The following is a 57,671-nucleotide window of genomic DNA, read 5'->3' on the forward strand; positions in this document are numbered from 1 at the left end:
GCGATTTGGATTGAACCTCAAAGAAAAAATGTAGTCCATTTCTTTGCTAAAGCTATCAAGTGGCTCAAAGAATCATTTAAAAACTTGATTGGAGGCCAAGCAGAATTAGAAAACACAAGTTGGTATGCACAAACAGAAGCAAAGTGTAAGCAACCAATTAAAGAAGGAAGCTTTCCTGTGCGATTGACTGTCATGAGATTTGATCTCCCTGTTGAGGTTCAAAAATGAGTACCGAACTTGCGGTTAAGGCTCTTAATCAATATCGCAAGAGAGATATCTTTCCATATCTTGCACTGCGGTATTATGTAGAAAATTCTGTCGGACGGCAAAATCGCTGGATCAAAGATGTTTCTACTAGGCTAACGACTCAAAATGAGCATTTTGGGTATCTAAGGATGTATCATTTTAAAGATATTTCTGACGATAAATTTATACACAGAGATATATATGTTCCAGCACCAAGTGAAGCTTTAGCTGAAGTAGCGTTAATTACAGAGCTTTCTAAATATGAGGCATTCATCCCTAAGCCTTATGTTTATAGCTATCGGTTCGCCTCTGACAAGGAAAAAAACGGGGTATTCAAGCCATACTTTGATGGTTTCAAGGAGAGACACAAATCCATATCAGATTCGTGCTGGAAAACTGAAAACGGAGTGGTTCTCTACACTGATATTAAGAAATTTTATCCAAGTATAACTTCAGTAGATGCCGTAGAAGCTTGGAAAGAAGCGTGCCAACAGTCTAAATTAAATGGCAATTACGAGCTGCTTGGCCTTAGAATACTCGAAAATCACATGAAGGTCTCCGAACAGGATCGAACTGGAAAGGGCTTATTAACTGGCCCAACATTTAGTCATGTGATCGCTAATTTATTACTTGATCGTATTGACCAGGAAATGAATGATATTTCAGGTGGAAACTATTGGCGTTATGTTGATGATGTTGTTTTCGTGGGCACTACTGAACAAGTTTCTTTGTGGAGAGAAAAACTCGAAGGAAAGTTTAACGATCTCAATCTAGTGCTTCATGATGGTGATAAAGATTTTCAGGTGCCATGTGAAGAATGGCTTGAGGGCGAGTTTGATTTTGATAACTCTATTGGGAATGAATGGGTTTCTTTAATAAGTGATGTAAAGAGATTTTTGCTTGCAAACCCATTGAAAAAGGATGAGTTACAACAAAGCTTCCAGGAAAATAACATTCGAATCCCTATTGTTGATTATTCAGATGCCGTTAAAGATTCAAGTTACTTACATAGATTTCAAGACTGGATGCGTAAGTATAAGTGGGCAATTAAGTCCGTAAAATCGATAACTATCAATAGTTTGCTAACCCAAGCAAAGAAGTGCGAGGAGTCTCTTTCTATAAGATTAGCCGATTTGTTGAAAGAAGATTGTTCGTTTTCACCATATGCTGAAAAGAGAACAACGCCAAAGCTTAGATACTTATCAGGAAGGCTGCTCTATTTATCTAGCAGGGAAAATTTAGGTCGACTCGGGGAAATATTAATAAGTCGTCCAGACTTATATTTGATAGCAAAAACAATGGAAGCAATTGCTTCTAGGGACTTTACTGATATTTTGTCGATGGGAGTAAATGCTACTCACTCTGCTGCTCAACTTGTTCGAGCTGAAGGAGGTGAACCTGTTCGGATAGATAACGATATTGATTTATGTGCTGTAGTGGAACAATCTTTGGCTGTTCTGGCAATTAATGGTGTGCAGCACAATTACGAGGCAATAAATACAGAACTGATGCAACTGGCTACAGCTGCCGGTATGAAAGGCCTTATGCAATCAAAAAATGGCTTTGTTAGGGAATTTGCATGTCTTCATGGGCTCAGCAAACCAAGACACCAATGTCTTTTAGATAGTAGTTTTGATAGGGATGAAGAGCTAGCTATGGATGTATTAAATCAGTTGCAAAGATCTAGTCATTGCTAACAGATCTAACAAGGCCTTCCATTTCTCCAGGCATGATGTAGGACGAGGTGAAATGCTGTAAATTATGCTTTAGGTTTGAAAATTACGTGATTTTGGCCAATCCGGAAGGAATAGTATCTAAAGGTTGGGAGGGAATTATTAGGGCATTGCCGAAAAAAAACATTGGCAATCGCCTATGCCATGTACCCAGCGTTTATTGAGCTGAATACAGGCTTGCCTTACAGCCTCTGCTGATCCCACCAGGCCTTTAAAGCGGCTTTCAAAGTTCCGATTAAGATAGAGCCAGTGTTTTGCTGAGATTCCCAGCCACTCAAGGATAGGGGGCGCGTTTTGAGAAATGGTACCGATCGGCTTGAGATCTACATAGGCTATTAGAGTAGGCCTCCTGAATCGAGGCTAGCGGGTTGGGCCTAATTATGACTTAGCGGCCACGCAGACAGCAGCTAGCTAAACAGATCTCTCCAGATAAGAACGTGATCTTGCAATACACAACTACATCATTAGCCCGGCCCATTAGCCACATAGCTGCGGTATCCTTGGCCACCTCGCCTCCAGGCTAAGCCTTATATGATGTTTCTGTTCGTCAGCTCCTAGTTTTGCTAGCGACTTCCTCCCCACAAAACCTCGCGATGCTGCAGTTGCCATTCGCTAGTAGTTAGCATTTAATGGAATCCATTAAATGGTGATCTCCCTACAGGGGATTTTCACCCCATTGGTCCATGCCCAGGCTGGGCGTACCAAGTCAATTAACTACGTGCTTTTGGCGCCCGACAGCTTACACACCGCTTCGTTATGTTTCTGAGGATGACTAGTGCATAAAGATAAAGTTCGAAGATTTTATGAGGTTCTTTGGGATGCCCACGATAAGAAAGCAATGCCATCGATCCTGCATGAGAGCTTCTCCTTTAGAGGATCATTGGGGCAGGAAAAGCGAGGTCACAAAGGTTTCGCTGAATATGTCGATATGGTTCACAAAGCGCTGGGTGATTACAAATGCATTATTGAAGATCTCGTAGAAGAGGGAGACAAGGTTTTTGCAAAGATGTCCTTTACCGGATTTCATAGAGATGAGTTTATGGGCTTTTTACCATCACATAAACGCGTAACTTGGAACGGGTGCGCCTTGTTTACCTTTGAAGATGATCGAATCTCTGATGTATGGGTGCTAGGTGATTTAAAGAGCCTTGAAAATCAGCTCAAGAAAAACGAAACATAACAATCGCAGCCAGCAGGACCGTCGCTACGTGCCGACCTCTGCTGCAAGGCGTTAGTTTTCATCGGGCTTCGATCAATGAAAGTTATATATCTAACCTTATTAATCATCCTTTATTCTCAGCGAGCCATTTCGTTTGAATATGATCATAAGAATTTAAGCGTTGATTTAAATAATGCCACTGACATTGTTATTGCTAAGAAAATCTCAGGCCGCATCACGTACGCAGATCTGACACATGAAATTAGCTCATATAACGCAAAGCCTATTGAGTGGCGTGACTCTCCAGCGTGGGAGAGATTGCAAGATCTGAATCGAGGTATCGACTCAACTTTCTTGGTATTGAATTCAATCAAGAGTACTTTTGAAATAGGGGGTCGATTTACATTTAATGACTCATGGATACCTGTTGAATTGGGTTCAGTTCAACTGTATTTTCTATATCGGAAAAATGATCAAATCCAGTCTAATCCGTGTCATCGAATACCAATCGGCGATAACAAACAATCAATCGTCGAGCTTTCTTCAGATCCTAATGGGATTATTGGTTTGGTTTTACGCAATAAGCTATCATTTTGCGATTCAAAAAACTGACAAAGCAATGCACTTGACCTCCACTGCGCCGCTTTATTTTGTGCTTTAATAGCACAAAATCAACCAACTACGTTCCGGCCAGTGCTTTGGGCGTTATATTTTCCACTGTTAAGGAGGTAATACAATGTCAAAGGAAAGAACTAAGAGCTTAGTCGATTTATTTTCGTCTAGACTAACGACTCTTGGTCATATTCTTGAAATTTCTGAACAGCACTTCCATGAGGAGTCAGAATCCATATTGGATTTTCGACTAATTGAAGACATGCTTCCTTTTGGCACACAGATCGCCTACGCATGTAATCAGCCTTACAATTTCTCGCTTTGGTGCAAAAATCAGGAATCCGATAATCTATCTCCTAAAATTGAGTCCTTAACCGTAGCTAAGAACCTAATTGAGCGAACTAAATCTCAACTTCAAGATTCGGAGCTAAGAGATTCAAAATTGTCAGAACTAAAGCGAATAAACCTTGGTGGAAATCAATATCTTGAGTTAGAGGGGAAGGATTACATTCAAGAATTTCTAATCCCCAACTTTTATTTTCATATGGTTTCTGCTTACAACATCATGCGAATGAAAGGGGTTCCTTTGGGAAAGGTAAACTATATGGCACATGTAGCTCCCTTGGTTAAGGTGGCATAACAAGTGACTATGGTCCTTAGTCAATTATTTAAGCCATCTTTTTTGGTTTACCAGCAGCGACTAGGCGCTCATACATTGGTTTTCATTTAGGGTGCATTGTATTGCCGACATCATAGAAAAAATAAGACTGTACGCACACGATGTCGTCCGCCTCGAATATAGGGCTAACCCTGGAAGCTGCCACTATTACGGTTCATCGGGGTGATACCGCCAAGTGCAGCGTTTTTTTTACGGTTCAATTTTCCTACCTCGGGAAGCTCACTCATCAACGTATAAGCCAATACATTTCCGCCCCCTTTAGCACTCAACAGTAGGTCGCGCCTTTGCCGCCACTCAGGCACACTGTTAACCAGTTTATCCAGTTGCTTGTCGATACCTTGTAGCTCTTTCTTTATGGTGTTTAGAATGGTCTGTATAGGTTTGAGTACTGACCTAGGCATCCTCTGAAGTCGATTCTTTTGCATTGTGCTCATCTCTAAGCACTGGCTTATTAAAGTCAGTAAGTCACTGATCTCCCTGAGTTTTTCTGGCTTTAGCGCCGATAGTCTTGGCTTCATGGCCTCACCAGAATGTGCAATATCAATTGCATTTAGCCCGTCGGTTTGGCGAGGCGTCCTTCGGATTTAGCGAAGCTTCTTATCTGAGACGGATTGCAAACGACAATAGGTAATCCTGCTTTATCTGCGGCGCTAACAAACACTAACTCGAGCCTTCCAGTAGACTCTATTAATACGCTCTGAGGTTTAAGAGGTTGTAGTTGTTTAATGGCATCTTTAATGCCATTTTTGGCATTGTTAACACTAAAGAATTGGCCAGTAGATCTCACATAAATATCGAGTTGTTTACTACTGGAATAAATACCGACATTGATCTCTTTAGCTTCCAGTAAGATAAGCCATCTCCACCTTGCTATTCGGGCTCAAAGCCCACATGACTATTCGAGTTATGCCTAGTGAGTGCTTTTCACGTTCATACTTGTTATCGGTCTTTTACGAACCTGCCAGGCAGCGAACTGTGATAAACAAGGCCTTCGGTGGCCACCGAAAGTGGGTCTCAATTTCCTCGTTAGCGAAAAGGATTTTCAACATCAGAATCGGGCAAGAACAACCATACAAGTCAATTAACTTCGCGCCTGCGGCGCCGGACAGCTTATATTGCGCTTCGCTCCGAGCCTGCTGCCGGTTATTGAGGCGTTTAGGTGACATAAGTGCTCCCCCGCTTCGACCACCAGCTGGAGGCGTCCGATGGATAACGAGCACGCTGTAGTAGTGATTGGAGCCGGATTCGCCGGACTTTCCTGTGCCGCCCGGCTAAAGAGCGCAGGTCTCACCAACTTAGCCATCGTAGAGAAGGGGGAAGGATGCGGAGGATTCTGGCGTGGGAACTATGACCGGATCCGCCTTCACACGCCGTTTCACGAATTGCCCGATGACGGTGGAATTCGCCGCGACTACCCTGAGTTCCTTCCGAGAGACGACCTCATCGAATATTTCGAACGGTACGCAGCACGCCACAACTTGCTCGGCAATATCGTGGCAGACACGGAGGTTTCGTCAATTGCTCTGGACGCCGGGCGCTGGTCGATAAGGAGCTCTAAGTCGGAATTCCGATCACGGTTTTTGGTAGTTGCCACGGCGTCCAATCGGAAACCAATTTGGCCGGAGATTGATGGCTTAAGCGAATACGGGGGAACGGCGATACATAGTCGACAGTATCACAATGCGACCCCCTTCAAAGGCAAGCGAACCCTTGTAATCGGAAGTGGAAACTCTGCCGCAGAAATCGCTTTGGATCTCACTGAGGGTGGCGCCCGCGAAGTGAAGATGCTCATCCGAGGCCCGCGCCATGTGTTGTCATTGAGAGGCCTGGGAATCGCTGCCCGTGTTGCGCGGTTCCTCAACACCGGGTTCACTTCAAAGCACATTGAAGAGTCGCACGCCTATACGCGCTCTCACCCAGCGTTTCGGGAGAAACTCGCAAAGAAAGACAAGTTCTTCTCTACCTTCTCAATCGATATGAGCGAGTATGGAATCCATCCGCCGGATTCGGGCCCGGCGACCCAAATCTCATTGCACGGCCGAGTAGCGTGGATGGATCAAGGCACCGTAAAGGCGATAAAGCAGGGACGGATCAAAGTAATTGATGCGAAAGAGAACCCACTGCATCGATTGAGCAAGAGGGGCGCCGTCTTCAAAAATGGCCTCGAAGATTTTGATTTGGTCGTATTTGCTACTGGAATGGAGCCGGGCTTAGATGACTTGTTCGAGGAACCGGCAAGATTCCTAGAATGGAATGACGAGATGTCCCGCCTAATGCCTCGGACCGATGGCCGTAGCCGTAGCATCGTTGAGCCCACCCTGTTCTTCCCTGGGTTCGACCTTTCGGTAAATGGGGGACTGAGCCTTGGCCTATGGGGATTCGAGTGTGCAGATGCTATCCTGCGCCAAATGGCTTCTGTTAATGCTGCCACCTAGCAAGCCGTTGGAGGCGGACGCGTCACCGGGGCGCTTTCTTCTGCCGCGCAGCATGGTCGCTACCGAGAAGCGCCTATTAACGCGCCGATCAACTCGGGGTTAACTGCTGTACACACTATGAGACTATTTACTGATTTTTATACAAAGGTTGCACTTAAGCTTTATCCATATAGGTGGTTATTAGTTGTGTCCTTTTTTCTTCCTTTTATAGGTTGGTCTCCTGCCTCAACGGCACTGCTGGTAATGCTGTGGGTGTGGACCAATTTAGGACTATTAATTGTTTTAACCTATGGACCTATCAACCATTTAGAGGGCTCTATTATATGGAGTGACGGGTGGCGACCTATAGCTTGGGTTTTCCTGATTCCAATCTTACTGGGAGCCTTGGCTGCAACAGTCCTAATTCCTTATGCTCTTATACAAAGTAATTAACAAACCGCAGCAGACGTTCCTTTTGATCGCCGGACTCGCACAAGCGCGAGCCGTTTAACCGGGCGTTAACCAAAAACTAATGTCAAAGAAGCGTAAAATGAGATACAGAGAGTACGTAGATCATCCACGATATGGTTCCAAGCCAATATACTCCGGAAGCAAGATGACGGCTGAAATGGCTGCGTCTGCTCATTGGAGCCTTGATAAAGATAGTGTTTTCCCCGAAACGGCTATCCCTGCAAATATTGATAGGCAGAACTATTCAATATTTCCGCGTAAGTTTTACGTAGATATAGAACGCTGTTGTATTCAATGCAGGCGATGGTTTATTTTTTTTGCTAACGAGCAGAAGCACTGGTTTGAAGGGCTAGGGTTTTATGTTGATGCCGATTGTACCAAATGCGTAGACTGCAGAAAAAATGATCAGAACATCAAGCTGATGCAAAAGAGATATCAGATCCTTAGTGTGAAAAAAGATCGTAATGCAAAAGAGATATCTGAGCTTAAAAGAATTGCCTTAGAGCTATTTCAGTTGGGATATATCAAAGATCAAACTAAAGTGGATAGAATTGGCTAACAAACGCAAACAAACCGGCCTATCGGCCTCGACTCACAACGCTCACGTTTCTTGCAGACGTTAGATTGCCATGGTCAAGTCATTATCAACCGTTGTTTTAGTAATCTTGATATTATTTGCTATGAAGCAGTGGATGCTTTCTAAAGATAAGCAAGAAAAACTTGCCAGACTCAATGCCATTGAAACAGCAGAACAGTGCCTCGCGGTTGGTGGGGAGCTTCGTCCTGTATGTATGTCCGGTACTAGAATGTGCATCGTTAACTATTCAGATGCCGGAAAATCCTGTCTAAGTAGCTCACAATGCCAGGGTGAATGTAGGGTTTCGGAGAGTAAGGCTGGCAACGTTTTTGCCATGGGTCAGTGCTCTACCTCCAATAATCCTTGTGGTTGCTGGGCAAATGTCGAGCTAGGTATGGTAAACCATGCTATTTGCTTCGACTAAATCTAACAAACGCAAGCAGGATGCTAAGGCCCAGCGGGCCTCCGCGGACGTTAAAGCACTATGAAACTACTACCAATATTTTTGTTTCTTTGTTCCAGCACCTGCTACAGCTGGGAATGTGCCGAGCGTGATCCGCCAATTTGCATAGAGGAATTCTAGAATCAGCGCCCCAGAGTTATTGTTGCCCAAGTGGTTTCAGGAAAGTACGATCTGAACGCAAAAGATGAGTATGAATACCAACTTTCGGTCAAGCATTGGCTTAAAGGAAATTTGGGAAGAAAATCAAATATACAGAGCCGTGATTCTTTACAACTTTCAATTAGCGAGAAATACATTTTTTCAATTAAAAATAGTACGGTTGATTTTTGTGAATTGATTTTGCCGTTTTCGTATAGCTGGCTAGAGCGTTTTGATATTCCAGTGGAGCAGGCTCGTGTAGAAAAAATTGTGGAGCTTTCAGGTTACAAACCTTAACGATACACAATGCAGTCAATGTTAGAGAAACTATGAATAACGAATACAGAGCAAGGGATTGGATTAACTTCATTTTAGAGAGATGTCAGTTCCCTGATACACAAGCGCTAAAGAATCATCTCGACAAAGCCGTGTTTTCTGAGTTCTGTCAGTGCGGATGTAATAGCTTCAAAGTTCTGGTCCCGGATTTCACCAAGGCCATTGCAGTTCCAGGTAAATATGGTGTAATTTTTGAAGCAAACTTTAATCTTGCAGAAGCAGGTAAAACGTTAGAGATCCTAATATTCTCTGGAAAATCAGGAATGGTTGAATACATAGAAATAGACTGTAGTGGTAACAACTTTCCTATCCCAGAAATAGTTGAGGTTGTTGGAGAACCGTTTCATATCAGTGCCGGTAGTGCGCTACTTCTCTAACGAAAGCCGGCACATGCACGCACTTCTTGCGCTGGACTCACAACAAATTGCTCGCCTTTGCGACGGGCATTAAATTCACGGGGATATCGTGCTAAAGATTCTGAAATTTATAACATTTACACTATTGAGTATGTCGGTACTGGCAGAGTCTATTGAGTCCATTAACAAAGGTAAGCACATTGAAATCTCGGGTTTTGACTGTGCAGATAAAAGCACTCATATGATTGAGTGGCTAGGACTGGGAACGGATTATCGTAGCTTCGTAGTAAAGGATGTAGAAACAGAGCTTTATAATCAGCAACCAGGTTCTCAACTTTTAAAGCTTGAATGCACTGGTGAACCAGAACTGCTGACTGGTGCGTTACCACAAGATGGAGTTGAAGCTAAAGCAATCTTAACGAGGTTCTCGGTGACATTTCCTCTTAAAGCTACCATTAATCTTTCTGGTACCATCTGGGTGTTATCTATTGATCAAAATTACTACGCTGAAAACCTAAATTTACTCACCGATCGTAAGCTAATAAAAAAATTCACTGTCAAAGGCAGTTCCAAGCAATGAATTTAACAAGCAGATGCACTACGTTCCGATCAGCAGCCTCTATTAGACTCGTTACCCTCACTAATAAGCTAGGCGTTATCAAACAACATAAAGTCTCACAACCTGTATTCTGACAACTTAGCAACTTGTTTCTACTGATTTCACCTTCATTTCACCTCTGCTTCTTTAAAGTGCTGCTCAACCAGTTCTTTAAAGGAGCTAACCATGTCGAGCAGCATTCAGTTAAAGCAAGTTGACCATCATTTTACCTTGGCCAAACAACAGGTCAGCCTGTTTGAGGATTTAAATATTGAACTGCACAGTGGTCAGTCTTACGCCATTGTGGGGCCCTCTGGAGTAGGTAAATCAAGCTTATTACTGTTAATGGCGGGTCTTGAACCTCCCGTTTCTGGCGAAGTGCAATTCCAGAAAAATGGTAAGCCGCAGCTATTAAAGAGCCTACGTCAAAGCTCAGGTTTTATTTTTCAGCAGTTTCATTTGTTACCCGAACTCGATGCCTTAAACAACGTCGCGCTGCCTTTAAAACTAAAAGGCGATAAACGTGCATTAACCACAGCCGAATTATGGCTCGACAAAGTGGGGCTAGCTGAGCGAATGTATCATAAACCACAGCAGCTCAGCGGTGGTGAGCAACAACGGGTGGCCATTGCCCGTGCTTTTGTCATACAGCCGCAATTTATTTTTGCCGATGAACCTACGGGTAACCTAGATGAGAAAACCGCGCAACATATTGCGCAATTGATGTTTGATTGCTGTCAGCAAAGCGGCGCGGGGCTGGTACTCGTCACTCACTCGATGGAATTAGCGCAGCAGGCCGATACTTTGCTGCAATTGGGTCAAGGCAAATTAACGGTCATGGCGCGCAACCAAGCTGCGTCTAGGGTGGGCGCATTATGCTGATTTTATTAGTGTGGCAATTATTCCGCCAGCAATACCATCAAGGGGATGCGCGCTTAATTCGCTGGACCCAAGCAAGTTTGATGTTCTTCATTTTAACGCTCAGTTTGACCAGCAGTTCCATTCAGGCTTATTTGGCCAATAATTTGCAACAAATGCTTGGCAGCGATTTGGTAATTTCTCAGCATCAAGCCCTAACCGATGCGCAAATAAACAAGTTGCACCAGCATGCACAGCAGTTGAGCGTGAGCCAGCTGGTGAACGTAACCTTGACCCATGATCACCATTGGCAAGCGGTGCAGTTAAAAGCAGTGGATGATCATTATCCAGTACAAGGCACCGTGCAAGTGGCGTTTGAGACGGATGGACAAGGGCAATCCCTGAGGCATGGGCCTAAATCCGGTGAAATATGGGTCGATAGCCGATTGTTTGCTTCACTGAAGCTCGCCCTTGGCCAATCCTTAGATATGGGGCATGGGCAATTAAAGCTCACAGGTTTGGTGCAACATGAACCCGACCGCCTGCTCGAAGGCCATTCGGTGGCGATGCGCGCATTGGTGCATCTAGATGACCTTCCACTGATACAAGCCGACAATGCCCTCTTTCGCTATTTACTTGTGGGGGATAAAAACGAATTGAACACCCTAAAACAATGGGCCACCACTGAGCTAGTAACTGCACAGCTTTATGACAAACACAGCGGCCATCCGTTGGCAATGTTTTGGCAACGGGTTGAGAATTTTGTGGGCTTAGCATCGGTACTGTTATTTTTGATGGCGGCCATTGCCATCGACCAAGCCGGTCGACGTCAGTTGTTATCCCAGCAGCGTTTTGCGGCGGTGTGTTTGGCCATGGGCAGCGATAAACCCCGAGTGTTTGCTTTATCATTTGGTCAATGGCTATTAACAGTCATTGCAGGGCTAATTCCGGCAACCGCCTTGGCATGGGGGGCGGAATACCTAATTTTGCAGCAAATGCAGACACAGTTTGCTGACCTAACAACCACCTGGGTATGGACAGATTTAATCAGCAGCTACGCGCTATTGTTGGCTCTATTGGCAATTTTTCAAATTCCCAATTGGTTAGTGATGGCCAAAGTGACCCCGGCACAGTTGATTCGCCAAATGGCGAGTCCGAATCACTTATTGCCTCGCTATGGATTTGCGTTAATCAGTGTGGCTGTGGTGACTTTTGTTTACTCCGACAACGGTCTGCTAACGGCCATGACGCTATCCGCTATGGCAGCCACCTTGATACTGATGATGGTATTGACTTGGTTGGTGCTGAGTTTGGGCCATACGGTGACGAGCCGTGCAATGGGCATGATGGCTTTTGGTTTTTATATGATGAAACAGCGATTACTTAGCAAATCCATTCAAATTTTGGGCATTGGAATGTGTGCCACCTTGTTGCTGTTCACCTTGAGTTTGATGAAAGACATTGGCCAAACCATGGAAGGCTATACCCGCGAGCACGATGGTAATCTGATTATCACCCAGGCTAATGAACAACAGGTGCAAGACATTCGCCAGTGGAGTGCACAAACTGGCAGTGACATTCGCCAATTAAAGCCGTTTTGGTACGGGCAGTTAAGCCATATCAATGGCCAGATGTTGGCGGAATTTGCCACCAGCCCCAGCGAAAGTTTGACTAGTTTACAAAAGCCTGTCCGCTTGCATTTCAGTATTCAGCAAGCAACCAACAACCAAACGGTGACAGGCCAACGCTGGCAAGATCGAGATGCCGACTGGCAACAAGTATCGGTAGAGCAAGAAGTCATGACTGATATGGGGTTGAAACTCGGCGACCAATTACAGTTTGAAGTTGCGGGGCAATCTTTGAACTTTGAAATCAAAGCCAGTCATAAATACGTGCCTGGTAAAGGTTCCATCACCTTTTGGTTTAATGTGCCACAAAGCACCATGAACCAGCTTCAAACACCGCCACTTTATATGGGTAGCCTTGAGCTTGCGGACACTGCTTGGGGTCAGCTGGCAGAGCTTTGGAAGCGTCACCCATCATTGCGGTTAAGCTCGGTGCGCGAATTGACGCAACGCTTTGATGATACTTTGTCGATGGTGATTAAGCTGGTATCTGGATTTAGTTTGATGATTATTTTACTGGCACTGCTGGTGATCAGTGCGTCGGTCAAAGGCTATGAAGCTGATGAGCGTAAAAAGAACGCTTTACTGATCAGCTTTGGCCAATCACGTCTTGCCTGCGGTAAACTAAGCCTGTTTGAGTGGTTGCTGACTTCTTTAATTGCTAGTGTGGGGGCCATTTTAGGTACTAACCTTGCGGCTCAATTGATCTATCAGTCTCAATTTGGCATCAATTACAAGCCAGATTGGTTATGGATCATGGCTACTTTACTTGTCAGTGCATTGGTAGTGTGCAGCGCTGGCATGATAGCCAATCGCAGCAGTTTAAAGTTTTCCGTTGGGGCCCTGTTAAGGAACGGAGGCTGAATACAAGTTCAATTTTGTTGGTGGAAGATCAGCAGGATTTGGCCAATAACGTCATCGGATATTTTGAGCCCAAAGGGCTGTCGGTGGATGACGTAAGTAGGTCTCAATATACCCGTTAGCGAAAAGGATTTTCAACATCAGAATCGGACAAAAACAACTATACAAACACAGGAAGTTTGTTCCAGCCCTTCTGGCCTCTGCTGACGATAAGACGGCCATGTATAACGATATTGATAACAATTGTATTGTTGCTTTCAGGCTGTACAAGTACCAAAGAGCAGAGAAAGCCGGAGCCAAAGTTTCAGGTTCAAATTGAATCTTCGGGAGTGGAGTATTCAGTTACAAGAACTATTGCATTGCAATATCTCTCCTATGTGTCACGGTATAACTATGATGGTGAAAGTATTGAAGTTAGCAAATGTGACGGCACAGTGACCAATGAGTGCCATTATTATGTGAGCCATATAGGAAATGGTTGTGGCTGGGGCTCATATGTCATTGAGCAATGCATATCAGATAACTGTACTTTCAGTTTTACTCCATACAATGCCGGGACCGTAATTTATGAATAACCTTAACAAAGGGGTCCAATCAACGCCCAAAGCTATACACCTTCTTGTGCAAGGACCTGCATCCCTATTATGCTACAAACAACGTCCCACTTCGGCTACCTGTGCTGGCAACGTTAGGTCTGAATAAATTATCTGAGATCTTCAAGAAGATGGAAGTTGATAAAAGCGACGCTCGAAAAAGAGCCAATCAAATTAAGCCTTATCGCTGTAAAAATCTAATATGTGTTCTTGAATACCCGATGGATATGAAGAACATAGGGACAGTCATTCGAAACGTCAATGCTTTAGGCGTCGAAAAAACCTATATTATTGATCCACGCAACTCATTGCCTGATGAATGGCAGGAAATGAGAGAAAGGAAATCACTCTCAAAACCGTCTGTCTCAGCAATCAAATGGAGCTTTATAAAGCGATTTGATAGTACCGAAGAATGCCTGGATCATTTGGCGATCAACAGATTTACCTCGATTGTTACCTCTCCACATGTAAAAGGAAAAGACAACTTTATATTGCATGAGGCCGATTACACTCAGCCCAAATTAGCAGTATGGTTTGGTAACGAATCTAGAGGTATCAGTGATCTTGCAGTCAAAAATAGCGATTTCTGCGTATCTATTCCAATGTTTGGAATGATAGAAAGCTTAAACCTTGGAACAACTTCTGGGATTATATTGTATGAAGTTACCAAGCAGCGCCGCGAGTACCAGGAAAAGTATAAGCGAGCCAACCGCCGCACCTGACAGAGCAATTCAGCTGACATCTTGCTTTGTGCATTCTGATTTAGTTTTCACTGGTAAGTAGGCTATTTTTTCGTAAAATAATCATACAAAAATTTAGGTTTTTTCTATACCCTCGTTAAGCGCTAAGGTGATCACTTGCTAGTAACCGTTGCTAGATTCTCATTTCCATATGAAGCCCAGATTGCAAAAGCAAGACTTGAGTCTGAAGGAATAAGCGCTTTCATTGCAGATGAGCACACAGTCAATATGCAGTGGCTATATTCTAATGCTATGGGTGGAGTAAGGCTTCAAGTGTCGGAAAGCGACCTTGATAAAGCCCATGAAATCCTTAAGCAAGACCGCTCCAATCTTGTAGACCAAGAATTAGGGTGTGAAGGGGAAAGGAAATGTGAGTCCTGCTCTTCACGAAATGTTGAGCCATTTACCAAGGGAAAAAAGCCCGCATTTTTGGTCTTCTTACTTTTGGGTATGCCTCTATTTTTCTACCAACATGGTATTAAGTGCAAGGATTGTGGCCATTTCCAAAAACTTAATAATCACAAGTAATAAGGCATCTGCCCTTTGAGCCTCCGTCTAGCTATCTAGGTGAGGGCATTCTTTACCCTCTGGTCGTTCGAGTATGGTCAATAATCCGAACAAACAGTGACTCAAATAGTAGTAAGGGTTCACCGTGACCTCAACATCCGAAATGAGTCTAAAATTCACGATTATATCAGTGTGATAAGGACGTCCAAGTTTATGAGGGTAATAACATTTGACCGCCAGTTCTTATTTACCGCAGATGGGCTTAACCGTGACATCCACGCCTAAACCCAAGGTGCCGTTAATAGGGGCAAATAGCCCACAGCAACTAACTTTCAGTGGACTTTCCTGTCAGCTTGGGCAAGGTGCAGTTGACTGAGCCATCGCCAACCACCTTAGTCATGCTCAATAACTTCGTTGTCACAAGATTATTGGTGATCCCTAATTAATGCGCGCAAAGTGAATGACCAGAGAGTACCGATAAGAAAAATACCCCTAACACAATCAATGTTTGTGGGAGCATTATTACTTTAATGTGTAATAGGCAACCCCCGACGCAAAGGTCAGAGCGGTGGCCAACGCTGATAACGGAATAAAACACTGCAACCGACTTAGCGGTGTCAAACTGGCTTGTTGCCCCCAGTCGACATAGACTTTACCTTCACAAGCATAGAATTTCATAGATAAACTCGATGCCCCCTTGATAGTGTTTTAGATTTCATCTACAGAGTGAAATGAAGTCGTTGAGATTGGCCCCACCCTTCCAGATAAATTAATAAGCATAGTACAAAGTAGATGACTTCAACCTATTTTTTTAGGTTAAGGCTATTGTTATATAATTCATCAAGCGTTAAGACTCTGGCTTAAATGACAATATTCTACATACAGAGAAAACCACTATGTGTTTTTCAGCCACAGCATCATTCGGATCAGCAGCTGTCCTTCTTGTTGGCGGTGCTTTGTGCACAAGACACGTTATGAAAAATGATAAAACCTATTTATTACTCGCGATTACCCCTATCCTTTTTGCGTTACAACAAGCGATTGAAGGAGCGGTATGGATTGGGTACAACGAGAACATAATATCACTGATGACGCTTTCTTCTATTTTATTTTTATTTTTTGCCTTCTTCTTTTGGCTTACCTGGATACCTATTGTAGCCTATAGCCTTGAAACAAAAAAATGGAAAAGAGTTTTTTTCATTATATTTATAATAATAGGTTTTGTTTTTGGTTTATACCTATGGATACCTGTCCTATTAGAAACAGGGCCAAGGCATTTAATAAAAACAAGTGTATGTGGACATAGCCTGTGCTATGAAGTGTCCGGTGGCGGATTGTTATCCGTTATAGTACGAGATATCATCTATGCCTCGCTTGGTGTTTTATTTTTATTATCGAGCAACCGTCTATTTAGGAAGTTTTGGGCACTTGTCATGCTATTTGGTGCTATCACTTTCTTTACTCAACGTGAAACATGGATATCAACCTGGTGTTTCTTTGCTGCACTATCGACCTTATGGATTTATTTTCTATTAATAAATAACCATAAAACAAACATTAAAAAACAAACATTATGATTTTAGGGATAAAGCTAACTTGGCTGCAGCGTAAAGGGGAAGCCCCCCAAGGAGTTTTTTAAGGAGCTAAGACCGCGATGCTTTTGACCTGATGCTTGCTTTCAATATCACATAACGCGTTACTGCATCAGACTATGGTATAGTGCTGACAACACTATACAAGCCAACACCGGCTATTAAAATATTATGAATCTCAAATTTGTTTCGCCGAGCATGAAAAGATTGTTTTTCACTCTGTCAGTTATATTTATTTCCGGATGTGTTTCTACCGCTAACATATATGAGAGAAATACCAAAGCTAATGAACTAGAAGCACAGGCTGAAGACGCCAGAGTAAACAATAATTATTCCATGGCCAAACAGCTGGACAGAAAGGCAGAGAAGCTACGAGAAAAAGACTCTATCAACAAAGAGGATATCGTTGCAGGTATTTTTTCCGAGCTTTTTAAGCGATTGCTCGGAGGAAGCTCTAAAAACGATCAACATGGCTGGCAGTAAAGCAAAGCAAAGCACTAAAGTAAACCTTTACCAACAAGCATTACGCGGCTCAAGATCTCTATGCCGAGGCTGATGGTATCATCTGATTTGGGTCGGCTTATTTTACAGTTAGATATCGATTCTATTTAGCTGGTCACTGTGGTTCTGAGATAGACGAGATCTTATTATCTATGAGAAAGAATACATTAGCCTATGAGGTTTAGAGTGAGTATTTACTGCTTAAAAAACACCCAGCTTTGCTCCAACTAAAAGAAGCCTTCGCAGGGCTGCTAATAGTATGCTTCACACGGGACTAGTTGCCGGTTAGCTTAGTGATAACTATGATCAGCAACTACACCCGAACGCTGCCCGATGTGTTTAAAAGCCAAACTACCGGAAAACCCGTGCACCCCATACTCTCCATAGAAAACCTGCAGTGCCGCTACGGCGAGCAGGTGGTTATCGAATCAGTTTCCTTTGCTTTACAGGCCGGGGAGATTGCCTGCTTATTGGGCCCCAGCGGCTGCGGCAAAACAACCCTGCTGCACGCCATCGCTGGATTTCAGCCAGTCGTTGCAGGGAATATTCAACTGTCTGGAGAAGTAATCTCTTCTCCCAAAGTAAAGGTTCCAGCGGAGCAGCGGAAAATTGGGGTGGTATTTCAGGACTATGCCCTCTTCCCACACCTCACCGTTGAGCAAAATATTGCCTTCGGTATCCAGTCAATGCCAAAAGGCCAACGGCAATCTCGTACCCAGTCGTTGCTTCAGCTAGTGCGCCTGAAAGGTTTTGGGCAACAGTATCCGCACCAACTATCCGGCGGTCAGCAGCAGCGTGTCGCTCTGGCTCGGGCACTGGCACCGCGCCCCAAGTTGTTGCTGTTGGATGAACCCTTCTCTAACCTGGATACCGAGCTGCGCCGCAGTCTCGCCGCCGAAGTCCGCCATATACTGCGCGAAGAGAAGATCCCTGCGATTATTGTTACCCACGACCGCCACGAGGCCTTTATTGCTGGAGACAAGCTGGGAGTACTCAGCCAAGGTCAATTACAGCAGTGGGACAGCCCACAGGATACTTATCAGAAGCCAAAGAATTTGGCGGTTGCGAGAATCGTTAGTGAAGGGAATATTATCTCCGGCACTGTCCTGGGCAATGACCTAATCAGCACCCCATTAGGGGAAGTAAATATGCCAACAGCTGCATACGAAAGTGGAGATAGGCTCGAACTGTTTGTGCGCAGTGAGGATATTGCCGCAGGCGAACATCCCGGGGCGGTTATGGCTCAGGTTGTGGAAAAGAATTTTCTCGGCAATCAAGTGAGCTATCGCTTTCAGTTAGCCGCAGGGGAAACTGTCGAGGCCGCTTTGAATGCAAATGTTCAAGCCGCTCCCGGTGATAAACTTCCCCTACGTCTCTCCTCTGCGCTGGTGTTTGACCAGGCCCGATAGCAGCTATCAAGACAGGGCGGGCGCTTCAGAGCTCGTCAGGGCTGTGCGCTCCTCACCTCTGCGCCACCCAATGGAACGGCTCAGCAAAATCACCGGGATTAATCCCACCAGGACAATCAATAAAGCCCCCAGGGCTGAGCGTTCCAGCATCTCATCAGAAGCAAACTGGTAAACATAAGTCGCCAGGGTGTCAAAGCCGAAGGGGCGCAGTAGCAACGTCGCCGGCAGTTCTTTCATACAATCCACAAAGACCACCAAGCCACCCGTTAGCAGCCCTGTACGCACCAAGGGGAGGTGCACGGCCCACAGGGTTTGCCAGCTATTGCGCCCCAGAGAGCGGGCAGCCCTGTCCATTGATGGAGTTACCTTCTCCAGACTGGATTCTATGGCCCCCGTGGATACCGCCAGGAAGCGCACCGTGTAGGCAAAAATAATGGCAAAAATACTGCCGCTTAACAGTAGCCCTATGGAGATATCGAAGTGCTCTCGTAAAAAAGCGTCGACGGCATTATCAAATGCGGCCAGTGGAATCAGGACTCCAATCGCCAATACCGCCCCGGGCATTGCATAACCCAGCTTGGAAAAGCCGACCAAGAGCCGTACGGACCTTTTGGGTTGCAGTCGCTTACCGTAAGCCAACAGCAAGCCCAGCAGTACGGAGACCAGTGCTGCTGCAATAGACAGTAACAAGCTATTGCTGGCGATCTGTATAAAATCTTCGCTCCAATAGCTGGAAAAGTTACTAAGTGCGTATCCACCCAGAACCAGCAGGGGAATAATAAAACCGGCCACCAACAGTAACCCACAAAACAACAGGGCTACACCAGCCCGCCAACCGCACAGTACATAACGTTCACGCTGGGAATTTGGTGACTGTACAAAGTGCTTCTGCCTCGCCCGCCCCATTCGCTCCAACGTAATTAACAGGACAACAAAAATCAGGGTGCTACAGGCAATTTGTGCCGCCCCCCCTAAATTTCCGCGGCTCAGCCAGGTATCGTAAATCCCAACACTCAAGGTGCGCACCGCAAAGAAGTCGACAGTGCCGAAGTCATTCAGGGTTTCCATCAGCACCAGTGACAAGCCCACCGCAATTGCCGGGCGTGCCATTGGCAGGGATACGCGCAAAAAGCTCTGCCAGGGCGTGCAGCCCAATGACCGGCTCGCGGCCCGTATACTGCCGCACTGTTCGATAAAGGCCGCGCGCGAGAGCATATACACATAGGGGAAGAGCACCAGTGACAGCATGGCAATCGCCCCACCCATACTGCGGATCTCAGGGAACCAGTAATCCCTGGCCGTCTGCCAACCAAACCAAGCCCGCAAGGACTTTTGCACTGGACCCGCATACTCCAGTAAATCTGTATAGACGTAGGCAATCACATAGGCGGGAACTGCAAACGGCAGTAGCAACGCCCACTCGAACAACCGGCGTCCGGGGAACTGGCACATACTCACCAGCCAAGCGCTGCCCACGCCTGCTATCAACGTTACTAAACCGACACCACCAGCCAGAATCAATGTGGAGGACACATAGTGAAACAGCACCGTGTCTAACAGGTGCGGCCAGATATTTTCTTCAGGGAAAAATGCCAACCAAAAGATAGATAGCACTGGCAGGGCTACCAGTAGGGAAATAGTAGCTACCAGTAGCAGCCAGCGCGACGCTGATAAATTCGCTCGGTTTAGCATGAATTAAGAAATCAAAAGCTCATTATAAAAGAACGGCCCTGGTCTCTCGACAGGGCCGTTCGAATAAGGCTGAGATAGTGCTGCCAATAGGCTGGGCAGCAACTCCCATTCAGTTAATCATTCTAAAAGTCAAAGCGTACTTCATCAACCATACGGGAAGCCGCCGGAACGTAGGAGCCGATTTCCGTGAGGCTCAGATCGTCTTCTTTAAACTCACCCATATATTCCTTGATCAACTCAGAGCGAGCAGTACCGGGGCGTACAGGGAACTCAAAATTTTTCTCAGCATAAGCGTATTGAGCATCGGCACCACTGAGGAATTCCAGCAGCTTAACGGCGTTTTCACGGTTGGGGGCATGCTTGGTCAGCGCCGCGCCGGAAATAAACATATGGGTACCGCGATCTTTCTGGTTAGGGAAGACCAGGTTTACAGACTTGGCCCAATCCACCTGCTCCGGCTGCTCCTTATTGGTAATCATTTTACCGAAGTAGTAGCTGTTACCCAGGGAAAGGTCGCAGACACCTTCGCTAATGGCTTTCACCTGTGCACGGTCATTGCCCTGCGGCTTACGCGCCAGATTCGCTTTCACGCCTTGCAACCACTCTTTGGTTTCTGCTTCACCGTGATGGGCGATCATGGAGGCGATCAGGGACAGGGTGTAGGGGTGCTTGCCGCTGCGGGTACAGATTCGACCCTTCCACTTAGGCTCTACCAGCTCTTCGTAGCGAGTGATCTCACCGGGCTTAACGCGGTCTTTGGAGGCGTAAATTAAACGCGCTCGGGTTGTCAGACCAAACCAGTTACCGGCCTTATCACGGAATTGCGCCGGGATATTGTCTTCCAGGATTTCACTACTTACCGGTTGGGTCAGCTGCTTATTAAGCAGGTCCATCAGACTACTGGTATTGGAAGTCAGAACCAGGTCGGCAGGGCTGTTGCGCCCTTCCCTTTGCAGCCGCTCGTTCAAGCCTTTGCTGGCGTAGACCACTTTGGTCTCAATACCGGTTTTCTCGGTGAACTCCTGCAAGATCGGCTCAATCAGGAAAGGTTGTCGGTAGGAGTAAATATTTACTTGCTCAGCGGCATTGGCCCCAATGGCACCAATCAAACCAACAGTTGCAATCGCTTTTTGAAATAGAGATCTGGTAAACATGGGAGTCCTATCACCCTGGGGTTAATTTGAGAAGCATTCTCATTTGGAAAGGTATTAATGTCAACCTGGAACTTCTCTACCCAGCAAAGTCGCAAAATCCCTCCTATGCTTAGATTCAAACCAGTCACCTGCAGAGGCTCTATGCATTACCTTATTCTGCCACTCGCTCTGGTTTTTGCCTTATCCGGCTGCGACCGCAAGGGTGAGCCACATAAGGCCCAACCATCGAGTAGTGAAGTAACCGCTGGTCAAACAGCCAGCGAGGCAATGAAACAGCCGATTAAGCGAAACGCGAGCAGCACGGCGGAAGACCCCACCAATCAGCTACAGGCTACCGCTTCGGGTAGTGAAACCATTTGTACACCGGGCTGGTTTACCTGGGTACAGCGGCAAGTGATGGCCCAACAAGATGGCGACCTGAAAAAAATGTACCCATCAGGTCTACCCCCCATTGGCAGTGCAGAGTGGTTTGATGCAATCACCAAGCTGACAGGCGGCAACCTGGCCGATGTAAAGCCCGGCAGCCCGGAGTGGTGTCTAGCAGTTCAGAAACGTCTCAGTCACCCCGGTGACCAGGGCCTGTAAGGCAATCAAAAGGCCAAGTATCTTGCTGAGTAAAAGCGAGATGTAAACCTTCTATTACCCGGTCAATTTTTCAACCGGGTCCGCAAGCGAGGTAGTGAAAAATGAAGTTCTTCAGCAGAATGTTGCTGGCACTAATCGCCGCAACCACGCTACAAGTCGCCATCGCCGACGAGAAACCCCCTCCCGGGGCTATGGCACTCTCTATGGTGCTCACAAAGTTAGAGCAACAGGGTTACACCCCTATTGTGGAGGTAGACCTGGAAAGAGGACGCTGGAAAGTGGAGGCCTACAAGGGCGATCAGAAATACGACCTGATTGTGGATCCTAATTCAGCAGAGGTCCAATCCGAAAAACCCGATAACAGCTGACTCGCATAGTCTGCGATCATTCCTACCAGCCCTCCCCGGATTAGGGATACTCTAGGGAGGGCCTGAATTCATCACAGTTTTTACCAATGTGGTGGCAACTCACGTAACCACAGTGATTATGTCTATTCACTGACGTAATTGGTCAAGCACCGCGAGGATGAATGCGTTAGTCTGGTCTAAGACAAACGCCAAAGGATAATAAAATGACCATCCAGACGCTTACTCGGCAGGATGCAGACAAGGCGCTACTCCAGAACCAGCTAGACAACCAGCGCCGAGCCCATCACGCCAACCCTGTTCCCAGCTATCAGCAGCGTGTTCAAGATCTAAAAACCCTGGCACGAATGCTGCGTGAACAGCAGGAAGCCATCATTGAAGCCATATGCTGTGACTACGGCAATCGCTCGCGAGAAGAAACCCTGCTATTGGAGATATATCCTGCGCTTTCCGGCATCAAGGATGCCATAAAGAACATCAAGAAATGGATGAAGCCCAGGCGGCGCCATATCGACTTCAAAGCCTACCCCCTGTCAAAAAATACTGTAGTACCTCAACCCCTGGGAGTAGTTGGGGTAATCGTGCCGTGGAACTTCCCCATTAACCTTAGCTTTTCACCTCTAACCAATATCTTTGCCGCAGGCAATCACGCAATGGTAAAGATGTCTACCAACTCCTGTCGGCTTGCTGAGTTGTTAAAAGAGGTTAGCCCCAAGTATTTTCCAGAGGAGAAACTCTCTTTTATTGCTGACTATGGTGAAATAGGTCCACTATTTTCCAGCCTAAAATTTGACCACCTAATTTTCACCGGCTCCAGCACTACTGGGCGGGCCGTGATGCGCTCCGCTGCAGAAAACCTGACTCCAGTTACGCTAGAGCTTGGAGGGAAGTCCCCCGCTATCATCGCCCCCGATTTTCCCATCGAAAAAGCTGCGGAGCGTCTGATCCACTGGAAAATGGTCAATGCCGGGCAAATATGTGTCAATGTAGATTATCTCTTTATCCCTGAGAACCAACTGGATACCTTTATTGAGCATGCCAAGCGGGTAATAAAAAAGCACTTCCCCAACTGGCAGAGCCCTGACTATACCTCCATTATTGACAACGCAGCCTACCAGCGCCTGTGGAAAACACTGGATGATGCCGTCGATAAGGGGGCTAAGGTTTACGACCTGAGTGCCGGAGAACTCAAACGAAATGACAGCCTGCGAAAGTTCCCTCCCCATCTATTAATCAACGTAAATCGGGACATGCTGGCAATGCAGCGGGAAATTTTTGGCCCGCTTCTGCCAATTATGACCTATTCAAGGCCTGAAGAAGTCATTGACTATATCAATACTCAGCCACGACCACTGGCAATTTATCCCTACACGAACGATAAGAACCTGCAAAATCGCTATATTGAGCAAATTATGTCTGGCGGTGTGTCGATAAATAACTGTGTATTACATGTTGGACAGCACGATATTCCATTTGGAGGGGTTGGGGAAAGTGGCATGGGTCATTACCACGGTTACGAAGGCTTCCTTACCTTCTCCAAATTGCGCCCCATCTACCAACAGGGACCAATCGACCTATTGAAATTAATGCGCCCCCCCTATGGAAAACTTTCCAATAAACTATTGAACCTTATGCTTAAGATGACCCGATAAAATTGGGTACTGGAGAGCATAACCGCATTTAAAAATAATAACCCGGCGAACCCATACGCCGGGTTATTATTTTCGATTCATTCAAACATTTAATTAAAATCACTGGCGTAATGATCATCCACTGTCCACACTAAAAACATGGCTTGGTTGTAGTGTGGAGCCTCGCGTGAGTTTTATTGTAACGGTCATGCTCGTTAGTAATTTGACAAACCCCATTCCCCCAGGGATAGACCCTAACAAACCCGCCCCAATCTACGATAGCCCCGATCTTTACGGAGCAACGCCTTCGGTTATTGCTCTAGATCCATCGACTATTAGGGCAAAACTCTACAGTCTTGGATTTAAGCCTATAACCAGTATGCGCTTCGTGGGGGGGCGCTGGAAGATTCAAGCAGTTTACCAGGGCGAACTCCGAGCCCTGGAAGTAAACCCAGATAATGGAATTATTTTTGCAGATCGACCAGCCAAATAGGTAACAAGAAAATCCTGAACCAACCTTATGAAAAAAGGAAAAATATTAATACTCGGAGCAGGCTCCATTGGATCATACCTTGCGGCAAAGTTTTTCCGGGCAAACTATCATGTAGATGTCATAGGTAGAAAAGCGGATAGAATTGGAGAACACCTCCTCATCAACTCTAAGAGATATGACTTCCCGCCCACCTCAAAAGAGATCAGCACTCAATCAACCTATGACTTTGTTTTTTTAACATGCAAAATCTATGACCTAAAGAAAAACCTCATCAATTTAAGCAAGACAAGTCCAAAATCAAAAATTATTATTCTATTACAAAACTGCCTTTTTGATATCTCAGAGTTTGAACACACTTATCAGAAAAACTTCACGAGCGTCTTGGTATATGACGGCTTCAATCTGAACAACAATAAACTGAAGCATACAAAAGGTTCTGGGTTTCTCGTTGGGAATGACAAATACTCAGAAAGCTTACTGCAGCTATTCAAAGACTCACTTATCGAGACCAGAACAACCAGTAACATAGTACAGCATCGTGTTGAAAAGACTATTTTCAATTGCACAACAAATATATTTTCAGCCACCTATTCAAGAACCCTCAGGGAGCTTTTTTCAGACGACAAAATAACCAAGCACATGAAAAATGTACTTTATGAATCCTACGAAGTTCTCTCAAAAGAAATTGAGATCAATCAAGACAAACAAGAGATGTGGAAAAAACTCACCCTACAAGCCAAAAACCTGGATCATTATACTTCAACCCATCAGGATGTTAGAGAAAATAAAGTTACTGAGCTTTCCTATTTGAATGGTTTTATTATTAAATTAGGCCATAAAGTAGGAGTTGCCACTCCTTGCACCATTGAGGCCGTGAATAATTTTAAGAGAAAGTATCCTAACTTATATTGAGATTATCCAGCTGCCCGCCCCAAACTCCCAACTGGCTACTTATTGTAGAGCATTCAAATAAACCTACGACTTTATGCTGACCATGAAGAAGCATATTTAACTACACCGCTAGGCCCCAGTATGATTTACCTTCAATCTAGTAGCAGCACTAAAACCAAAGATAAATATGATCAATAAATAGAATTCCGATATTGAAGAGGTGTCACCCCTTTCCATCCTCGGTAAGCACGTATAAATGAATTAGGCTCCTTAAACCCTAGCATAAAGGAAATTTCTCCCAGATGGAGATTAGACTTAGAAAGATAATGATCAGCCAAGCTTACCCTAATTTCCTGTAAGACAGACTGAAAAGTGTAATTTTCCTCCCCAAGTTTTCTCTGTAAAGTTCTTTTGCTGATCATTAAACGTTCAGATACAGCCTCAATAGAGCTCTCACCAGCTGGCAATAACTCCATTAACACGGACCCGACCCGCTCTCCCATTGTGGCTTCGCTGCCCAGGTCCTTTAGCTGTTGACTCAATTTACCTTCAAAGAAATCCCACATACGGGCATTGGCAGTCAGAAACGGTTTTTGTGCATCTTGTGCTGAGAAGCAAATTCTCACCCGGTCTGATTTCTTAATTGAGCAACCAAAGAACTTCTGATAAGGCGTTTGATCTTCTGGTAACTGCGGTAGAGCCAATTCCAAAGGTTGAATTTTATCCCGGGTTCCCAATCGAGCCAGGCGGATATAGAAAATTAATTCACTCAATCCCAAAGCTGTGGGGATAATTTCATCACTGCCATAGCACTCTAAATTAAGCCTTGTGTACTTATCAGTAATATCCAAGTGCAATTCCATTGGACCAATCAATGGTTTGTACTGCTGTATCCGCAATAAAGCTTGATTCAGGTTTTCGCTGCAAAGGCTCGCAAACACAGGGGGATCAAATGTTTCAGCCGTAAGATGCTCTGCCAATAAGAGCGGCAGTGGCTTATCCTTCGAAGCCTGGTCAATACCACACCAGAAGCGGAAATATTCCACCGGAGTCAGTGTCACAGACTCCCGCTGTAATAAATCCGCAGGTAACCCGGCATAGGCCAGAGCCAGCGCTGTATCGATATTCATATCGTGTAATATCAACTTCCAGCTGGGAGGTACCAAAAATTTAGCTGCACGCCTGATCATTACCGGGCCTTCCTACAGTTAAGACTTTTCCATCGTCTGACGGGAAAACTTCAGTAGCATTTTACGAGGCAATAAAGGCATTATCCAATTCAGAAACAACTTTAGCCGCGTCTCATTAAAAGCAACCAGATCTCCACGCTCCATAGCCTGATAACCACATCTGGCTACAGACTCAGCTGAGCGGGCATTCTTCCAAATATCGACACCCTGAAGATCACCTGCCGCGACGAATCCTGTTGCAACAGCGCCGGGGCACAAAGCGGTTACTGTCACACCTGTGCCGTTCAGCTCCTCAGCCAGTGCCTGGCTGAATGAAGTTACATAGGCTTTAGTTGCGTAGTAAACCGCCTGTAAAGGGCCGGGAATAAAAGAGGCTGTAGATGAGACATTAAGGATATGCCCGCTATTTCGGGCAACCATACCCTTTAAATACAGATGGGTGAGATTGGTAAGGGAAATCATATTTACCTGCATCATACTCTGCTCAGCTTCCAAGTCCCGCTGATGAAAAAGGCCATGACCACCAAAACCCGCATTATTGATCAGGGTACCAACCTCCACATTCTCACCTTGGGTTCGCTCAAAAATTCTCTGTGCGGACAACGGGTCAGATAGATCTTCAGCAATTACCATTGCTTGGACACCAAACTCTTTCTCCAGCTGCTCCTTGAGTGATAAAAGCTTCCCCTCAGACCGAGCAACCAGAACCAGGTTGCCACCTTTAGCCGCATGTATCTTGGCCAACTCCAGACCAATACCACCAGAGGCTCCTGTGATAAGTGCCGCTTTCATCTATCTGTCTCCCAAGCGTTAATCTTGAAATCAGTATATGATCAGAAGGCGCCAACTAAGAATCTAATGATGCCAAGTGACTATCCAAGTATGCCAAAAACCATATTGGTAGTTCTTTCATCAAGTGGGAAATTAATCAGTCCGCTTTGAATCCATAAACGGGCTGGATAAAGTCAGCTCTGTTCCACACCAGTAACAATTGGCCCTTTGCTTTCTCACCTCATGGCCACAAGAAGGGCACTCTTTCAGGTTACCAGTGGATATTTTTCCATCCCGCTACCATCTCGCAGATCAATCTTCCCCATTTTTTCAATAAGTTCGGCCTCGGTTACCCCTAATTTTTCCGATAAAAGCGCCATCATAGCCTGATTCGCCAACACTAATGTACCTATGCGCCCCTAAATATCACCGACTTCCAGTTCCAGGTTAGCGGCCATCTGCTTTGCATTTTGAGCTCGATTTCTCGCTGCTGAAAATAATCCAAAATAGTGTCTAACATTTATTTCACCTCGCTTTACAAATTAGAAAAAATGGATCAAATCTGCATTTACGATTTTCGTTTAATCAAAATTATTAACAGGTATATCAAACCAAATAGTGTCCCAAACGGAAAAGAGCTAATCCAAATCAGTGAGAGTATTAAAGAATACCAGAACAACCACTTAGCTCGAAAAGACGATAAAAACAAAGCAGTACAGGAAATCAACAAGCCTGGACCAGACAATAGACCTCCTATAACAAAATTAGAGAGAGATTGACTCATCATGCCTGCTATTACTTCAGGGGATGCATCAAGTGATTGGGCGATCTGAAAAGTTTCCCAAAAACTCAACATCCCCAAATAAAAGAACACAATAATCGGGGTTTGAAGAACAGCACCCAATATAGAAAGAACGCTCCCCAACTTAACCCGCTTCTTCCCCTCCGGGCAAAGCTCACTTTCCGGGGAGCTATATATGCTTTGTTCAAAACTCATTCTTACCTCAGAAAACATCACATCATTCATCAAGGATTTATAAATTGTGTCCCTTTATTAAAGCGGTAGCGGTTGCCCTAGCAATAAGCTTCCCCTCTTGAAGAAGCTCTCCTTCCAGAAAGCAGACAGTTCCACCTCTAGATACAACTCTGCCAACACCCTCAACTGGCCCCACTTTAGCTGGGCGAACAAATTGAGTCTTTAGCTCTAGTGTCGGAGCAAACTGACCAATATTCAGCGAAAATACAAGTGCAGGACCCATTACGTCGTCGAGCATTGCACATAGAAACCCACCCTGTATTGTTCCCGCAGGGTTTAAGAATGACTCCCTGGCAAAAAATTGGGCTTTCATCTCCATTTTTTCACGTGAATAGCTTATTAACTCAAATCCCAGAGTTTTCGCACACTCAGGTACTGGCAGATCTCCCGACTCGACCATTTCGTAGATATCCATATTTCCGCACCGATTCCATTCTATGTTTGTTATTTCAACTTAAGTCAGATTCACCATCACTTACCAGCCCTGCTCCATTCGATTTTGCTACTGCCCTATATCACATCAAGTTGCTCTCATCTACACCAATTCAAACCTTGGATAAATCTGCCCCCAGTAAACCACTTTCCACTAGACAAAAAAAAGCCCCGCAATTGCGGGGCTTTTTAGATAGGCTGTTAGGCCGGCTTACATCATGCCGCCCATACCGCCCATGCCACCCATACCGCTCATGTCAGGAGCAGCCGGCTTGTCTTCCGGGATCTCAGCAACCATAGCTTCGGTGGTGATCATCAGACCAGCAATAGAAGCTGCCGCTTGCAGTGCAGAACGGGTTACTTTAGCAGGGTCCAGGATGCCCATTTCCAGCATGTCACCGTACTCGCCGGTAGCAGCGTTGTAACCGAAGTTGCCTTCGCCTTGCTTGATCTTATCAACAACTACAGAAGCTTCATCACCAGCGTTGGCAACGATTTGACGCAGAGGCATTTCCATAGCGCGCAGGGCTGCAGCGATACCGTGGTTCTGGTCTTCGTTGTCGCCAGTTACAGAGATAGCCTGAGTAGCGCGAACCAGAGCGGTACCACCGCCAGGTACTACGCCTTCTTCTACTGCAGCGCGGGTAGCGTGCAGAGCGTCTTCTACGCGAGCTTTCTTCTCTTTCATTTCCACTTCAGTAGCGGCGCCTACTTTGATTACTGCAACACCGCCAGCCAGTTTGGCTACGCGCTCTTGCAGCTTCTCTTTATCGTAGTCGGAAGAGGACTCTTCGATCTGTGCACGGATCTGGCCAACGCGAGCTTCGATGTCTTTAACATCACCAGCGCCATCAACGATTACAGTGTTTTCTTTGGACAGGGTTACACGCTTAGCAGTACCCAGGTGCTCCAAAGTAGTACCTTCCAGCTCCAGACCAACTTCTTCAGAAATTACGGTGCCGCCAGTCAGGATAGCGATGTCCTGCAGCATGGCTTTACGACGGTCGCCGAAGCCAGGAGCTTTAACAGCAGCAACTTTAACGATGCCGCGCATGCTGTTTACAACCAGAGTTGCCAGCGCTTCGCCTTCTACGTCTTCAGCGATGATCAGCAGCGGCTTGGAAGCCTTAGCTACTTGCTCCAGCAGGGGCAGCAGGTCGCGGATGTTGGAGATTTTCTTGTCTACCAGCAGGATGAAAGGGCTATCCAACTCAGCAGTCATGTTTTCTTGGTTGGTGATGAAGTAAGGAGACAGGTAGCCGCGGTCGAACTGCATACCTTCTACTACGTCCAGCTCGTTTTCCAGGCCAGAACCTTCTTCAACAGTGATAACGCCTTCTTTGCCCACTTTTTCCATGGCTTCGGCGATGATGGTACCAACGCTCTCGTCGCTGTTAGCGGAGATAGTACCTACCTGAGCGATAGACTTGGTGTCTGCACAAGGAGTGGACAGACCAGCGATGTGGTTGACCGCTGCGGTTACCGCTTTGTCGATACCGCGCTTCAAATCCATCGGGTTAAAGCCAGCGGCTACGGATTTCAGACCTTCGGTTACGATAGCCTGGGCCAGAACGGTAGCGGTGGTGGTGCCGTCACCGGCAGTGTCAGAAGCTTTGGAAGCAACTTCCTTCACCATCTGCGCGCCCATGTTTTCGAACTTGTCTTTCAGTTCGATTTCTTTTGCTACGGAAACACCGTCTTTGGTTACGGTAGGTGCGCCGAAGGACTTGTCCAGAACTACGTTGCGGCCTTTAGGGCCCAGGGTAGTTTTAACGGCGTCTGCCAGGATGTTTACGCCTTTCAGCATTTTCTGACGAGCGTCGTCACCAAAAATTACGTCTTTAGCTGCCATGATTCTTATTCCTCAAATTCTTTTTGCGAGTAAAGTTAAAGGCTTTTCTTAGCCTTCCAACACGCCGTAGATGTCACCTTCGCTCATGATGATCAGCTCTTCGCCGTCCACCTTGAGGGTATTGCTGTCGGCATAGCGACCGAAAACAACAGTGTCACCCACCTTCACAGACAGTGCGCGAACATCGCCATTGTCCAGCTGCTTGCCCTCACCCACGGCTACCACTTCACCTTGGTTCGGCTTTTCTTTGGCAGCGCCTGGCAGCACGATACCGCCAGCTGACATCGCTTCTTCTTCCTTACGGCGTACTACGACGCGGTCGTGTAAAGGACGAATTTTCATGGATAAGTTCTCCATTGAGTCGTTTTTTTAAGGTTTTCAACATCGGCGGCACTGGCTTTATGGGCCGGTAACCTCACCCCTCTCTGATTCCCAGAGGCGGAGCTTAATTCTCAGTTGAACCCTATCTATGGGCGCGAGAATGGATTTCAACACTCTTCAATAAAAAAACTACAAAAGTGCCGGGTGAAGCACAAAATAGTGCACTATTTAACCAGCTCAATCTTTATGATGCTTATGATCTACCTGATCCATAGCTTTTCGCTCATCCCTAGAAAATTCCCCCTCGATAATATCTGGACCGCGTTGGTTGGGGTCCGAGCTGCGGGGGTCACCAGGCCGCACAATGGTGATATGACGCACCAGTCTCCCCAGTAGCAGTTGGCGTAAACCCGGTATCAGGCAGGCAAATCCGAGGGCATCGGTGATAAATCCAGGAGTGAGCAACAATGCCCCGCCCACGGCAAGAAAGATTCCTTCAACCATCTCCTGGGCAGGTATATCGCCTGTTCGCATCTTCTCCTGAGCCCGCATTAGGGTCGATATGCCCTGCCGCCGCAACAGGGTTACGCCAACAATAGCGGTTAAAAATACCAATCCAATCGTGGGCAAGGCGCCGATTTCTCTCCCTACGGTGATTAAAACCCACATTTCAAGTACAGGTAGGACTATAAATAGAAGCAGTAATGGGCGCATTGAGGGAATTCCTAATAAACCAGCTCTACGAAGCTGGGACGATCAAGGTTTTTCAATATGCTGAAGTAAATGGAGTGGGGAGGCAAATTATTCAAGGGCGCCTCAATCAACCCACAGCAACTAGGAGAGAGGGAGGCTTTGATGGCAAGCGAGCAGCAGGACACCATAGAAGTGCCGGCCATTGGCCGCAGTCGCCACTTGGTAGACGAAATATTAGCCGAGGCCGACATCCAGGTGAATGGTGATAGGCCCTGGGATATACAAGTCCACCGCGAGGAGGCCCTAGACGAGATTGTCGCTCGTCACAGTATGGGGCTCGGTGAGACTTATATGCGCGGAGATTGGGATGTCCAAGCGTTGGACCAATTTGTGTACAAAATTCTGGAAGCCGACCTTGGCCGCCATGCCAAGACCTGGCGATATGCTTGGCGCTATCTGCGCAGTTTCTTAATCAACCTGCAAAGCCGTCGTCGCGCCTTCGAAGTTGGTGAGCACCATTACGATCTCGGAAACGAGTTTTATACAGGTATGCTCGATAACCGCCTTACCTATAGTTGCGGTTATTGGAAGGATGCTCAAACCCTGGACGAAGCTCAAGAAGCCAAGCTCGACCTTATCTGCCGTAAGCTGCAGCTAGAACCCGGGATGCGTCTATTGGATATCGGTTGTGGCTGGGGGAGCCTGATCGGCTATGCCGCCCAGAAATACCAGGTAGAGTGTGTCGGAGTAACGATCTCCCGCGAACAAAGAGCCTATGTTTCCGAACGCTATGCCAACCTACCGATTACCGTCTCCCTACAGGATTACCGAATGCTTGATGAGCCTTTCGACCGTATTGCCAGTGTCGGAATGTTTGAACATGTTGGGCGTAAAAATCATCGAGCTTTTATGGAAGTGGCTAAACGCTGCCTAAAGAAAGATGGAACTTTACTGCTCCATACTATCGGTAAAGCAAGACCAGCCAATACCGATCCATGGATTGAAAAATACATTTTCCCCAATGGGGAAATACCGGCTGCAACGCAGATAACCAAGGCAGCCCAAGACCTTCTCACACTTGAAGATCTGCATAACTTTGGGCCTGACTACGATAAAACCCTGATGGCATGGCATAAAAATTTCGAGGAAAATTGGCCGCGCTTTGCCGATCGTTACGGCAGACGCTTTTATCGTATGTGGCGCTATTACCTGTTGTTCTGCGCCGCTACATTTAGAGTTCGCAGAGTACAGCTCTGGCAATGGATGCTCTCAAAAAATAGGGTTGGCGGTGTGGAGAGAATTTGCTAGATCAAGAAATTTTTGATTAAAGACTTCAAATTCTTCCAACATTGAGAGTTCCAAAAGTCTGGGGAAGCAATTGGTAGCAGCGATTAAGCTCTACTTCTATCAAAGCTTCACCCAGACCTTTCTCCTGATAATCAAATCCATTAACTATCGCCATTTGCCTGTAAGCCTTATTAATACTTGCTGCCGCCAGGTCTTTACTAAATGCATTATCTATTCACAACCCCTGAAGGACTAAATCTATTTATAGAGGTTCATACGGTTGCAGCCATAATCTTAACGTTCATTACTATCCCATTAACTCTTCTGATGAAGAAGGGCAGCCGTTACCATCGGATCGGTGGCCTCAGCTCATTGTTGATTGCCATTATCTTTTCCATCAGTGCCCTGCTGATGCTATTCAACCCTTACATCATCCCGCATCTCAAGGCAGATATTCCCAAATACCAGATCGATATTGCCTATGTCTACAATACCCACCCAGACCTTTTATTACTGGGATTGATCAGTATATTCAGCTACTCCATATTTTCTGCTTACCGAATATGGCCGAGAATCAAGCACTCTAATGATGGCAGAATCACTTCCAATATTATCGATTGGGTATTGGCTGCTATAGCTGCCTGGGTCGCGGTCTTCTATTTCCAGGTTTTTCTTTACGATATTGGTAAACACCCCAATTATGCCAACATTTACTTGGCTCCATCCGCGTTAATGCTGTTTTTTGTTGGACTCGATGTCTATACGTTTTTTTTCCGACCGCAAATAACAGGCCGACCATGGTGGGCCCTGCATATGTGCAAGATGCTGTATGCCTGGTCGGCACTAATCAAAGGTTTTGTGATGCGGGATTTTCACTTATCTTTAGAGCAAACCGTATTTCACGAAGTGGCATCCATCCTGGCCTGGCTCATTATTTCCTTATTTGTATACCTGTTTTATCGAAAGACTCTCAACACGCGATATGCAAGGAAGGGATAGATAAACCTTAGAGTCATTACTGAAAGGCAAATAAAAAAGGGCGAACAAAGTTCACCCTCTTCTGATCGCGCACTGCTTAATTATTAAATACGTGCACCACCATCGATATCCAGAACTCGACCAGTTAGATAATCATTCTCCAGAATAAACGCCACGGTTGAGGCAATTTCCTCTTGCTCACCCAGGCGTCTCAATGGCACTTGCTTAACCAGACTTTCCAGGATTTCCGGGCGCATCTGCGCAACCATATCAGTGCCAATAAAACCTGGAGCAATTGCAGCTACCCGTACACCGTAGCGAGCCAGTTCACGGGCCCAGGTTACGGTCATAGCGGCAACGCCCGCCTTGCTGGCAGAGTAGTTGGTCTGTCCCATATTACCTGCTCGGGAAAGGCTGGAGATATTAACCATCACCCCGCCCTTGCCACTCTCCGCCATAATGCCCGCTGCCGCTCGGCCACAAAGAAAGACACCTGTCAGATTCACATCAATAACAGACTGCCACTGGGCCAGAGACATACGATCGGTAACTTTGCCCTCTTTGCATTTCAACAACATGCCATCGCGCATAATTCCGGCATTATTGATCAGCACCTGCAGGCCACCAAAATCTTCGGCAATTTGCAGAAAGCCCTTATCTACCTCTTCTTCACTGGCTACATTGATAATATAGCTACGAACCTCGGCGCCATGCTTTTCACAAGCGGCAACGCTCTGCTTGAGGCCTTCCTCATTGACATCAATCAATGCCAGCCGGGCTCCGCGTGCAGCCAGGTATTCCCCCATTGCTCGCCCCAAACCCTGGCCTGCGCCAGTAATCGCCACTATGCTGCCGGCAATCTGCATGATGAACTCCTTATTTTTAAATTTTATTACTGCTGTGCCTTGGCAACCTTCTTAAAAGCAGGTTGCCAGCAAGATACTACCATTCATAACCGACACCCACGGTTACCTTGGTATCCTCTTTTTCACTCTCGAGTGATGGTGTGTTGTCGTACTGCCACTGATAGCCGATTTCCATCAATACGCCTTCAACCAATGGCGTGCGTACACCCAATTCGGCATTTGCCTGGTAATCATCGCTATGATCAAAAGACTGTAGGGTTTCCTGGTTAAAGTAAATTTCCGGACCCAGGGAAAATTTATAGCGATAATCTAGCTTAATTCGACCCGCCACATATTGGTCGTCCTGGTCTTCACTCAACTCGGTATCGATAAAATCTTCCTGCAGGCTACTGACACCACCTGCCAGTGAAAATGCAGTCTTGTCTGTATCGTAGAATAGGTAACCAAGGCCGAGACCCATAGTGGTCCCCAAATCCAAGTTGCGCGCCTCTTCATGCTCCCACTCAGTGTTTGCCTCGGCAAACCACTTTTCTGCGAAGATCCAGCGCAAGTCATAGGCCAGCTGGTATTTTTCCAGGGCACCATCATCTTCACTATCTTGGTTCTGGTAGAGAGCTCCTATCAGATGATGAAAATCCCCATGACGTACATCCAAATTGAGTTTGGTATCCAGGTCTTTTCGCTCACGGTTACCAGATTCAAAGACACCCCCAGCACTCACGTTGCCTTTGAAAGTCAGTGGGTTACTGACAAAGTGCGGATACGGCTCTGCCCGCTCGACTCCAGGGAAATCAATTAACCAACCATCTCCCTCTGCGCAGTAGACTTCCCACTGCTCCTGCCGGTGCCCCGCCAGGGTACAGGGCTCATCGCGTCCGGCAATCTTCAAGTCAGTATCAACATCCATAGAGACGACTTTGGACTTATCGACTTTGACCTGGCCAAAAGTTTCTGACTTCCAAATTACCTGTTCGCTATCAACCAGCACCAACTCTCCCTGAATACGATCACCATTCTCAAGGGTGAGCACACCAGCATGGAGTGGCAAAGACGCCAGACAGAGAAGAGTTTGCGTGAAAAACCTAGACAAGCGTGTCGATAGAACCACAGGAGGACCTTAAAGTTTCTGGGTGAACCAACAGTGAAAACCGTTCTAAAAAAACAAAACAAGCTGCAATAATGCCATAACTGTCATTAATCTGGCACGCCGTTACTACCCAACTACCCATGGCAATACATGGGCAAGGCTTCTTTAGATGCTCATTTATAGCCTATTCGGCATCAATTGCGGCAAACTGAAGCTAACTTCCGGTAAATGGTTTAGCAGAGAAATTTTGTGAGCAAAGAACAAGCCAGCGATACACTTGCCAGAATATGCCGCGTTCTGGCCTCAATCCCATGTGGCCATGTAGTCACCTATGGGGATCTGGCGGAAATGGCCGGCTTCCCCAGGGCTGCACGACTTGCGGGCCAACAACTGAGGAAGTTACCCAAGGACACTGCTCTTCCTTGGCACAGGGTGATTAATGCCCAGGGCCGTATCTCGCTGCCAGAGCCCGGAGCCTCTCGCCAGCGGGAACGGCTGGAGAGTGAAGGGGTTAGTTTTCTTAAGGGACGGGTAGATATGGCGAAATATCGCTGGAAGCCCTAGATCAGGCATCCTCTGCACAGTCATGGAGTGATCTTGCCTATTAAGCCTCCTCGCCCTCGCCTCTCCAGGGGGCTACGACAAAGAGTAACAGCATCCCCGGCACCGCAAGCGCTGCGCACAACAGGAAGAAGTTGGTCCATCCCATAGACTCTACCAAGTACCCCGTGGAGGCATTGGCAAAAGTTCTGGGCAGGGAGGTCAATGCCGTAAAAAGTGCCAGTTGTGTCGCAGTGTGTAATTTACTGGTTGTTCGAGCAATAAAGGCAATAAACACCGCTGTCCCGAGCCCCACCCCTAAATATTCAAAAGCAATCACCACTGCCAGTAACCAGAGGCTGGGCTTAAAGCCCGGGGTGCCAACCAAGCCTTCATTAGCTTGGGCCAGAATCATAAAGCCGAAGATCGAAACAAGCTGAATAACCCCAAAAATCCACAGGCACTTATTAATACCGATACGTACGATTAACAGACCGCCTAGAAAGCCGCCAATTACCGCCGGCCAAAGTCCAGCATTTTTAGCAACAATACCAATATCCGTATTGGAGTAGCCCATATCCAGGTAGTAAGGTGTCGCCAGGGCTGTTGCCATACTGTCGCCCAGCTTGTAAAGAAACATAAATGCCAATACTAAAATGGCATGCTTAACACCGTTACGACCGAAGAATTCCACAAAAGGCAGGACAATTGCTTCGCGCAAGGACCTAGGCCGCTCCGCCGGGTGTTGCGGCTCAGCTACCATCAAGGTCATAAAAACTGCGATCAGCATAAAAGCTGCCGTCACCCAGAAGACCTGTCCCCAGGCCAGATGATCCGAGAGAATCAAACTGAGAGAGCCCGGCACCAAGCCGGAAATCCGGTATGCGTTGGCATGAAAAGAGTTACCGAGCCCCAACTCCCAGTCCGGTAGAATTTCCCGGCGAAAAGCATCCAGGACAATATCCTGGCTTGCACTAAAGAAGGCTACGCCAAAACACAGGGCCGCTATCGTCCAAATATTAAACTGGGGATTGAACATGCCCAATGCGCCAATAAAAAGGATCAGCAGCAGCTGCATCACCAACATCCACCCCCGGCGGCGCCCCAGTATTGGAAACGCGTAGCGCTCCATAAGCGGCGCCCAGATAAACTTCCAGGTATAGGGCAATCCCAGCAGGGAGAAGATGCCTATCGTCGCCAGGTCCACCCCTTCAGTTCTCAGCCAGGCAGGTACCAGCTGAATCAGCACAAACAGCGGCATCCCCGAGGAAAAGCCGGTGCCGATACAGATCAGCATTCTCCGGTTAAATACCGCTTCCCTGACTGTTTCGTGGGACATAGTTTGTCGCGTTTATTTGTTAACTCTGCAATTGAAAATATGCACTCTCCAATTTACACAGCGATAAACTCAAATGCGGGGGGAGTATTAGCGGCGCACAGGAGAGGTAGTGGTTTCCCCTCCACCAACATAGACACAAGCTGACAAAAATGCTCGGTGACTACCGTCACCCAATGCACAAATAGCTGGTAACCAAAAACGCTAAAGGCCACGTTCAGTGGCCAAAAAGAAAATCGATAAGCCTTCGATAGGAAAAACGAAAAGAGAGGGGGCACCCTATGGCCGCAATAAGCCCTTAACCCGGCTGGGGCTGTTCTTCACTCCAGCCGCGTCTCTCCCGCCGCCAAAAATAGATAGAAAGGAATATGGCCGGCAGCCCCATTAGTGCCGCATAAATAAAGAACTGGGCGTAGCCCTGAGCATCCACCACGATACCGGAGAAGCCACTGATAAATTTACCCGGCAGTGTCATGAGTGAGCTGAACAGTGCATATTGGGTGGCTGTATAGGCCTTATTGGCCAGGCTGGAAAGGTAAGCAACGAGCACAGCATTAGCCATACCACCACTGATATTGTCGGCACTAATCACCAGCGCGAGCCATGCCTTGTCCGGTCCTATCAGTGCAAGCTGAGCAAACAAGAGATTGGTACACGCCACCATCACTGCACCGAGTATTAATGGGCGCAGCACACCATAGCGAACAACTAAAACCCCGCCGAGAAAAGAACCGATAATGGTACAGAAAAACCCAAATAGTTTACTGATTTCCGCGATTTCAGTCTTGGTGAACCCCAAATCCAGATAAAACGGATTCGCCATTATCCCCATCGCAATATCGCTGAGACGGAAAATACCGATAAAAACCAATAAAACGAGGGCAAAGCGACCATTGCGCTGAAAGAATTCAACAAAAGGGCACACTACAGCTCGAATAAACCACTGTTTCAGGCGGCCGTGCTCCCCCTTCCCCAACAGGCGTTCTTCCCACTCACTTTGCAGCTTATCTGCCTCTTTGTTCACCTTGCTGTGATCAGGCTCGGAGACTAGCAAGCATGTAATCACCCCCACCCCCATGAGGGCTGCCATCACAAGATAAGCACCTGACCAGCTGAAAGCATCCGCAATAAATAACGCCCCGGCTCCGGCAATCAGCATTGCGACTCGGTAACCGAATACGTAGTTAGCCGCCATAGCACCCTGGTAATCTTCATCCATGGCCTCTATTCGGTATGCGTCAATTGCCACATCCTGCGAAGCCGAACAGAAGGCAACCCATAAAGCGAGCAGGGCTACTTCCATCAGTGATTGCTGCGGGTTAACGCTGGCCATACCCACTAGCCCGATAGCAATCCCCACTTGAGATACCAACATCCAACCGCGGCGTTTACCCAACTTATCAGTGAAAAAAGGCAATCGTAGTTGGTCAATAATTGGGGCCCAAAGCACTTTTATCGAAAAGGTAATTCCCACCCAAGCGAAGAAACCAATAGCTGTGCGGCTTACACCAAAATCTCTCAGCCAGGCGGTCAGGGTAGAGAAGACCAATAAGAGCGGAAGGCCGGCAGAAAAGCCAAGAAAAAACATGGTGAGTACACGAGGCTTAAGGTAAGCACCGAGGGCTTGCCCCCATGTCAGTTGCTGCTGCGACATATTCAACCTTTCCCCTTAAACCCCATAATTGGCCTTGGTAAAATAATGCGGGCAACTAGCCCGCACTTGGCCATCAATTTAGAACTGATGCGCTCAGTGGCCCCACAGAACCTCGAGCTCGGCCTCCGCCAATTTATTGGCATTTACATTGAAACCCACTTTAGCGGGGGAAGAGTTCTCATCCAATGGCAGCGAGTCTACTTTCAGGGCATAGACTCGAAAACGGTAGCGATGATCGCCGTGCCCCTTTGGTGGACAGGCGCCACCATAACCGGGGTTGCCGTAATCATTGCGCCCCTGAACGGCCTCTGGTACCAAACCATTTTTCAGGTCGCCCGCGCCTTCTGGCAAACTGGTTACCTCAGCGGGAATATTGAACATCACCCAGTGCCACCAGCCACTGCCAGTTGGCGCATCGGGGTCGTAAACCATTACCGCATAGCTTTTAGTTCCTTCAGGAGCACCGCTCCAGCTCAGTTCGGGGGAGAGGTTTTCTCCACCACATCCACTGTACACATGAGCCAGCGGCATTTTGCCACCGGGTTTTAATGAGCTGGAAGTGAGCGTCAGCTGCCCAGCTTGTGCAGCCATTGCCGCCAGGAAAAGGGCCGATGCCACCAGGCCCGCTCTGAGTTTGCAGTAAATAAAGCGGCCAAATCCTAAATTCATATTCAATCGTCCTGTAGTTATTTTTCTGCTTCGGCCAACAAGCTTGAAGCCCGGTCCAAATCCATATTGCCGCCGGTGAGGACAATCGCAACATTCTTATTGCGAAAGCGCGCGCTGTGCTCTAGCACAGCCGCCAGGCCAACTGCCGCAGAGGGCTCAACCAATTGCTTGGTACGCGTCCACAACAGCTCCATTGCCCGCACGATACCATTTTCTGAAACTGTCACAATATCTCGCACCGTGCGCCGAATTACAGAGTAATTTCTGCGCCCCAGTGTGGTGCGCAGGCCATCTGCGATAGTTTGCGGCTGCTGGGTGGTGACATGCACACCACCACGTAGTGATCTCTGAGCGTCATCTGCGCCAGCGGGTTCCGCACCAATTACCAAGACATCTGGTGCCAGGGCTGCCATGGCCAAACCAATTCCGGCGAGTAGCCCCCCGCCCCCCACGGGTGCCAGGAGTACATCCGGAGTAAAACCCTGATCGCGGCATTGCTGCACCACTTCCAGGGCAACAGTACCCTGCCCGGCGATAATACGACTATCGTCAAAAGGCGGAACCACATGGGCCCCCGTCTCCTCTACTACGGTTTGCAGTGCGGCCTCGCGCTCCGATTGGGTAGGACCACAAATAATTATTTGTGCGCCATAACTCTGTACAGCCTCACGCTTAGCTCTGGGCGCCGTCTCGGGCATCACCACAATGCAGGGTAGGCCCCTCTCAGCAGCAGCCCAGGCCAAAGCAGCACCATGATTTCCCGAGGAGTGAGTCGCTACCACTTCAGTTCCAGCAGGCAGGTTGGCAAGAGCATTGGTGGCACCGCGGGCTTTGAAGGCACCTACTTTCTGTAGATGTTCACACTTAAACCAGAGGTTAGCGCCCCCCACTTGGTCGAGTAATTGGGAGCGAATTAGCGGTGTTCGGTGGACAGAGTCAGCAATGGTTTGCGCGGCACAAAAAACATCCGCACTGGTGGGTAGGTCATTACGATCCGAGGGCATAGCATTTTTATCTAAATAATTTTTGCTGAATGTACCAATTCAGCCCCCCAAAAAACCAGTAAAATCCCCGCTGCTGGTCACACTTCTCAGTATTTCTACTTCTGCAGCATTCTCAACAAACTGAATTTGCGTTTGCTGTAAGGGGCGTAACGTAAATTAACATCCAAAATATTTTTGCGCTTCATTACCGCTTTATAGTGGCTAAAAGTTTTAAAGCCATGTTCACCGTGATAACAACCCATACCGCTGGCTCCCACCCCACCAAATGGTAGATCTTGGGCCAGCATAAACATCATGCAGTCATTCACACAGGCGTTACCGGAGCTGCAGCTGGAAAGAATCCGCTCGGCCAAGCTATCGCTTTTAGTAAAAATATACAGTGCCAGCGGTTTTTCCCGCTGATTGACAAATCCCTCCACTTTTCCGAAGTCATCCAGTTCGACCACCGGCAGGATTGGCCCGAAGATCTCATCCTGCATCACTGAAGCTTCGAGATCGACGCAGCGCATCAGTGTCGGCGCTATATAGCGGTTGTCGGCATCTACCTCACCGCCATAAATAACATCTCCACCACTGAGAAGATCCGCCAGGCGCAGGGTATGCCGGCTATTGACGATACGTCCGTAGTCCGAGCTCTTTTGCGGGTCCTCTCCGAACATTTTTGTCACCGCCTGCTGAATAGCAGGCACCAGGAGATCGGCGGTGTGACGGGTGCACAGCACATAATCCGGTGCGATACAGGTCTGCCCTGCATTGGTAAACTTTCCCCAAGCAATGCGGCGGGCGGCGAGTTCAATATCGGCATCGTCAGCCACAATACAGGGGCTCTTGCCCCCCAGCTCCAATGTAACCGGCGTCAGGTGCTCAACTGCAGCCGCCATAACAATCCTGCCGACTCTAGCACCACCGGTGTACATAATATGATCCCAGCGCTGCTCCAGTAACTTAGAGGTCTCGGCCGCAGCGCCTTCAACACAGGCAAAAGCGTCGTGGTCGAGGTAACGTGGCAGCAGTTCAGCAATCAATTGGGAGGTACTGGGAGCCAGCTCCGAGGGTTTCACTACTGCGCAGTTACCCGCAGCAATCGCGGGAACCAATGGCGATAACAACAACTGCAAAGGGTAATTCCAGGCACCAATAATCAGAACCACCCCAAGCGGTTCCGGCTGGATGTAACTGTTTGCGGGCTGGGTCAAAAGTGGTGAGGATACTTTGCGAGGGCGAACCCAGCGCTTCAAGTGTTTCAGAGTATGTTCGATATCAGCGTAGAGGAAAGCAATCTCGGTCAGATAAGCTTCTTGTGGCGCCTTATGTAAATCTTCACCCAGGGCCTGAATAAAGCGGGTTTCATTTTCACTGAGCATCTTGCGCAGTTGATTCAACTGCCGGCGTCTCCAGCTCAGTTCCACAGTGGCACCACTACGGAAATAAGCCCTGAGGCCAGCAACCAAAGCTGCGGTATTGCCACCACTTGCCACACTGAGATCTGACAGCATTTGTGCTTCCAGTAATGAAACCTTCAACCCCTGCATCCTCCACTAAGTATATGTCGCCCGCAGCCAGGCAAAGAACCTGGATTTTGTAGCGGGCGCAATCTTCTTGGATACTGGTGTTAAGTCAAGTAACTGTTAGCAAATTAATCCCACTTTATAATTTTTTGTGGAACTTTGATCCCAGTGGGTGCGAGTGTTCACATTTAGAAAAACAAGACAGTAAGTGCCAGTGCGGTAATCCACAGCAGTAGGGACCTGGATAGTAACGCCTGCAAACCTTCGATCTCCGCACCACTCTGGCGCTGGATATGGGAGAGATCTGCAGAGGCACTGCACTCACTGGCATCAATCCCTCCCAGGGCCCCCTCCAAATAGGATTCGAGAACCTGATCAGTATCCCGTTCCCGGCACATCAGGCACTGCCTCCAGGCCCTGTAACAGCCGGCAAAGTTACCGACAATGGCAAAACTTAGCCCCATCAACCTTACTGGCACCCACTCCAGCAACCACAGCCAGCGCGCGGCCAAAGCCTCCCGTTCGGTTCCCCGAGCACGCTCCGCGTAAAGAGCGCTCAGGCGAAACAGCAGCGCTCCCGGAATACCCAGCAGGATAAACCAAAACAAAACGGCAAAAAGTCGCTCGAAAGCGGAATAGGCCGCTCCGCGAAATACCTGCTCATGCAAACGTCCGCCCTCGGCGGCACTCTCGTGAATTTCCCGCAACAGGGGGCGTGCCGCTTCGGCGGCCCCGTTAAAATCACCCCGATACCAGTTGCGCAGATAAGCACTCAAAGTCTCATTAAAATTTCCACGTCCCAGGCAATAGAGCAGTAGAGGGACCCCTAGCAAAAGCCCCCCCAAAGCCCCAGCGGAAGATTGGGCAAAAGCCATTGCCAGCGCCGCCATCAGAACCGGCGGCAGGACGCTAAATCCGAGTAGCAAGCCTTCTTTTCCCTGCAGCGGGGAAAGCCCCTCGATGTGGGTACTCCAGCGATCGAACCAGTGATCGCGATGTAAAGGCGCGCCCGATCCCCAAATTTGTACCAAACCCAAGGTCAATAGAATAATCAGCAAGGTCATAACGTTGCCGTGATAGTGCTAAAGAAATTCAGTTACCGGCACAAAAGTGCCGAGATTCGATTGTAAGACTCTAATTAATAAATATGTGCCAATAATACCGCTCACAATTACTCGGCGCCTTTTTTTACGTCCCCCAGATAACGCTGCCAGTCAAAGCCTGGGCCCGGATCTAATTTGCGCCCAGGAGCTATATCAGAATGCCCGGTAATTTTATCGACTCCTATCCCTGGATAAGCCTGCATAATCGCTCGGGTAACTTCTGCCAGCGCCAGATACTGAGCATCGGTATAAATATCCGTATCCAGGCCCTCCAGCTCAATACCAATGGAAAAATCATTGCAGTTGCTGCGCCCCCTAAACTCCGACTTGCCCGCGTGCCAGGCTCGCCGGTCCAAAGGCACATATTGAGTGACGATGCCGTCGCGATCGATAAGCAAGTGGGCAGAAACCTGTAAAGCGGCAATTTCCGTGAAGTAAGGGTGGGCATCAATGTCCAACTGCCCAAGGAAAAACGTATCAATATAGGGGCCACCGTACTGACCTGGGGGCAGGCTTATGCTGTGAATCACCAGTAGGTCTACAGGGCAGTTATCCGGCCGGCTGTTGCAGTGTGGGCTGGGAACACGACGCGCCCCTGATAACCAGCCGGAATCCACTTGATATTTCAATCTGCGATCTCCGCTCCAAAAAAACTACCAACCCGAGTAGCCCGGGATTTCAGCAGTAACCATTTTATGGAAGCGTTGATCGATATGCCAATCCGTTTGGAACTGTCTGACGACAGAAGTGGAAACCCGGTCTAGACTGCCGGGTATATGAAATTGCCTTTTTATTCCCTAACGCTGTTCACTGCGTTTTTTACGTACATTACCGATTACTGACTGCAAGGCGCGCTCGAACAGCATGCCGTCATCTAGGGGTAACAACTGTGCTGAGCGCAGGGCATGGGCCAGTTCCAGGCGGGCAAATTCCGCTACTTTGGCACCATTGCGATTTACAAAAATAAACTGGTCGATATCCCGGATCACCGCCGCCAAACGGCAGCGGAACTGTTCCTCTTCGGATCGCTTCAGCTCGAACCAGCTACCCTGAGCCAGGCGGAAGGTCATCTGCCAGTGGGGATCGTCTTCATCGAGTTGTGCCAGTCCCTGCTGCTCCTCAGTAACCGGGGCGACTTCAGCTTGGGCCACCGCCTGCTCTATCTCCTCCATAGGCGGCAGAGCAACTTCCTCTTTGGCTTCGGCACTATCAACCGCTACCCGATCCTCAGCCAAGGCCACTTCAGCTTCTGGCGATTCTGCAACTGCTTCAATCTTGGCTGTTTCAGCCGGTGTTTCCGCCACCACTTCTACGGCAGTAGCCGCTTGGACTTCCCTGGCTACCTGCTCTTTGACTAAGCGCTCGCGCTCCTCTGTTAAGCGTTGTGCCAAGGCGAAGCGCTCGCGATAAATTTCCTTAAGGCCAGCAAACAGATTACGGGCCTCAAAGGCATTGTAGGAAAGCGCCTCGATACCTTCCCTCAGGCGCTCCTGCAAAGTTGGCAGAAGGCTCAAAAGCTGCTTGCGTGCTTCCGGCATCGGCGCCTGCACACTCCAGACCAGGTCTCGAGCGGTGCGCACATCGCGACTCCAGGCCTCACTGTCAGTACCCTCTTTAACGCAGGTGAGGAATAAAACGTTATTCCAAACCTTATTGAGCCAGTCCTGCACAACCGGCGGCAGATCGCGCTCCGCCACCAACGCATCCATAACAGCAGCAACGCGCGCTCGTGCGGCCTGGGTTTTTGCACGGCCATCGGCCTCATCCACCACTCGGCGTTCTAGCATCTCGGCGCGTTTGCGCTCACGGGCTATAAATTCACGCAGGGACTCCAACAAGGATGAAAAGATATGAATATCCTGATCAAACTCATTCAGGGCGCGCTCAACAATCTGGGAGATTTCCCGGTAAAGAGGGTCGGACTCATAGTTTTCCGGAGCCTGCCAACCCGTGGCTGCATCGGCGAGTTCGTTGAGCAGCTTACGTGCGGGGTGCCCCCCTTTACTAAAGAATGATTTATCGGCGATAGCCACCTTTAGCAAGGGCAGCTGTAAACGACCCAACAAGGATTTAATGGGCGTTGCCAGGCTGCGATCTTCCAGGATAAAGGAGAACAGCATCTCCACCAGCTTGATAACATCACTGTCCACTTTCGCCAGCGATGCCGCTTGGTTTGCCTCTACCAAACGCTGCTGTAATAGCTCACCCACATTGAGCAATTGGGCCGTACCACCGCCCTGGTAATGAGCTCCGCTCTGTAAGGCGCCCAGGTGGCTGAGCAGATCTCCCGCCGGCATGGGGGTCATACCAGCTGTAGCAGGTACTAGGCCCGGAGCAAAGTGGCCGCTAACTGGAACGCCTGAAGCAACCGGCCCCTGCCCCTCAGCCGCAGCATGGCCGGCACCCACCGTAGTCTGGGCACCACCTGACACCGGCGTAGAATGTGCAGGCCGTTGACGCGCCGCACGCTGTTGCTCCCTCAGAGAGGGCAATACTCCCTGCTCCACCAACAACTGGTTACAAAAATCATAAAACCCCCGCAGCTGTTGCATAACAAGCTGCTCAAACTTTTTCAGCAGGGTGAGGCGGGCGCGAATATGTAGATCGAGGGGCTGGATTGCCTCCACAAAGGCGTCGCAAATAACATCGGGCCCCAAGGGGTTGTTCTTGTCGTAAATCTTAACCGAATAAAGGGTATCCAGGCGCAGACACAATTCCGTTAAAGGTTCTGCAAAATCGCGTTTTGCAGAAGCCACCATGGTATCTGCAGCCACCAACTGCTCTAGATCATCGTTGTGAACCAGTGACAGATTATCTGGAGCAAAGCTGGGTGTGTCCTGAGTCTCCTGGCGAATCTGAAAAGCCTGTTGGACATTGCCGATGAAGTTTTCTGCAATATTGCGGCGCTCAACCCGCAACAGGCGCAAGGCTTGGAACAATCCATCTTGCTCTTCCTGGCCATGGGCACGCTCGGCCATGGCAAAAAGTGAGTCATCCACTTTGCCAAACAGTGACTTGACCCGCTCGAATAACTCGGCGCAAGCCTTCTCCTTCAACATTGCAACGGCCGATGGAAGCACCATGGCTTTACCTGCAAGCGCCGTAGATCGCTCTGCGCTTTTCTCTGAAAGGGAAACTACCTTGCTGGATTCACTCATTTCCAAGAGGTCCTTCAAATACCATCCGGCTATTACGTATTTGCTGGCTTAAATCTTGTTGGCCGCACAAGTCGCGGTAAATAACCAAGCCTTACTTTTTACCCACACCACTTCTATCAATCAGTGGAAACAGGTTGGGATGCACACCGCCACCACTAATTGAAATTAATCGACATTTTGCTTGAGAAAAACCAATAACCTCTTGATTTTGCTCAGATTTCAAGCTTTTTAATGCAGGTAAATTGAATAGTGAAGACAGGGATAACGTGCACCTACGCCGATACCCATCCGCCTTGGATTTTACCCATGATAACTGCCCTATTGACACAGTTTCGCGACACATTTGAGACACTTGTCACAGCGAAATGTTGGGGCAGCTGCTACCGGGAAAAATACATGCAAAGGAGTGGCATGGACCCCCAGGCAATCCAAATCCCATGGGTTTTGGTAAACTGCCCGCGCGTTTATTTCGAGGTTTGCCAATGCACCCTAAAGACTCCACCATCCCAAACATCATGACCGACCTGCAAAGGGCTGTGCGAACGGCACTGGAGGAGGATATTGGCGATGGCGATATCACCGCCCAGCTGATCCCCGCTGATCGCAGTGCCCGTGCCCGCGTGATCACCCGTGAGGACTGCACCCTGAGCGGGCGCGCCTGGGTTGAGGAGATCTTTCGACAACTAGATCCCGACCTGCAATTAACCTGGCATTTTACCGATGGCGATAGAGTTTCCGCCAATAGCGTGATTTTTGAACTCGAGGGCAATGCCCGCACAATCCTCACCGGCGAGCGCACCGCACTTAACTTTCTGCAAACCCTGTCCGGCACAGCAACCACTGCCGCAGAGTTCGCCGAACGCGCCACCGGTACCGAGGTGAAAATCCTCGACACCCGCAAAACCATTCCAGGCCTGCGCAGCGCGCAAAAATATGCCGTACTGTGCGGCGGCTGCCACAATCACCGCATCGGCCTCTACGACGCTTTTCTTATCAAGGAAAATCATATCGCCGCTGCCGGTGGTATCGACAAGGCCGTAGCCCAGGCGAGAACGATTAAACCGGGGGCACTGGTAGAAGTTGAGGTGGAAACTCTCGAAGAACTCCAGCAAGCGCTAGATAGCGGTGCAGATGTAATAATGCTCGATGAATTCAACGATGCGGACACCCGCAGTGCTCTGGATATGGCCAAGGGGCGCGCGAGAATTGAAATTTCTGGCAGTGTAGATCGGGAGCGAATCGCACAGCTGGCGGAACTGGAAGTCGACTACATATCCTCTGGCAGTTTGACCAAGCACCTGCGTGCGGTCGACCTATCGCTGCGTATCGAATTTTAGATTTGATGGGGCACAGTGCTGCTACTGCCGTGCCCCACAAGCCCGCCAACAACAATCAGTGATGATGGTGGTGGCTTTCTTCCTGTGGCTTCTCCTCAACAGATTCCACGGCATTCATAGCACCGTGATTGCTGTGATCTCCGTGCCCCCCATGGCCGAGAGCGCCCCACAATGTCCAAAAGCCAAACAGCATAATCGCAGCGGCAAACCCCAGACGCACCCCTGGCTTCTGCACGAAATTACGCACCTGTGCGGCGGCGGCGCCAGTGGCCAACATGGCTGGCAAGGTGCCTAGGCCGAAAGCAAGCATCGCCAACGCCGAGCGTTCCGCACTGCCCTGGGCCAAAGCAAAAGTCAGGGCGCTGTAGACTAAACCGCAGGGCAACCAACCCCACAGAGAACCCAGTGCAATAGCCTGTCCCGCGGAACGCACCGGCAACAACTTAGCGGAAAGCGGCTGAACATAGCGCCAGAGATAGCTACCGCCCTTCTCCAACCACACCAGGCCGCGCCAGATGCCCGCTACATAGAGCGCCATCACAATCAACATTATTCCTGCAGCAAACCGCAACGGTGTCAGTGCCGGAATGACAGCAGCCCCCAGGGCACCGGCCAGGCCACCCATCAATGTGTAACTGGCAACGCGCCCCAACTGGTAGGAACCCAGTTGCACCCAGGCGGTCTGCCTACCTGGCACCGCCATGCCCAGCGCGCCAGAAATCCCTCCACACATACCAATACAGTGACTACTGCCGAGAAAACCGATGGCGAGCGCAGCCGCCAAAAATCCCCAATCCCCCACGAACTACTACTCCTTTTCCTCAGTCTTTGTGGATGATGCCTGCAGATCATCTTCAAACAAGATTCGTCGTCCCTCCGTCTCCAGATCGTCATATTGGCCGTTATTTACGGCCCAGAAGAAGACTTTTATGGCGAGAGCAACAAATACCACCGCAATAGGAATCAGGAAATAGAGACTGTCCACGCTTCACTCCTCTGTATTAATCCGCCAATCTGGGGCGAATATTGGGCTCTACACGGGTGGTGTCCTCTGTAGAAGGTGCGGCTCGAGACAAGCGCAGTGCATTGATAACCACAACCAGAGAGCTCAGAGACATACCAATAGCGGCAGCCCATGGAGGCACCAGGCCGCACACCGCCAGGGGCAGTGCTATGACGTTATACCCCAGGGCCCAGGCCAGATTTTGACGTACCACCCGGCGACACTTACGAGCCAGAGCGATAGACTGCGCCAACACTCGCAGATCACCGTTGAGCAGAATCGCATCCGCGCGGGATTGGGCCAGGTCAGCGGCAGACATCATCGCCACCGACGCGTCAGCACCTGACAATACCGGCACATCATTGAGACCATCACCCACCATCAGGACTTTCTCCCCCGCATCCTGCCGCTGCTTCATATGGGAGAGCTTGTCTTCGGGCGATGCACCAGCGCGGAAACCTTCAATGCCCGCCTGGGCAGCCAACCGTTTTACTTCAGCGGATTGGTCGCCGCTCAACAATTCAACTGACAGGCCCATTTGGCCCAGCTGCTCAACCGCCTGTGCGGCGGAGTCCCGCAATTTATCGCCAAGCGCGATCCAGGCGATAGCGCCAATATCATCGGCCAGCAACAGCCACTGCCCCTCTCCCTGTGGAGCCGCAATAGATTGCGTGATGGCAAAATCGGCACGGCCCAGGCGGTAGCGGTTGCCCTCTATCTGCCCCTCCAGGCCGCAGCCTGTATGTACCTTGAGCTGGCTTGCAGTCAGGTTGCCACGCCAGGCACGAAATGCCCGCGCCAGTGGATGGTGAGTTTGGGACTCGAGTGCTGCAGCCACATCTTTGACTTTCTGTTCGGTCCAGCCATCACGCAGTAAATCAATATGCAGGATGCGCGGCTCACCACGGGTCAAGGTACCGGTTTTATCGAACACCACACGACTGATGCGGGGCAAGGTCTCTAAAAGACTGCCGCCAGCAACCAACAAGCCCAGCTCCTGCAGACGCAGAGTTGCTGAGGCCAATGCCGCAGGTGTCGCCAAAGACAAAGCACAGGGACAGGTCACCACCAACACGGATAAGGCCACCCAAAATGCCCTACTTGGGTCCAGTTGCCACCAGACCGCGAAAGCACTCAGGGCTGCAACCAGTACGACTCCGACAAAAATGCCGGCAACCCGATCCGCCAGGGCTACCTGAGCTGGTTTCTCCAGCTGGGCGCGCTCCACAAGACGCTCAATCGCCGACAAGCGCGTGGATTTTCCGGCGGCGGTGACACGCACGGTAAGACTGGAATCGCCGTTGACGCTGCCTGCATACACAGGACTGCCCACGGTCTTTTGCTGTAGCGCAGATTCACCACTGAGTAGCGATTCATCTACGCCACTCTCACCTTCGAGTACCTCACCATCAGCGGGAATCGTATCGCCGGGGCGCAGTAAAATCCGATCGCCAGCCGCCAGGGCTGCTACGGGGACGTGGGCAATCTCAGTGCCGTCATACCTTGCCGCGGTCATGGGCAACAGCTGCGCGAGCCCACCGCTGGCTAGCCCCGCTCGGTGGCGCGCGCGCATCTCAACAGTGCGCCCCAACAGCAAAAAGAAGGTAAACATGGAGATGGATTCAAAATATACCTCGCCGGTACCGAATACGGTGGCATAGAAACTGGCCCCATAGGCCAGGCCAATAGCGAGGGAAACCGGCACATCCATACTCAAGTGGCGCGTGCGCAGACTGCGCAGGGCCGCGCTAAAGAAAGGCCGCGCGGCATAGAACACTACAGGAGTGGCTACCAGCAGAGAGACCCAGCGGAAGTAACGTTCGAACTCACCCACATCACCGCTGCCGGCACCAAAATAGAGGGCGATGGCGAACATCATCACCTGCATGGTACCGAGACCAGCGACCCCGAGGCGGCGCAGGGCAGCGCGATGCTCACTCTGGATCACACTTTCACGATTGGCAGCAGTCGCCGGCGCAGGGCGGTAGCCGATCTGCTCCAGGGCCTCAAACAGGGCGCTGGGTTGAATCTGCTCTGGATCGAAAACAATTTGCGCGCGCTGGGTACTGGCGTTGACCGAGACTTTCTCGATACCGGCCAATTGCCCCAGATGTTTTTCTATCAACCAGACACAGGCGGCACAAGTAATACCACCGATCAGCAGCGCCGCCATTTGGCGCCCGCCGTCCCAGTCGTGCACAAACTGCTGCTGCACTTCGGGAAGATCATAAGCACTCCAGCGATCCTGTGGCTGGTTCTGCTCCGGGCGATCACTTTGTTTTTCCCGATAACGGTAAAAACCGTCCAATCCCCCGGAGACAATTGCACTCGCCACGGCCTCACATCCCGGGCAGCACATGCTGCGCGGGACACCTTCGATCACAACTGAGTGATTACTGCCAGCGGGAACCGGTAGACCACAGTGATAACAGGGTGACTTCATTGACTGCCGGGATTCATGGGCGCCGCGTTGCCCAGGTCGAAGTTGATCTCGCCTTTCAAACGCCACTCGGCTTGCTGATGTGCACTTGGGTCAAGTTCAGGCATCAGACGCAGGTACCAGCGGCTTTTTAAGGCGCCCGGTACTTCACCGGAATAGCGCCCCACAGAGAGCTGTGACAACTCGATATGCTGGTCCAGATCCTCTTCCACCGGGTGGCTCAGAGTGAGCAGCAGTTTTTCCGGGTAGTCGGTATTGCCATTCAATTCGACAGTAACGCCACCTTCAGTGCGCTGGAACTGCACCAAAGCCGCCAGCCCCAGAGCCTTGGCACGCTGGTCTTGCTCCGCGGAAAAATGGTACATGCGGCTGTCTTTGTAGTAGGTATCGCTGACCTGATCATCAGCAAAACGCACGGCAATGGAGACCGTAATAGAGGAGACTACAACCACCGTAATCAACGGTGCCAAGACCATCCAGGCCCAGAATTCCCGATACCAGGGTTTCGACGTTGGTTCATTCATCGCGTTACCAAAATTACCGTTTTGTGCAGAAAAGCAGAGCCCGCCTGAGCGGGCCCGTACTTTGCAACGGGAACGGCTTCCCGTCTACTGCTTGGGACCAATAAATACCGCTCGATGCTTATTGACCAGCTCCGGGTCATCGACAGCCTGCACCACGATATCAATATCGTGCTTGGTGTCCTTTAGCTGGGTCTCGGGCACACTCACCCGAATCGGTACCGGATAGATCTCCCCGGCCTTCAGGTAAATATTGCGCGGTTTGCGCACCGAATAATCATAATTCGGATTGCCCTCAACACGGATCGTGAACTCATGAGCTGCCTGATCCATATTGCTGATCTTCACGGTATACACATTCTGCACCAACCCTTGTGAAACCCGATACATACGGGCACCGCGGTCACGGGTGACTTCCGCCTCGATAGGACTGCGAGTTGCCACCTGATGCGAAAACAATCCTATCATGGCCAGCAAAACGACTGCGTAGCCAAACAGTCGCGGACGCAAAAAGTTCGTCTTGCCAGTCTGCAGCTCGTCTTCAGAAGTGAAGCGAATTAAGCCCTGCTCATAGCCCATCTTATCCATGACGCTGTTACAAGCATCGACACAGAGGCCGCAGTTGATACACTCAAACTGCAAGCCATCGCGAATGTCGATATCCACCGGGCAAACCTGCACACACCAATAGCAATCGATACAGTCACCCATACCTTCGGCTTTGTAGTCCACGTTCTTTTTGCGCGGCCCGCGAGTCTCACCACGCTTGGCATCGTAGTAAACCGCAAGGGTATCCTCGTCGTACATCACCGACTGGAAGCGTGCGTAGGGGCACATGTATTTACATACCTGTTCCCGCAAGAAGCCCGCGTTCATGTAAGTGGCAAAGGTAAAGAAAGCTACCCAGAAGACACCTTGCGGATGAGCTTGGAAGGTGGCGAGGTCTACAACCAACTCACGAATGCCATAGAAGTAGCCTACGAAAGCCAAGGCTGTAGCCAGAGAAATCAACAGCCATAAAGCGTGCGTGCCGCCCTTGCGCAGAACCTTTTCCACGTTCCACGGGGCCTTATCCAGCTTCATGCGCTTGTTTCGATCACCCTCGCAGATACGCTCCGCCCACATAAACATCATGGTCCATACGGTCTGAGGGCAAGTGAAGCCACACCAGACCCGCCCCATCCAGGTGGTAACAGCAAACAGGGCGAAGGCGGCAATAATCAGCAGCCAAGCCAGTAGGAAGCCGTCCTGGGGGCCAAAGGTTGTCCAGAAAATATGGAATTGTCGGGTGGGGAGATCAAAAAAGACTGACTGGCGCCCGTCGATATTGATCCAGGGAAGAAAGAAGAAGGCCAGCAATAACGGCAGGCCGGTATATTTGCGGATACGGGTGAAAACACCCTTGATATGTCGGATATAAATTTTATCGTCCGACTCATACAGCATGCGATAGCGAACCTCGCCATCACCTTCCTGTTCCTCACGGGTTGGAATTAAATCACTCACACAAACCTCACTCTCGCACGGACACATCTTGTACGCGGGCCAGGTAGCCACTTATTTTGAGGCTTTTTTCTCCGTCCCTGCAGCGCCCGGAGTCCCTTGAAAAAACAAGGCCCAGCAAATGCCGGGCCTCAATAGTAAATTACTGCTGTTCTTCGTCCTGCTGGGACAGGCTGTAGACATAGGCCGCTACCAGGCGGATTTTGTCTTCACGCAGTTTATCTCTCTGCGCGGGCATCATATTGGATCGCCCACTGCGAATGGTGTGCTGGATCTGCTCCCGGCTGCTGCCGTAGAGCCACAGATCGTCGGTCAGGTTGGGAGCACCCAGGGCTTGATTACCCTTGGCGTCCATTCCGTGACAGGCCATACATACAGTGTTAAACACCTTCTGGCCTTCAGCAGCCATCGCCTTGTCGTGGTTTAGGCCATTGAGGGAGAGCACATACTCGGTGGCATTACGCACACCCTCTTCACCAATAATCGGACCTTGTGGAGGCATCATACCCTGACGCCCATTGTATAGGGTCTCAAGGATTTTCTCCGGGGTACCACCATACAGCCAGGCGTTATCGGTCAGGTTGGGGAAGCCAAAGTTACCGCCGGCATCGGCACCGTGACACACCGCACAGTTGTTAGCAAAGATTCGAGAACCCATTTTTAGGGCTTCCGGGCTCTGCGCAATCTGCTCAATAGGCATATCGAGGTATTTGCCAAACTGCTCGTCGAACTTTTCCTGGGCCTTAGCCTGGGAAGCTTCCAACGCGCCGACAGATGACCAGTCACCAAGACCTTTGAAGTTACCCAGGCCTGGGTAGATCACCAGGTATCCTGCAGAGAACACCAGTGTGGCGATAAACAGCATGAACCACCACTTGGGCAGAGGATTGTCGTACTCCTCAATACCGTCGTAGACGTGGCCGGTTGTTTTGTTTTCCGGTTCAGCCTGGTCGTCCACCGCAACCTTTCGGTTGGCGAACAACACCCAGGTAATCAACGCCAGATTGGCGAGGGTGAGTACAATTACCCACACACTCCAGAATGTACTCATTACTTATCCTGCCCCTGTTTTCGTTCAGTCCCGGGCTTTTGCCCGGATTTGGATTCGTCCTTCTGAGCAGCCGACGAATCATCCTTATCGGCTTGCTGCTCATCATCGGCAAATGGCAAATTGGCATCTTCTTCGAAGCGCTTCTTGCGCTTCGGAGAGAAAGCCCACCAGCAAATAGCCAGAAAGGCCAGTGATCCCAGAACCAGTCCGATTTCCCGCAAAGTTTCGATAGTCACGAGTTTCCTTCCTCGCTATTAGCGTTTTTGGGTAACCAGGGTACCCAGCTGTTGCAAGTAAGCGACCAGCGCATCAATTTCCTTCACCTTGCCACCTTTGAAAGGCTCGGCGGCATTGGCGATATCCTCATCGGTGTAGGGCACACCGACCAGGCGCAGCGCTTCCATCTTACGCGCGGTGTAATTACCAGTAACCACATTGTCGAACAACCAGGGGTAGGCCGGCATAATGGATTCAGGCACTACACTCCGTGGGTTGTACAGGTGAGCACGCTGCCATTCATCGGAATAGCGGCCGCCCACACGGGCCAGGTCAGGACCAGTACGCTTGGAGCCCCACAGGAAGGGGTGCTCGTACACGGATTCCTGTGCCATGGAATAGTGGCCGTAACGCTCCACCTCGGCGCGCAGTGGGCGCACCATCTGGGTGTGGCATACGTGACAGCCTTCGCGAATATAGATATCCCGGCCTTCCAACTGCAGTGCGGTCAGCGGCTTCTGACCCGGCAGCGGAGTGTAGTTTGCCTTGGTAAAGAACTGCGGGACAATCTCTACCAGAGCACCAAAGCTGATGGCGATAATGGTGAAAAAGATCATCCAGCCGATATTTTTTTCTACGATGTCATGATTCTTCACGATCTAAACTCCTATGCCGCAGGCACTGCACGAACGGTGTTATCGGCTTCGGCATCGTTTACTTTCTCAGTAATCGTGCGGTAGACGTTGTAAGCCATCAGCAGCATACCGACCAGGAACATGGCACCGCCCAACCAGCGCACCACATAGCCCGGGTGGCTCGCAACAACACTTTCCACGAAGCTGTAAGTCAGGGTGCCGTCGGCGTTGAAGGCGCGCCACATCAGACCTTGGGTAATACCGTTTACCCACATCGCAGCGATGTACAGAACCGTACCTACAGTAGCCAGCCAGAAGTGCGCGTTGATCAGCTTGGTGCTGTACATTTCGCGACGCTTCCACAGAACAGGAACCAGGTGGTACAGAGCACCGATAGAGATCATCGCAACCCAGCCCAATGCGCCGGAGTGTACGTGGCCCACAGTCCAGTCGGTGTTGTGAGACAGAGCGTTCACAGTCTTGATAGACATCATCGGGCCTTCGAAGGTGGACATACCGTAGAAGGACAGGGATACCACCAGGAAGCGCAGGGTAGGATCGGTGCGCAGCTTATGCCAAGCGCCAGACAGGGTCATGATGCCGTTGATCATACCGCCCCAGGAAGGCGCCAACAGGATCAGGGACATTACCATCGCCAGGCTCTGTGCCCAGTCGGGCAGCGCTGAGTAGTGCAGGTGGTGACCACCAGCCCATACGTACAGGGAAATCAGTGCCCAGAAGTGAACGATAGACAGCTGGTAGGAGTAAACCGGACGACCAGCTTGCTTAGGTACGAAGTAGTACATGATGCCGAGGAAGGCTGCAGTCAGGAAGAAGCCTACTGCGTTGTGGCCGTACCACCACTGGATCATCGCATCCTTGGTACCGGAGTAGATGGAGTAAGACTTGAACGGAGCAACCGGAATTTCCAAATTATTAATAATATGGAGTACGGCAATGGTGATGATATAAGCACCGAAGAACCAGTTGGCAACGTAGATGTGGGAAGTCTTGCGCTTCATGATGGTGCCGAAGAACACCAGTGCATAGGCAACCCAAACTACGGCGATCAGGATATCGATCGGCCATTCCAGCTCAGCGTATTCCTTGGTGGAGGTGAAGCCCATCGGCAAGGTAATAGCCGCTGCCACGATAACGACCTGCCATCCCCAGAAGGTGAAGGGAATCAGCCAGCCGCCCCAAAGGCGAACCTGACAGGTGCGCTGCACCACATAGTAGGAGGTGGCAAACAGAACACTACCACCGAATGCGAAGATAACCGCATTCGTGTGCAGTGGCCTCAATCGCCCAAAGTGCGAGAAGGGCTGCCAGAAATCGTTCAGCTCGGGCCAGGCCAGCTGAGCCGCGATCAATACGCCCATGCCCATACCAAAGATGCCCCAGACCACGGACATGATGGTGAACTGGCGCACGATATTGTAGTCATAGTCCGGCACAGGGCCGGTCTTTGCCACCGTTGTCGTCATGTTTTTACTTCCGTTGCTTTTAAAATTCGGTTCCACTGAGCGGGCCTGGCCCACCACTGGGTCTGCAGCAGTCATGTATGAACCCGCTTATAACTTCGAAGGCATACACATAACTGTCACTGTTGGCCAGAAAAGGATTTAAGCGCATCCATTTCCAGCCTTGACTGATCTAAATCAACTAAGCCGACTAAATCAATTTTCTTCCTTTACCAGCGGCGATGCGCAGGCGCAGGGCATTGAGCTTGATAAAGCCCTCTGCATCTTTTTGGTTGTAGGCTCCAGCATCATCCTCGAAGGTTGCGATACGCTCATCGAAGAGGCTATCTACAGAGCGGCGGCCTACTGCACTGACACTACCCTTGTAGAGTTTCAAGCGTACTTCACCATTCACCACTTCCTGGGATTCATCGATAGCGGCCTGCAACATACGGCGCTCAGGCGACCACCAGTAACCGTTGTACACAAGATCCGCGTAGCGCGGCATCAAGGAATCTTTCATATGCGCCACTTCGCGATCCAGCGTAATGGACTCGATAGCACGGTGCGCCTTCATCAAAATTGTTCCACCGGGAGTTTCGTAACAACCGCGGGATTTCATACCCACATAGCGGTTTTCCACAATATCCAGGCGGCCAATGCCGTTAGCTCCACCCAACTTGTTCAGTTTTTCCAGCAGGGTGGCCGGGCTCAAACGCTCACCGTCGATTGAGACTG

The 57,671-nt window shown here is 49.0% G+C and carries 57 protein-coding genes (2 of these 57 only partly in view); 26 read left to right on the top strand and 31 right to left on the bottom strand.

The genetic code is table 11. From position 1 onward, the window contains the following. The 5 genes from ACJJIC_RS18435 to ACJJIC_RS18455 form a co-directional block, all read left to right on the top strand. On the top strand, nt 1-228 hold the final stretch of the coding sequence (locus ACJJIC_RS18435; protein WP_445357603.1) for a hypothetical protein. It extends 729 nt beyond the left edge of the window; the window shows 228 of its 957 coding nt (coding positions 730-957); the start codon falls outside the window, past its left edge; the stop codon is at nt 226-228. Further along, entirely contained in the window at nt 225-1,943 is a 1,719-nt protein-coding gene (locus ACJJIC_RS18440) for an RNA-directed DNA polymerase (protein ID WP_445357604.1), read from the top strand. Before ACJJIC_RS18435 ends, ACJJIC_RS18440 begins: the two co-directional genes overlap by 4 nt. Nucleotides 1,944-2,754: 811 nt before the next feature. Continuing rightward, complete coding sequence (locus tag ACJJIC_RS18445) at nt 2,755-3,159, top strand: ester cyclase (protein WP_445357605.1); 405 nt, start codon at nt 2,755-2,757, stop codon at nt 3,157-3,159. A 75-nt stretch (nt 3,160-3,234) separates the two neighbouring features. Next, nucleotides 3,235-3,750 (top strand): hypothetical protein, encoded by a 516-nt coding sequence (locus tag ACJJIC_RS18450; RefSeq protein WP_445357606.1) that lies wholly within the window; start codon nt 3,235-3,237, stop codon nt 3,748-3,750. A 124-nt stretch (nt 3,751-3,874) separates the two neighbouring features. Next, nucleotides 3,875-4,390, top strand: a complete 516-nt coding sequence (locus tag ACJJIC_RS18455; RefSeq protein WP_445357607.1) for a DUF1993 domain-containing protein — start codon at nt 3,875-3,877, stop codon at nt 4,388-4,390. Between the two features lie 164 nt (nt 4,391-4,554). Here the strand turns inward: ACJJIC_RS18455 and ACJJIC_RS18460 are convergent, their stop codons facing one another. Continuing rightward, a complete protein-coding gene (locus ACJJIC_RS18460) occupies nt 4,555-4,947 on the bottom strand; it encodes a transposase (RefSeq protein WP_444924449.1) in 393 nt (130 codons plus the stop codon). A gap of 687 nt (nt 4,948-5,634) precedes the next feature. Here ACJJIC_RS18460 and ACJJIC_RS18465 point away from each other — a divergent pair. The 12 genes from ACJJIC_RS18465 (at nt 5,635) to ACJJIC_RS18520 (ending at nt 18,468) form a co-directional block, all read left to right on the top strand. Next, the gene (locus ACJJIC_RS18465; RefSeq protein WP_445357608.1) at nt 5,635-6,864 is read left to right on the top strand and encodes a flavin-containing monooxygenase; all 1,230 of its coding nucleotides are present in this window, start codon (nt 5,635-5,637) and stop codon (nt 6,862-6,864) included. A 595-nt stretch (nt 6,865-7,459) separates the two neighbouring features. Continuing rightward, nucleotides 7,460-7,873: a zinc-ribbon domain containing protein gene (locus ACJJIC_RS18470; RefSeq protein ID WP_444908986.1), complete on the top strand. Its 414-nt coding sequence runs from the start codon at nt 7,460-7,462 to the stop codon at nt 7,871-7,873. A gap of 631 nt (nt 7,874-8,504) precedes the next feature. After that, a complete protein-coding gene (locus ACJJIC_RS18475; RefSeq protein WP_445357609.1) occupies nt 8,505-8,789 on the top strand; it encodes a hypothetical protein in 285 nt (94 codons plus the stop codon). 32 nt (nt 8,790-8,821) lie between these two features. Next, entirely contained in the window at nt 8,822-9,205 is a 384-nt protein-coding gene (locus ACJJIC_RS18480; RefSeq protein WP_444885742.1) for a hypothetical protein, read from the top strand. Between the two features lie 88 nt (nt 9,206-9,293). Beyond that, nucleotides 9,294-9,764 carry a hypothetical protein gene (locus tag ACJJIC_RS18485; protein WP_444885743.1) on the top strand — a complete coding sequence of 157 codons (471 nt, stop codon included), beginning with the start codon at nt 9,294-9,296 and terminating at the stop codon, nt 9,762-9,764. A gap of 204 nt (nt 9,765-9,968) precedes the next feature. Then, a complete protein-coding gene (locus tag ACJJIC_RS18490) occupies nt 9,969-10,664 on the top strand; it encodes an ABC transporter ATP-binding protein (protein WP_445357610.1) in 696 nt (231 codons plus the stop codon). Beyond that, nucleotides 10,658-13,129 carry an ABC transporter permease gene (locus ACJJIC_RS18495; protein ID WP_445357611.1) on the top strand — a complete coding sequence of 824 codons (2,472 nt, stop codon included), beginning with the start codon at nt 10,658-10,660 and terminating at the stop codon, nt 13,127-13,129. The genes ACJJIC_RS18490 and ACJJIC_RS18495 overlap by 7 nt, the downstream gene beginning before the upstream one ends. A 721-nt stretch (nt 13,130-13,850) precedes the next feature. Then, complete coding sequence (locus tag ACJJIC_RS18500) at nt 13,851-14,441, top strand: TrmH family RNA methyltransferase (protein WP_445357612.1); 591 nt, start codon at nt 13,851-13,853, stop codon at nt 14,439-14,441. 135 nt (nt 14,442-14,576) lie between these two features. Then, nucleotides 14,577-14,987: a putative signal transducing protein gene (locus ACJJIC_RS18505; protein WP_444885747.1), complete on the top strand. Its 411-nt coding sequence runs from the start codon at nt 14,577-14,579 to the stop codon at nt 14,985-14,987. Nucleotides 14,988-15,862: 875 nt separating this feature from the next. Beyond that, nucleotides 15,863-16,543: a DUF6629 family protein gene (locus ACJJIC_RS18510; protein ID WP_445357613.1), complete on the top strand. Its 681-nt coding sequence runs from the start codon at nt 15,863-15,865 to the stop codon at nt 16,541-16,543. 186 nt (nt 16,544-16,729) lie between these two features. Next, complete coding sequence (locus ACJJIC_RS18515) at nt 16,730-17,041, top strand: hypothetical protein (protein ID WP_444891005.1); 312 nt, start codon at nt 16,730-16,732, stop codon at nt 17,039-17,041. A 320-nt stretch (nt 17,042-17,361) separates the two neighbouring features. Further along, complete coding sequence (locus ACJJIC_RS18520) at nt 17,362-18,468, top strand: ABC transporter ATP-binding protein (protein ID WP_445357614.1); 1,107 nt, start codon at nt 17,362-17,364, stop codon at nt 18,466-18,468. A 6-nt stretch (nt 18,469-18,474) separates the two neighbouring features. Here the strand turns inward: ACJJIC_RS18520 and ACJJIC_RS18525 are convergent, their stop codons facing one another. Continuing rightward, complete coding sequence (locus ACJJIC_RS18525) at nt 18,475-20,160, bottom strand: ABC transporter permease (RefSeq protein ID WP_445357615.1); 1,686 nt, start codon at nt 20,158-20,160, stop codon at nt 18,475-18,477. Nucleotides 20,161-20,282: 122 nt separating this feature from the next. Beyond that, nucleotides 20,283-21,314, bottom strand: a complete 1,032-nt coding sequence (locus ACJJIC_RS18530; RefSeq protein WP_444888310.1) for a Fe(3+) ABC transporter substrate-binding protein — start codon at nt 21,312-21,314, stop codon at nt 20,283-20,285. Between the two features lie 141 nt (nt 21,315-21,455). Here ACJJIC_RS18530 and ACJJIC_RS18535 point away from each other — a divergent pair, with 141 nt between their 5' ends. The 5 genes from ACJJIC_RS18535 (at nt 21,456) to ACJJIC_RS18555 (ending at nt 25,300) form a co-directional block, all read left to right on the top strand. Then, complete coding sequence (locus tag ACJJIC_RS18535; RefSeq protein ID WP_444898832.1) at nt 21,456-21,899, top strand: hypothetical protein; 444 nt, start codon at nt 21,456-21,458, stop codon at nt 21,897-21,899. Nucleotides 21,900-22,000: 101 nt separating this feature from the next. Next, the gene (locus tag ACJJIC_RS18540; protein WP_252084977.1) at nt 22,001-22,267 is read left to right on the top strand and encodes a PepSY domain-containing protein; all 267 of its coding nucleotides are present in this window, start codon (nt 22,001-22,003) and stop codon (nt 22,265-22,267) included. A gap of 203 nt (nt 22,268-22,470) precedes the next feature. After that, nucleotides 22,471-23,916 carry a coniferyl aldehyde dehydrogenase gene (locus tag ACJJIC_RS18545; protein ID WP_444888308.1) on the top strand — a complete coding sequence of 482 codons (1,446 nt, stop codon included), beginning with the start codon at nt 22,471-22,473 and terminating at the stop codon, nt 23,914-23,916. A 166-nt stretch (nt 23,917-24,082) separates the two neighbouring features. After that, complete coding sequence (locus ACJJIC_RS18550; RefSeq protein WP_252084975.1) at nt 24,083-24,388, top strand: hypothetical protein; 306 nt, start codon at nt 24,083-24,085, stop codon at nt 24,386-24,388. Nucleotides 24,389-24,415: 27 nt separating this feature from the next. Then, nucleotides 24,416-25,300 (top strand): ketopantoate reductase family protein, encoded by an 885-nt coding sequence (locus ACJJIC_RS18555; RefSeq protein ID WP_445357616.1) that lies wholly within the window; start codon nt 24,416-24,418, stop codon nt 25,298-25,300. A gap of 170 nt (nt 25,301-25,470) precedes the next feature. Here ACJJIC_RS18555 and ACJJIC_RS18560 read toward each other — a convergent pair whose 3' ends face one another. The 7 genes from ACJJIC_RS18560 to ACJJIC_RS18590 all read right to left on the bottom strand — a co-directional run bounded on the left by ACJJIC_RS18560 (nt 25,471) and on the right by ACJJIC_RS18590 (nt 31,595). Then, nucleotides 25,471-26,469, bottom strand: a complete 999-nt coding sequence (locus ACJJIC_RS18560) for an AraC family transcriptional regulator (RefSeq protein ID WP_445357617.1) — start codon at nt 26,467-26,469, stop codon at nt 25,471-25,473. An 18-nt stretch (nt 26,470-26,487) separates the two neighbouring features. Next, the gene (locus ACJJIC_RS18565) at nt 26,488-27,261 is read right to left on the bottom strand and encodes an SDR family NAD(P)-dependent oxidoreductase (RefSeq protein WP_445357618.1); all 774 of its coding nucleotides are present in this window, start codon (nt 27,259-27,261) and stop codon (nt 26,488-26,490) included. A gap of 547 nt (nt 27,262-27,808) precedes the next feature. Continuing rightward, on the bottom strand, nt 27,809-28,237 hold the full coding sequence (locus ACJJIC_RS18570) for a hypothetical protein (RefSeq protein WP_444904098.1): 429 nt from the start codon (nt 28,235-28,237) through the stop codon (nt 27,809-27,811). A gap of 37 nt (nt 28,238-28,274) precedes the next feature. Continuing rightward, entirely contained in the window at nt 28,275-28,691 is a 417-nt protein-coding gene (locus ACJJIC_RS18575) for a PaaI family thioesterase (RefSeq protein ID WP_445357619.1), read from the bottom strand. Nucleotides 28,692-28,919: 228 nt separating this feature from the next. Continuing rightward, on the bottom strand, nt 28,920-30,560 hold the full coding sequence (gene groL, locus ACJJIC_RS18580; RefSeq protein ID WP_252084967.1) for a chaperonin GroEL: 1,641 nt from the start codon (nt 30,558-30,560) through the stop codon (nt 28,920-28,922). Between the two features lie 48 nt (nt 30,561-30,608). Then, on the bottom strand, nt 30,609-30,902 hold the full coding sequence (locus tag ACJJIC_RS18585) for a co-chaperone GroES (RefSeq protein ID WP_152452204.1): 294 nt from the start codon (nt 30,900-30,902) through the stop codon (nt 30,609-30,611). Nucleotides 30,903-31,118: 216 nt separating this feature from the next. Next, complete coding sequence (locus ACJJIC_RS18590; RefSeq protein WP_445357620.1) at nt 31,119-31,595, bottom strand: FxsA family protein; 477 nt, start codon at nt 31,593-31,595, stop codon at nt 31,119-31,121. Nucleotides 31,596-31,736: 141 nt separating this feature from the next. Here ACJJIC_RS18590 and cfa point away from each other — a divergent pair, with 141 nt between their 5' ends. Then, the gene (gene cfa / locus ACJJIC_RS18595; protein ID WP_252084965.1) at nt 31,737-32,882 is read left to right on the top strand and encodes a cyclopropane fatty acyl phospholipid synthase; all 1,146 of its coding nucleotides are present in this window, start codon (nt 31,737-31,739) and stop codon (nt 32,880-32,882) included. A 306-nt stretch (nt 32,883-33,188) separates the two neighbouring features. Next, entirely contained in the window at nt 33,189-33,860 is a 672-nt protein-coding gene (locus tag ACJJIC_RS18600) for a hypothetical protein (RefSeq protein WP_444885764.1), read from the top strand. 83 nt (nt 33,861-33,943) lie between these two features. Here ACJJIC_RS18600 and ACJJIC_RS18605 read toward each other — a convergent pair whose 3' ends face one another. Both ACJJIC_RS18605 and ACJJIC_RS18610 read right to left on the bottom strand, forming a co-directional pair. Next, nucleotides 33,944-34,705 (bottom strand): SDR family oxidoreductase, encoded by a 762-nt coding sequence (locus tag ACJJIC_RS18605; RefSeq protein ID WP_252084963.1) that lies wholly within the window; start codon nt 34,703-34,705, stop codon nt 33,944-33,946. A 76-nt stretch (nt 34,706-34,781) separates the two neighbouring features. Next, nucleotides 34,782-35,753 (bottom strand): DUF481 domain-containing protein, encoded by a 972-nt coding sequence (locus ACJJIC_RS18610; protein ID WP_444888299.1) that lies wholly within the window; start codon nt 35,751-35,753, stop codon nt 34,782-34,784. Between the two features lie 288 nt (nt 35,754-36,041). Here ACJJIC_RS18610 and ACJJIC_RS18615 point away from each other — a divergent pair, with 288 nt between their 5' ends. After that, entirely contained in the window at nt 36,042-36,356 is a 315-nt protein-coding gene (locus ACJJIC_RS18615) for an MGMT family protein (RefSeq protein WP_252084961.1), read from the top strand. A gap of 40 nt (nt 36,357-36,396) precedes the next feature. On the opposite strand, the gene ACJJIC_RS18620 is transcribed toward ACJJIC_RS18615, so the two are convergent. From ACJJIC_RS18620 to ACJJIC_RS18660, 9 genes are all read right to left on the bottom strand, one after another. Next, nucleotides 36,397-37,671, bottom strand: coding sequence for an AmpG family muropeptide MFS transporter (locus tag ACJJIC_RS18620; RefSeq protein WP_252084960.1), 1,275 nt, complete (start codon nt 37,669-37,671; stop codon nt 36,397-36,399). 295 nt (nt 37,672-37,966) lie between these two features. Then, nucleotides 37,967-39,322: an AmpG family muropeptide MFS transporter gene (locus tag ACJJIC_RS18625; RefSeq protein WP_444908969.1), complete on the bottom strand. Its 1,356-nt coding sequence runs from the start codon at nt 39,320-39,322 to the stop codon at nt 37,967-37,969. 93 nt (nt 39,323-39,415) lie between these two features. Next, nucleotides 39,416-39,991: a YbhB/YbcL family Raf kinase inhibitor-like protein gene (locus tag ACJJIC_RS18630; RefSeq protein WP_444885770.1), complete on the bottom strand. Its 576-nt coding sequence runs from the start codon at nt 39,989-39,991 to the stop codon at nt 39,416-39,418. 17 nt (nt 39,992-40,008) lie between these two features. Beyond that, the gene (locus tag ACJJIC_RS18635; RefSeq protein ID WP_444908968.1) at nt 40,009-40,995 is read right to left on the bottom strand and encodes a threonine ammonia-lyase; all 987 of its coding nucleotides are present in this window, start codon (nt 40,993-40,995) and stop codon (nt 40,009-40,011) included. A 95-nt stretch (nt 40,996-41,090) separates the two neighbouring features. Continuing rightward, entirely contained in the window at nt 41,091-42,518 is a 1,428-nt protein-coding gene (locus ACJJIC_RS18640) for an aldehyde dehydrogenase family protein (protein WP_445357621.1), read from the bottom strand. 173 nt (nt 42,519-42,691) lie between these two features. Beyond that, nucleotides 42,692-43,567 carry a regulatory signaling modulator protein AmpE gene (gene ampE, locus ACJJIC_RS18645; protein WP_444908967.1) on the bottom strand — a complete coding sequence of 292 codons (876 nt, stop codon included), beginning with the start codon at nt 43,565-43,567 and terminating at the stop codon, nt 42,692-42,694. A gap of 107 nt (nt 43,568-43,674) precedes the next feature. Then, nucleotides 43,675-44,235, bottom strand: coding sequence for a 1,6-anhydro-N-acetylmuramyl-L-alanine amidase AmpD (ampD, locus tag ACJJIC_RS18650; RefSeq protein ID WP_444908966.1), 561 nt, complete (start codon nt 44,233-44,235; stop codon nt 43,675-43,677). A gap of 168 nt (nt 44,236-44,403) precedes the next feature. Next, nucleotides 44,404-46,764, bottom strand: a complete 2,361-nt coding sequence (locus ACJJIC_RS18655) for a DUF1631 domain-containing protein (RefSeq protein ID WP_445357622.1) — start codon at nt 46,762-46,764, stop codon at nt 44,404-44,406. 91 nt (nt 46,765-46,855) lie between these two features. After that, on the bottom strand, nt 46,856-46,987 hold the full coding sequence (locus tag ACJJIC_RS18660) for a hypothetical protein (protein WP_445357623.1): 132 nt from the start codon (nt 46,985-46,987) through the stop codon (nt 46,856-46,858). 292 nt (nt 46,988-47,279) lie between these two features. Between ACJJIC_RS18660 and nadC the strand changes: the two genes are divergently transcribed. Beyond that, nucleotides 47,280-48,101 carry a carboxylating nicotinate-nucleotide diphosphorylase gene (nadC, locus tag ACJJIC_RS18665; protein WP_444900921.1) on the top strand — a complete coding sequence of 274 codons (822 nt, stop codon included), beginning with the start codon at nt 47,280-47,282 and terminating at the stop codon, nt 48,099-48,101. 55 nt (nt 48,102-48,156) lie between these two features. Here the strand turns inward: nadC and ACJJIC_RS18670 are convergent, their stop codons facing one another. The 10 genes from ACJJIC_RS18670 to ACJJIC_RS18715 all read right to left on the bottom strand — a co-directional run. Continuing rightward, nucleotides 48,157-48,903 (bottom strand): sulfite exporter TauE/SafE family protein, encoded by a 747-nt coding sequence (locus tag ACJJIC_RS18670; protein ID WP_444898849.1) that lies wholly within the window; start codon nt 48,901-48,903, stop codon nt 48,157-48,159. 6 nt (nt 48,904-48,909) lie between these two features. Continuing rightward, nucleotides 48,910-49,086, bottom strand: a complete 177-nt coding sequence (gene ccoS / locus ACJJIC_RS18675) for a cbb3-type cytochrome oxidase assembly protein CcoS (RefSeq protein WP_252084951.1) — start codon at nt 49,084-49,086, stop codon at nt 48,910-48,912. Nucleotides 49,087-49,102: 16 nt separating this feature from the next. Further along, nucleotides 49,103-51,547: a heavy metal translocating P-type ATPase gene (locus ACJJIC_RS18680; protein ID WP_445357624.1), complete on the bottom strand. Its 2,445-nt coding sequence runs from the start codon at nt 51,545-51,547 to the stop codon at nt 49,103-49,105. Continuing rightward, the gene (locus tag ACJJIC_RS18685; RefSeq protein WP_444908963.1) at nt 51,544-52,068 is read right to left on the bottom strand and encodes a FixH family protein; all 525 of its coding nucleotides are present in this window, start codon (nt 52,066-52,068) and stop codon (nt 51,544-51,546) included. The genes ACJJIC_RS18680 and ACJJIC_RS18685 overlap by 4 nt, the downstream gene beginning before the upstream one ends. Before the next feature lie 84 nt (nt 52,069-52,152). Further along, entirely contained in the window at nt 52,153-53,571 is a 1,419-nt protein-coding gene (gene ccoG, locus ACJJIC_RS18690) for a cytochrome c oxidase accessory protein CcoG (protein ID WP_444891026.1), read from the bottom strand. A 139-nt stretch (nt 53,572-53,710) separates the two neighbouring features. Beyond that, nucleotides 53,711-54,619, bottom strand: a complete 909-nt coding sequence (ccoP, locus tag ACJJIC_RS18695; protein ID WP_444885779.1) for a cytochrome-c oxidase, cbb3-type subunit III — start codon at nt 54,617-54,619, stop codon at nt 53,711-53,713. Beyond that, entirely contained in the window at nt 54,619-54,855 is a 237-nt protein-coding gene (locus ACJJIC_RS18700; protein WP_252084946.1) for a cbb3-type cytochrome oxidase subunit 3, read from the bottom strand. The genes ccoP and ACJJIC_RS18700 overlap by 1 nt, the downstream gene beginning before the upstream one ends. An 18-nt stretch (nt 54,856-54,873) precedes the next feature. Further along, nucleotides 54,874-55,491 (bottom strand): cytochrome-c oxidase, cbb3-type subunit II, encoded by a 618-nt coding sequence (gene ccoO, locus ACJJIC_RS18705; protein WP_152452172.1) that lies wholly within the window; start codon nt 55,489-55,491, stop codon nt 54,874-54,876. Between the two features lie 11 nt (nt 55,492-55,502). Beyond that, nucleotides 55,503-56,957, bottom strand: coding sequence for a cytochrome-c oxidase, cbb3-type subunit I (ccoN, locus tag ACJJIC_RS18710; RefSeq protein ID WP_444885924.1), 1,455 nt, complete (start codon nt 56,955-56,957; stop codon nt 55,503-55,505). A 187-nt stretch (nt 56,958-57,144) separates the two neighbouring features. Continuing rightward, nucleotides 57,145-57,671 carry the 3' end of an argininosuccinate synthase gene (locus ACJJIC_RS18715; protein ID WP_252084944.1) on the bottom strand. Its footprint extends 694 nt past the window's final position, so 527 of the gene's 1,221 nt are visible here — the last part of the coding sequence; its start codon lies off the right edge, out of view; its stop codon occupies nt 57,145-57,147.

This window comes from Microbulbifer mixtoriginis (SeqCode) (assembly GCF_052468275.1).

Coding starts and splice junctions, on each gene's coding strand:
- ACJJIC_RS18495 (WP_445357611.1), top strand. CDS start 10,658: ATGCTGATTTTATTAGTGTGGCAATTATTCCGCCAGCAATACCATCAA.
- ACJJIC_RS18625 (WP_444908969.1), bottom strand. CDS start 39,322: ATGTCGCAGCAGCAACTGACATGGGGGCAAGCCCTCGGTGCTTACCTT.
- cfa (WP_252084965.1), top strand. CDS start 31,737: ATGGCAAGCGAGCAGCAGGACACCATAGAAGTGCCGGCCATTGGCCGC.
- ACJJIC_RS18520 (WP_445357614.1), top strand. CDS start 17,362: ATGATCAGCAACTACACCCGAACGCTGCCCGATGTGTTTAAAAGCCAA.
- nadC (WP_444900921.1), top strand. CDS start 47,280: ATGACCGACCTGCAAAGGGCTGTGCGAACGGCACTGGAGGAGGATATT.
- ACJJIC_RS18470 (WP_444908986.1), top strand. CDS start 7,460: ATGACGGCTGAAATGGCTGCGTCTGCTCATTGGAGCCTTGATAAAGAT.
- ACJJIC_RS18530 (WP_444888310.1), bottom strand. CDS start 21,314: ATGTTTACCAGATCTCTATTTCAAAAAGCGATTGCAACTGTTGGTTTG.
- ACJJIC_RS18455 (WP_445357607.1), top strand. CDS start 3,875: ATGTCAAAGGAAAGAACTAAGAGCTTAGTCGATTTATTTTCGTCTAGA.
- ACJJIC_RS18605 (WP_252084963.1), bottom strand. CDS start 34,705: ATGCAGATTGCCGGCAGCATAGTGGCGATTACTGGCGCAGGCCAGGGT.
- ACJJIC_RS18535 (WP_444898832.1), top strand. CDS start 21,456: ATGCATTACCTTATTCTGCCACTCGCTCTGGTTTTTGCCTTATCCGGC.
- ACJJIC_RS18620 (WP_252084960.1), bottom strand. CDS start 37,671: ATGTCCCACGAAACAGTCAGGGAAGCGGTATTTAACCGGAGAATGCTG.
- ACJJIC_RS18545 (WP_444888308.1), top strand. CDS start 22,471: ATGACCATCCAGACGCTTACTCGGCAGGATGCAGACAAGGCGCTACTC.
- ACJJIC_RS18560 (WP_445357617.1), bottom strand. CDS start 26,469: ATGATCAGGCGTGCAGCTAAATTTTTGGTACCTCCCAGCTGGAAGTTG.
- ACJJIC_RS18685 (WP_444908963.1), bottom strand. CDS start 52,068: ATGAATGAACCAACGTCGAAACCCTGGTATCGGGAATTCTGGGCCTGG.
- ACJJIC_RS18565 (WP_445357618.1), bottom strand. CDS start 27,261: ATGAAAGCGGCACTTATCACAGGAGCCTCTGGTGGTATTGGTCTGGAG.
- ACJJIC_RS18585 (WP_152452204.1), bottom strand. CDS start 30,902: ATGAAAATTCGTCCTTTACACGACCGCGTCGTAGTACGCCGTAAGGAA.
- ACJJIC_RS18555 (WP_445357616.1), top strand. CDS start 24,416: ATGAAAAAAGGAAAAATATTAATACTCGGAGCAGGCTCCATTGGATCA.
- ACJJIC_RS18680 (WP_445357624.1), bottom strand. CDS start 51,547: ATGAAGTCACCCTGTTATCACTGTGGTCTACCGGTTCCCGCTGGCAGT.
- ACJJIC_RS18540 (WP_252084977.1), top strand. CDS start 22,001: ATGAAGTTCTTCAGCAGAATGTTGCTGGCACTAATCGCCGCAACCACG.
- ACJJIC_RS18460 (WP_444924449.1), bottom strand. CDS start 4,947: ATGAAGCCAAGACTATCGGCGCTAAAGCCAGAAAAACTCAGGGAGATC.
- ACJJIC_RS18490 (WP_445357610.1), top strand. CDS start 9,969: ATGTCGAGCAGCATTCAGTTAAAGCAAGTTGACCATCATTTTACCTTG.
- ACJJIC_RS18575 (WP_445357619.1), bottom strand. CDS start 28,691: ATGGATATCTACGAAATGGTCGAGTCGGGAGATCTGCCAGTACCTGAG.
- ccoP (WP_444885779.1), bottom strand. CDS start 54,619: ATGAGTACATTCTGGAGTGTGTGGGTAATTGTACTCACCCTCGCCAAT.
- ACJJIC_RS18600 (WP_444885764.1), top strand. CDS start 33,189: ATGAAGAAGGGCAGCCGTTACCATCGGATCGGTGGCCTCAGCTCATTG.
- ACJJIC_RS18480 (WP_444885742.1), top strand. CDS start 8,822: ATGAATAACGAATACAGAGCAAGGGATTGGATTAACTTCATTTTAGAG.
- ACJJIC_RS18655 (WP_445357622.1), bottom strand. CDS start 46,764: ATGAGTGAATCCAGCAAGGTAGTTTCCCTTTCAGAGAAAAGCGCAGAG.
- ACJJIC_RS18465 (WP_445357608.1), top strand. CDS start 5,635: ATGGATAACGAGCACGCTGTAGTAGTGATTGGAGCCGGATTCGCCGGA.
- ccoN (WP_444885924.1), bottom strand. CDS start 56,957: ATGACGACAACGGTGGCAAAGACCGGCCCTGTGCCGGACTATGACTAC.
- ACJJIC_RS18450 (WP_445357606.1), top strand. CDS start 3,235: ATGAAAGTTATATATCTAACCTTATTAATCATCCTTTATTCTCAGCGA.
- ACJJIC_RS18515 (WP_444891005.1), top strand. CDS start 16,730: ATGAATCTCAAATTTGTTTCGCCGAGCATGAAAAGATTGTTTTTCACT.
- ACJJIC_RS18440 (WP_445357604.1), top strand. CDS start 225: ATGAGTACCGAACTTGCGGTTAAGGCTCTTAATCAATATCGCAAGAGA.
- ACJJIC_RS18630 (WP_444885770.1), bottom strand. CDS start 39,991: ATGAATTTAGGATTTGGCCGCTTTATTTACTGCAAACTCAGAGCGGGC.
- ampE (WP_444908967.1), bottom strand. CDS start 43,567: ATGACCTTGCTGATTATTCTATTGACCTTGGGTTTGGTACAAATTTGG.
- ACJJIC_RS18525 (WP_445357615.1), bottom strand. CDS start 20,160: ATGCTAAACCGAGCGAATTTATCAGCGTCGCGCTGGCTGCTACTGGTA.
- groL (WP_252084967.1), bottom strand. CDS start 30,560: ATGGCAGCTAAAGACGTAATTTTTGGTGACGACGCTCGTCAGAAAATG.
- ACJJIC_RS18590 (WP_445357620.1), bottom strand. CDS start 31,595: ATGCGCCCATTACTGCTTCTATTTATAGTCCTACCTGTACTTGAAATG.
- ACJJIC_RS18570 (WP_444904098.1), bottom strand. CDS start 28,237: ATGAGTTTTGAACAAAGCATATATAGCTCCCCGGAAAGTGAGCTTTGC.
- ACJJIC_RS18500 (WP_445357612.1), top strand. CDS start 13,851: ATGGAAGTTGATAAAAGCGACGCTCGAAAAAGAGCCAATCAAATTAAG.
- ACJJIC_RS18510 (WP_445357613.1), top strand. CDS start 15,863: ATGTGTTTTTCAGCCACAGCATCATTCGGATCAGCAGCTGTCCTTCTT.
- ACJJIC_RS18635 (WP_444908968.1), bottom strand. CDS start 40,995: ATGCCCTCGGATCGTAATGACCTACCCACCAGTGCGGATGTTTTTTGT.